Source organism: Extensimonas vulgaris (assembly GCF_003337425.1).
Lineage (GTDB): Bacteria > Pseudomonadota > Gammaproteobacteria > Burkholderiales > Burkholderiaceae_C > Extensimonas > Extensimonas vulgaris.
Genome location: NZ_QPJU01000009.1, coordinates 56,608 through 114,278, shown reverse-complemented (window position 1 = coordinate 114,278; position 57,671 = coordinate 56,608). Strand labels below are relative to the sequence as shown.

48 protein-coding genes and 1 tRNA gene (2 of these 49 only partly in view) are annotated in these 57,671 nt (G+C 65.8%); 27 read left to right on the top strand and 22 right to left on the bottom strand.

Annotated features, from left to right (window positions below):
* The 4 genes from DFR45_RS12215 to DFR45_RS14555 form a co-directional block, all read left to right on the top strand.
* Positions 1 to 24: the final stretch of a restriction endonuclease subunit S gene (locus DFR45_RS12215; RefSeq protein WP_114484016.1), read on the top strand. It extends 1,740 nt beyond the left edge of the window; 24 of the gene's 1,764 nt are visible here — the last part of the coding sequence; the start codon falls outside the window, past its left edge; it ends in the stop codon at positions 22 to 24.
* The gene (locus DFR45_RS12210; RefSeq protein WP_114484015.1) at positions 25 to 1,932 is read left to right on the top strand and encodes an AAA family ATPase; all 1,908 of its coding nucleotides are present in this window, start codon (positions 25 to 27) and stop codon (positions 1,930 to 1,932) included.
* Entirely contained in the window at positions 1,925 to 2,995 is a 1,071-nt protein-coding gene (locus DFR45_RS12205; RefSeq protein ID WP_144686956.1) for a hypothetical protein, read from the top strand. The genes DFR45_RS12210 and DFR45_RS12205 overlap by 8 nt, the downstream gene beginning before the upstream one ends.
* Positions 2,996 to 3,675: 680 nt before the next feature.
* Positions 3,676 to 3,831, top strand: a complete 156-nt coding sequence (locus DFR45_RS14555) for a hypothetical protein (RefSeq protein WP_158637012.1) — start codon at positions 3,676 to 3,678, stop codon at positions 3,829 to 3,831.
* Here the strand turns inward: DFR45_RS14555 and uvrC are convergent.
* Together uvrC and DFR45_RS12190 are read right to left on the bottom strand one after the other, a co-directional pair.
* Positions 3,813 to 5,921 carry an excinuclease ABC subunit UvrC gene (gene uvrC, locus DFR45_RS12195; RefSeq protein WP_114484035.1) on the bottom strand — a complete coding sequence of 703 codons (2,109 nt, stop codon included), beginning with the start codon at positions 5,919 to 5,921 and terminating at the stop codon, positions 3,813 to 3,815. The two genes, DFR45_RS14555 and uvrC, sit on opposite strands and share 19 nt — an antisense overlap.
* 43 nt (positions 5,922 to 5,964) lie before the next feature.
* Complete coding sequence (locus tag DFR45_RS12190) at positions 5,965 to 8,475, bottom strand: YgiQ family radical SAM protein (protein ID WP_114484012.1); 2,511 nt, start codon at positions 8,473 to 8,475, stop codon at positions 5,965 to 5,967.
* Between the two features lie 252 nt (positions 8,476 to 8,727).
* Here DFR45_RS12190 and earP point away from each other — a divergent pair, with 252 nt between their 5' ends.
* Positions 8,728 to 9,918, top strand: a complete 1,191-nt coding sequence (earP, locus tag DFR45_RS12185; RefSeq protein ID WP_114484034.1) for an elongation factor P maturation arginine rhamnosyltransferase EarP — start codon at positions 8,728 to 8,730, stop codon at positions 9,916 to 9,918.
* Between the two features lie 151 nt (positions 9,919 to 10,069).
* Complete coding sequence (efp, locus tag DFR45_RS12180; protein WP_114484011.1) at positions 10,070 to 10,624, top strand: elongation factor P; 555 nt, start codon at positions 10,070 to 10,072, stop codon at positions 10,622 to 10,624.
* A gap of 61 nt (positions 10,625 to 10,685) precedes the next feature.
* Here efp and rimO read toward each other — a convergent pair whose 3' ends face one another.
* The 4 genes from rimO to nadC all read right to left on the bottom strand — a co-directional run bounded on the left by rimO (position 10,686) and on the right by nadC (position 14,992).
* A complete protein-coding gene (gene rimO, locus DFR45_RS12175; protein WP_114484010.1) occupies positions 10,686 to 12,113 on the bottom strand; it encodes a 30S ribosomal protein S12 methylthiotransferase RimO in 1,428 nt (475 codons plus the stop codon).
* A gap of 168 nt (positions 12,114 to 12,281) precedes the next feature.
* A complete protein-coding gene (gene phaR / locus DFR45_RS12170; RefSeq protein ID WP_114484009.1) occupies positions 12,282 to 12,806 on the bottom strand; it encodes a polyhydroxyalkanoate synthesis repressor PhaR in 525 nt (174 codons plus the stop codon).
* Positions 12,807 to 12,968: 162 nt separating this feature from the next.
* Positions 12,969 to 14,117, bottom strand: a complete 1,149-nt coding sequence (nadA, locus tag DFR45_RS12165; protein WP_114484008.1) for a quinolinate synthase NadA — start codon at positions 14,115 to 14,117, stop codon at positions 12,969 to 12,971.
* Positions 14,114 to 14,992 (bottom strand): carboxylating nicotinate-nucleotide diphosphorylase, encoded by an 879-nt coding sequence (gene nadC / locus DFR45_RS12160; protein WP_114484033.1) that lies wholly within the window; start codon positions 14,990 to 14,992, stop codon positions 14,114 to 14,116. The genes nadA and nadC overlap by 4 nt, the downstream gene beginning before the upstream one ends.
* Before the next feature lie 80 nt (positions 14,993 to 15,072).
* Between nadC and panB the strand changes: the two genes are divergently transcribed.
* The 5 genes from panB to DFR45_RS12135 all read left to right on the top strand — a co-directional run bounded on the left by panB (position 15,073) and on the right by DFR45_RS12135 (position 21,556).
* Positions 15,073 to 15,966, top strand: coding sequence for a 3-methyl-2-oxobutanoate hydroxymethyltransferase (gene panB / locus DFR45_RS12155; protein WP_114484007.1), 894 nt, complete (start codon positions 15,073 to 15,075; stop codon positions 15,964 to 15,966).
* Between the two features lie 120 nt (positions 15,967 to 16,086).
* Entirely contained in the window at positions 16,087 to 16,944 is an 858-nt protein-coding gene (panC, locus tag DFR45_RS12150; RefSeq protein ID WP_114484006.1) for a pantoate--beta-alanine ligase, read from the top strand.
* A 137-nt stretch (positions 16,945 to 17,081) separates the two neighbouring features.
* On the top strand, positions 17,082 to 18,698 hold the full coding sequence (locus tag DFR45_RS12145) for an MFS transporter (protein WP_114484005.1): 1,617 nt from the start codon (positions 17,082 to 17,084) through the stop codon (positions 18,696 to 18,698).
* Between the two features lie 105 nt (positions 18,699 to 18,803).
* The gene (locus DFR45_RS12140) at positions 18,804 to 20,033 is read left to right on the top strand and encodes an HlyD family secretion protein (protein ID WP_338324296.1); all 1,230 of its coding nucleotides are present in this window, start codon (positions 18,804 to 18,806) and stop codon (positions 20,031 to 20,033) included.
* Positions 20,030 to 21,556: an efflux transporter outer membrane subunit gene (locus DFR45_RS12135; protein WP_114484003.1), complete on the top strand. Its 1,527-nt coding sequence runs from the start codon at positions 20,030 to 20,032 to the stop codon at positions 21,554 to 21,556. The genes DFR45_RS12140 and DFR45_RS12135 overlap by 4 nt, the downstream gene beginning before the upstream one ends.
* Before the next feature lie 219 nt (positions 21,557 to 21,775).
* Here the strand turns inward: DFR45_RS12135 and DFR45_RS12130 are convergent, their stop codons facing one another.
* Both DFR45_RS12130 and DFR45_RS12125 read right to left on the bottom strand, forming a co-directional pair.
* A complete protein-coding gene (locus DFR45_RS12130; RefSeq protein ID WP_114484002.1) occupies positions 21,776 to 22,273 on the bottom strand; it encodes an aminoacyl-tRNA deacylase in 498 nt (165 codons plus the stop codon).
* Between the two features lie 41 nt (positions 22,274 to 22,314).
* A complete protein-coding gene (locus tag DFR45_RS12125; protein ID WP_114484001.1) occupies positions 22,315 to 23,376 on the bottom strand; it encodes an aldo/keto reductase in 1,062 nt (353 codons plus the stop codon).
* A gap of 118 nt (positions 23,377 to 23,494) precedes the next feature.
* On the opposite strand from DFR45_RS12125, the gene DFR45_RS12120 reads away from it, so the two are divergent.
* From DFR45_RS12120 to DFR45_RS12100, 5 genes are all read left to right on the top strand, one after another.
* On the top strand, positions 23,495 to 24,418 hold the full coding sequence (locus tag DFR45_RS12120) for an alpha/beta fold hydrolase (protein ID WP_114484000.1): 924 nt from the start codon (positions 23,495 to 23,497) through the stop codon (positions 24,416 to 24,418).
* Between the two features lie 204 nt (positions 24,419 to 24,622).
* Positions 24,623 to 25,727, top strand: a protein-coding gene (gene prfB / locus DFR45_RS12115) for a peptide chain release factor 2 (protein ID WP_114483999.1) whose coding sequence is annotated in 2 segments (ribosomal slippage) — positions 24,623 to 24,703 and positions 24,705 to 25,727 — 1,104 coding nt in all. Because the reading frame shifts where the segments join, the coding sequence is not laid out codon by codon here.
* 86 nt (positions 25,728 to 25,813) lie between these two features.
* Complete coding sequence (gene pepN / locus DFR45_RS12110) at positions 25,814 to 28,525, top strand: aminopeptidase N (protein WP_114484032.1); 2,712 nt, start codon at positions 25,814 to 25,816, stop codon at positions 28,523 to 28,525.
* Between the two features lie 34 nt (positions 28,526 to 28,559).
* Positions 28,560 to 29,567: a class 1 fructose-bisphosphatase gene (locus DFR45_RS12105; protein WP_114483998.1), complete on the top strand. Its 1,008-nt coding sequence runs from the start codon at positions 28,560 to 28,562 to the stop codon at positions 29,565 to 29,567.
* Positions 29,568 to 29,578: 11 nt separating this feature from the next.
* Positions 29,579 to 29,654 (top strand) — tRNA-Thr (locus tag DFR45_RS12100).
* Between the two features lie 835 nt (positions 29,655 to 30,489).
* Here DFR45_RS12100 and DFR45_RS12095 read toward each other — a convergent pair.
* The 10 genes from DFR45_RS12095 to DFR45_RS12050 form a co-directional block, all read right to left on the bottom strand.
* Entirely contained in the window at positions 30,490 to 30,825 is a 336-nt protein-coding gene (locus DFR45_RS12095) for a hypothetical protein (RefSeq protein WP_147269962.1), read from the bottom strand.
* 178 nt (positions 30,826 to 31,003) lie between these two features.
* Positions 31,004 to 33,400, bottom strand: coding sequence for a DUF3987 domain-containing protein (locus tag DFR45_RS12090; protein ID WP_242005154.1), 2,397 nt, complete (start codon positions 33,398 to 33,400; stop codon positions 31,004 to 31,006).
* 50 nt (positions 33,401 to 33,450) lie between these two features.
* Positions 33,451 to 33,693, bottom strand: a complete 243-nt coding sequence (locus tag DFR45_RS12085; RefSeq protein WP_114483995.1) for a hypothetical protein — start codon at positions 33,691 to 33,693, stop codon at positions 33,451 to 33,453.
* Complete coding sequence (locus DFR45_RS12080) at positions 33,690 to 34,091, bottom strand: hypothetical protein (protein ID WP_114483994.1); 402 nt, start codon at positions 34,089 to 34,091, stop codon at positions 33,690 to 33,692. Before DFR45_RS12080 ends, DFR45_RS12085 begins: the two co-directional genes overlap by 4 nt.
* Positions 34,088 to 34,339 (bottom strand): hypothetical protein, encoded by a 252-nt coding sequence (locus DFR45_RS12075; RefSeq protein ID WP_114483993.1) that lies wholly within the window; start codon positions 34,337 to 34,339, stop codon positions 34,088 to 34,090. The genes DFR45_RS12080 and DFR45_RS12075 overlap by 4 nt, the downstream gene beginning before the upstream one ends.
* Before the next feature lie 107 nt (positions 34,340 to 34,446).
* Complete coding sequence (locus DFR45_RS12070) at positions 34,447 to 35,184, bottom strand: hypothetical protein (RefSeq protein ID WP_114483992.1); 738 nt, start codon at positions 35,182 to 35,184, stop codon at positions 34,447 to 34,449.
* A 103-nt stretch (positions 35,185 to 35,287) separates the two neighbouring features.
* Positions 35,288 to 35,599: a HigA family addiction module antitoxin gene (locus tag DFR45_RS12065; protein WP_114483991.1), complete on the bottom strand. Its 312-nt coding sequence runs from the start codon at positions 35,597 to 35,599 to the stop codon at positions 35,288 to 35,290.
* Positions 35,600 to 35,615: 16 nt separating this feature from the next.
* On the bottom strand, positions 35,616 to 35,894 hold the full coding sequence (locus DFR45_RS12060; RefSeq protein ID WP_114483990.1) for a type II toxin-antitoxin system RelE/ParE family toxin: 279 nt from the start codon (positions 35,892 to 35,894) through the stop codon (positions 35,616 to 35,618).
* 36 nt (positions 35,895 to 35,930) lie between these two features.
* A complete protein-coding gene (locus DFR45_RS12055; protein WP_114483989.1) occupies positions 35,931 to 37,244 on the bottom strand; it encodes a tyrosine-type recombinase/integrase in 1,314 nt (437 codons plus the stop codon).
* A gap of 320 nt (positions 37,245 to 37,564) precedes the next feature.
* Complete coding sequence (locus DFR45_RS12050; RefSeq protein ID WP_114483988.1) at positions 37,565 to 39,688, bottom strand: acetate--CoA ligase family protein; 2,124 nt, start codon at positions 39,686 to 39,688, stop codon at positions 37,565 to 37,567.
* A gap of 170 nt (positions 39,689 to 39,858) precedes the next feature.
* Between DFR45_RS12050 and fabG the strand changes: the two genes are divergently transcribed.
* Entirely contained in the window at positions 39,859 to 40,617 is a 759-nt protein-coding gene (fabG, locus tag DFR45_RS12045) for a 3-oxoacyl-ACP reductase FabG (RefSeq protein WP_114483987.1), read from the top strand.
* Positions 40,618 to 40,803: 186 nt separating this feature from the next.
* Here the strand turns inward: fabG and thiD are convergent, their stop codons facing one another.
* Positions 40,804 to 41,676, bottom strand: a complete 873-nt coding sequence (gene thiD, locus DFR45_RS12040; protein ID WP_114483986.1) for a bifunctional hydroxymethylpyrimidine kinase/phosphomethylpyrimidine kinase — start codon at positions 41,674 to 41,676, stop codon at positions 40,804 to 40,806.
* 194 nt (positions 41,677 to 41,870) lie between these two features.
* Between thiD and DFR45_RS12035 the strand changes: the two genes are divergently transcribed.
* The 4 genes from DFR45_RS12035 to DFR45_RS12020 are packed head-to-tail and all read left to right on the top strand — an operon-like array spanning position 41,871 to position 44,982.
* Complete coding sequence (locus DFR45_RS12035) at positions 41,871 to 42,983, top strand: FAD-dependent oxidoreductase (RefSeq protein ID WP_114483985.1); 1,113 nt, start codon at positions 41,871 to 41,873, stop codon at positions 42,981 to 42,983.
* A 4-nt stretch (positions 42,984 to 42,987) separates the two neighbouring features.
* Positions 42,988 to 43,185 carry a sulfur carrier protein ThiS gene (gene thiS / locus DFR45_RS12030; protein ID WP_114483984.1) on the top strand — a complete coding sequence of 66 codons (198 nt, stop codon included), beginning with the start codon at positions 42,988 to 42,990 and terminating at the stop codon, positions 43,183 to 43,185.
* Between the two features lie 13 nt (positions 43,186 to 43,198).
* Positions 43,199 to 44,059, top strand: coding sequence for a thiazole synthase (locus tag DFR45_RS12025; RefSeq protein ID WP_114484031.1), 861 nt, complete (start codon positions 43,199 to 43,201; stop codon positions 44,057 to 44,059).
* Positions 44,056 to 44,982: a thiamine phosphate synthase gene (locus DFR45_RS12020; protein WP_114483983.1), complete on the top strand. Its 927-nt coding sequence runs from the start codon at positions 44,056 to 44,058 to the stop codon at positions 44,980 to 44,982. The genes DFR45_RS12025 and DFR45_RS12020 overlap by 4 nt, the downstream gene beginning before the upstream one ends.
* 94 nt (positions 44,983 to 45,076) lie before the next feature.
* Here the strand turns inward: DFR45_RS12020 and DFR45_RS14390 are convergent, their stop codons facing one another.
* Positions 45,077 to 47,191: a type IV pilus assembly protein FimV gene (locus DFR45_RS14390; protein WP_144686957.1), complete on the bottom strand. Its 2,115-nt coding sequence runs from the start codon at positions 47,189 to 47,191 to the stop codon at positions 45,077 to 45,079.
* On the opposite strand from DFR45_RS14390, the gene DFR45_RS12010 reads away from it, so the two are divergent.
* From DFR45_RS12010 to DFR45_RS11995, 4 genes are all read left to right on the top strand, one after another.
* Positions 47,190 to 47,969 carry an oxepin-CoA hydrolase, alternative type gene (locus DFR45_RS12010; RefSeq protein ID WP_114483981.1) on the top strand — a complete coding sequence of 260 codons (780 nt, stop codon included), beginning with the start codon at positions 47,190 to 47,192 and terminating at the stop codon, positions 47,967 to 47,969. The genes DFR45_RS14390 and DFR45_RS12010 overlap by 2 nt on opposite strands.
* A gap of 72 nt (positions 47,970 to 48,041) precedes the next feature.
* A complete protein-coding gene (locus DFR45_RS12005; RefSeq protein WP_114483980.1) occupies positions 48,042 to 48,761 on the top strand; it encodes a Crp/Fnr family transcriptional regulator in 720 nt (239 codons plus the stop codon).
* 28 nt (positions 48,762 to 48,789) lie between these two features.
* Positions 48,790 to 49,875: a phosphotransferase gene (locus DFR45_RS12000; RefSeq protein ID WP_114484030.1), complete on the top strand. Its 1,086-nt coding sequence runs from the start codon at positions 48,790 to 48,792 to the stop codon at positions 49,873 to 49,875.
* A 36-nt stretch (positions 49,876 to 49,911) separates the two neighbouring features.
* Positions 49,912 to 51,186, top strand: coding sequence for an acyl-CoA dehydrogenase family protein (locus DFR45_RS11995; protein WP_114483979.1), 1,275 nt, complete (start codon positions 49,912 to 49,914; stop codon positions 51,184 to 51,186).
* 33 nt (positions 51,187 to 51,219) lie between these two features.
* Here DFR45_RS11995 and DFR45_RS11990 read toward each other — a convergent pair whose 3' ends face one another.
* Together DFR45_RS11990 and tadA are read right to left on the bottom strand one after the other, a co-directional pair.
* On the bottom strand, positions 51,220 to 52,245 hold the full coding sequence (locus tag DFR45_RS11990) for an LD-carboxypeptidase (protein WP_114483978.1): 1,026 nt from the start codon (positions 52,243 to 52,245) through the stop codon (positions 51,220 to 51,222).
* Between the two features lie 35 nt (positions 52,246 to 52,280).
* Complete coding sequence (tadA, locus tag DFR45_RS11985; RefSeq protein ID WP_114483977.1) at positions 52,281 to 53,585, bottom strand: tRNA adenosine(34) deaminase TadA; 1,305 nt, start codon at positions 53,583 to 53,585, stop codon at positions 52,281 to 52,283.
* Between the two features lie 139 nt (positions 53,586 to 53,724).
* On the opposite strand from tadA, the gene DFR45_RS11980 reads away from it, so the two are divergent.
* The gene (locus tag DFR45_RS11980; RefSeq protein WP_114483976.1) at positions 53,725 to 55,734 is read left to right on the top strand and encodes a peptidase U32 family protein; all 2,010 of its coding nucleotides are present in this window, start codon (positions 53,725 to 53,727) and stop codon (positions 55,732 to 55,734) included.
* Between the two features lie 22 nt (positions 55,735 to 55,756).
* A protein-coding gene (locus DFR45_RS11975; protein ID WP_114483975.1) for a cation-translocating P-type ATPase crosses the window boundary here: on the top strand, positions 55,757 to 57,671 show its 5' portion. 1,046 nt of this gene lie beyond the right edge of the window; 1,915 of the gene's 2,961 nt are visible here — the first part of the coding sequence; it begins with the start codon at positions 55,757 to 55,759; its stop codon lies off the right edge, out of view.

Here is a 57,671-nt window from a genome sequence, read left to right as displayed (position 1 = left end):
CGCCGGGCGCCGGAGGCGCATTGAATGCGGCTGCGCTATCTGCACTTGTCGCACTACCCACCGCTGGCCGATCTGGCGGTGGCCTTCAGCCCGCGCGCGCCCTGGGCCGCATTCGAGCCGCAGGGCGAGGCGGCCCGGCTGGCCATTCACTTCGTCATCGGCCAGAACGGCAGCGGCAAGAGCCACCTGCTGCGCGCGCTGGCGGCGGGCTTCCTGGCCCTGGCCGACGGGCGCCTGCCGGGCAGCCCGGTGAACCTGATTTACGAGCTGGGCCGCCCGGGTGAGCCGGGGCACCGCACGCTGATTTTCGACTGCCCCGGTGCAGCCCACGCGACCACCCTGTGGCAGGCCGAGGCGTGGGCCTTCCCTGACACGACGGACCGCGAGGCCTTCGCACAAGCGATCACCTACTTGCGAACGGTCGAGCGCACACCGGCGGGCACGCTGGCCGTATTCAAGCCCCGCATCGCGCGGGGCGACTATCCGCAAAGCGTGCCAGATGCGCTGCCACGCGCGCTGCTGGCCTACACATCGGGCTCGATAGCCCCGTGGCGCGAGGCCTGGCAGCCACCCGTAGATGGCGAAGCATTGGACGTGGTGACGCAGGCCCCCGACTACGACACCGGCCAGGAGCGCCCACCCGGCTGGACGGAGGAGGACGAGGCCACCATCACCATTGATGGCGGAACGTTCGGCGACGAGGCAGCCCGCACCGTGGCCCCGTCCGAGGCGGAAACAGCATCTGCCGACCTGTTCCGCCGCCCGCTGCTGCTGGAGCCGGTGATGCTGACCGCCGCCCTGCTGGCGGTGGCTTTGCAGGAGGCGGAAGCGCGCCGCCAAGGTCAGGCCCATGACGCGCTGGCGGGCCTGTTCCGCAAGGCCGGTTGGCAGTACCTGGTCGGTGTGCGCCTGAGCGTGAATCTGGACCGCGCCTTGGCCGCGCCGCGTGCCTTGGCCGAGCGCGTGCACGACGCCATCCGGTTGGGAGGCGAGTGCCTCGCCGAGCCCCACCCAGGCAAGGCGTTGCGCAGCCTGTACTTCGACCTCGAGGGTGCGTTGCCTGCGAATCCCGTGCTATGCGATACCGAGCGCTACGGCGGGCTCGTCGCCCAAGGCCAAGCGTTGTACGCGCTGCTGGGCGAGCCACGCGACTCGGCGTTCGAGCGCTTTGGCACCCTGCTCGGCTGGTGGCGATACGGGGTGTTGGAAGACATCGAACTCTTCCTCCGCCGCAACGATAAGCCTGAAGAGGACAGCCTGAGCGATCTGGGCGACCCCGGCGTGCTGCGCCTGAGCGAGTTTTCCGACGGCGAGCGGCTGGTGTTGGCGCGCTGGGCCTTGTTCCACCTACTCGCCCGGCAGGACGACGCGCTGCTGTTGCTGGACGAGCCCGAAACCCATTTCAACGACGCCTGGAAGCGCGAGATCGTGCAGGTGGTGGACACGGCCATGGGGACCTATGCCAGCCAGGTGCTGATCGCCACGCATTCGGCCATCGTGCTTTCCGATGTGTTCGACGAGGAGGTGGTGCTCATTCGCAAGGTGGATGGCCACTCCACCGCCGATGGCGTGCCGGACCACACCTTCGCCACCGACCCCAGCGCGCTGATGATGACCGTGTTCGGCGCCGACGACAGCATCGGGGCGCGGGCCCAGCAGCGCATCGAGGCCTTCTTGCTCACCGCGGCCCAGAAGACCAACCCGACACCTGACGATGTGCGGCACCTGCAGGCGCTGATTCGGCGCCTGGGCACGGGCTTTTACCGCACCGAGCTGCAAACCCTACTCAACCGCTGGCAACAAGCGCCCGACCTGCGCACCATCGAGCAAGTGATCCCATCCCTGCATTCGGACACGCTGAAGGACGAACTGCGCGCGCTGATCCTCAAGGCCGCCGATGTGAAGGACAGCACGGAGGGTAGCGATGCTTAAGCCCATCCACCGCGTGGCGTGCTCGCTGGCCTTGGCCGCCTGCCAACAGATGATGCGGCGCTTGGCGCTGTGGTTGTGTGATCTCCAGGTTTCCGGCGTTTCCGTCACGCAGGCGAACTTGCGGGCGAACATGGGCAGTGCCATCGAAGGCGATTGGCTGTGGCACTTGCTGGCCGGCAGCACCGGCACCAAGGCGCTGTTGGGCAAAGCAAGGCGCATCGCCGACCTGCCGCCAGCCGACAAGACCGGGCTCCACCAGTGGATTCAGGCGGTGAGCGTACTTGCACAACACTTTGGCCCGACGCCGACCGCCACTTTGCCGGTGAATCCGCCCAACGGCTGGGGCAGCCGGGACGATCGCTGGGCGGCCTTCAAAGCCCTGATGGTGGCGTTCTACGAAGATGGCTTACGCAATGGTCTGCCTTACGCGGCCAACGGTGCACCCACGACTAATGCAGCACTGCGCGTGCGCTACGACCAATTCGTGCAGGAATTTCGCGCCGCGCACCGTCTCGATCCTTTCCCCGATGCGCGCGAGGTCTGCGTGCTCTGTGGCGGGCCTCTGGTGCTCCCCGCTGTGGACCACTGGCTGGCCAAGACAGCGTTCCCGCTGCTGGCCGTGTGCGCCGACAACCTGCTGCCCATCTGCGGGGAGTGCAACTCCACGCAGAACAAGGGCCAGAAGGGCGTCCACACGGGCGGCACGTTCACCGATTGGTTCCACCCCTATCTGCGCCATGCCAATGGAGCGATCCGGCTGCACTACGACGATGTCACGCTGAGCATTCGCGTCGACAGCGCAACACCTGCCGATGCCGTCAAGGTTCAGAACCTGGACGGTCTGCTCAACCTTGGTCAACGCTGGACTCGGGAGTTCAAAGCGGAGTACCGGCGCCTGCAGCGCGAGGCGCAGCGCCGACACATCGGCAACGTGCAAGCGCTTCAGCAGCGCCTCATGGAGTACCGCCGGGATCTATCGGCAGCCGAACCGCACTACGAGATTCACGCCCTGCTGGCCGAGACACTGCTCGCCCCCGCGCGCTTGCAGGCGTTCGCTCAATGAGCACTTGCAGCATACAGTCAACCGCATGTATGCGCATAAGCTCGGGAGGACAGTCAGCACATGGTTAACCGTCCACCACCATACACAAGGGCTCGGATAGTCTCCGGGCCCTTTTTCTTGCCCGAAATCCCCGCGTGGCGCGGGGTTCCGGCCGATGGGCTTGCGGAAGGCATCCTGCCGCTCGGCTCCAAAACCGGTGTTTTCCGGGCGCTTTTCCCGCCCAGAGTCGTCTCTGTCTCTGTTTGGCTTGCGGGTAGTCGCAGCCCCAAACAGCCAAAATCAACCACTTACGCGCCCTGGTTCGCTGTCAACCGCGCCCGCCGGTTAAGCATCAAACCCCACCAGCAGCTGCCGCTGCGCCACCCAGTCCATCGACAGCGGATTTCGCTGGAACCACAGCAGGCCCATGCACCGCGGCTGCCGCTCAACTAGTGTAGTGTTTGATGCTTGATGCGACAAATAAAACCGATGGATTTTTGGTCTGGGCAAGGCGCAAACCGCAGCGATACCGGGTGGTATCGCAAGGATTTGCAACGCGGCCCAGGCCGAAAAGACGCGGTTTTATGTCGCAGATAGCGTCGAACACTACACTAGGAGCCTGTCGGACTTTGGGCGTCGATAGCGAGAATGCGCCCCAGCGAGTCCAGTTTTTGCCGGATTCGCTGCCCCATAGCGGGACTATGGGGCAAGAAGACGGTAAAAAATGGGCCGCTGCGGCGCATTCGCAGCCGACGATTCCAAAGTCCGACAGGCTCCTAGGATGGTCTGGATGGTGGTGGGCCCTGGCGGGCGCCTGTAAGCCATCGGGGATTCGGATTCAGCGCAGGGCGTGGTAAATCGTTTCGGCCAGAGAGCGCGAAATGCCCTCGACCGTGCACAGGTCTTCGACGCTGGCCTCGGCCACGCCGCGCACGCCGCCGAAGCGCCGCAGCAGGCGTGCGCGCTTTTTCGGGCCCACGCCGGGGATTTCTTCGAGCCGGCCGCCGCCCACGCGCACCTTGGCGCGCGCGGCGCGCATGCCCGTGATGGCAAAGCGGTGCGCCTCGTCGCGGATTTGCGCCACCAGCAGCAGCGCCGCCGAATCGTGCCCAAGCGCGACCTTTTCGCGCCCGTCGGCAAACACGAGTTCCTCGAGACCGACCTTGCGGCCCTCGCCCTTCTCGACGCCGACGATGCGCGCAATGTCGAGCCCGAGCGCAGTGAACACCTCGCGCGCGACGCCGACTTGGCCTTTGCCGCCGTCGATCAGCACCAGATCGGGCAAACGCGCGCGGGTTTTTGCGGGCGCCCCGCCCTGCCCCGCGTCCGCGCCCGCCGCACCTTCCGCCGCTGCCTGCGCCCCGGCGCGCATGGCTTCGGCGAGCTTGCCGTAGCGGCGCTGCAGCACCTGGCGCATGGCCGCGTAGTCGTCGCCGCCGGTGATGCCTTCGATGCGGTAGCGCCGGTATTCGCCGGGCTGCATCTTGTGGTGGTGGAACACCACGCACGACGCCTGCGTGGCCTCGCCCGCGGTGTGCGAGATGTCGAAGCATTCGATCGTGAGCGCGTCGAGGTCTTGCACCGTGAGGTCCAGCGCCTCGGCGAGCGCGCGCGTGCGCGCCTGCTGTGAGCCTTCTTCGGCGAGCAGGCGCGCGAGCTGCAGGTCGGCGTTTTTTTGCGCCATTTCGAGCCAGACGCGGCGCTGCTCGCGCGGCTGGTGCACGGCGTGCACGCGCGTGCCGCTTTGCTCGGCCAGCGCCTGCAAGAGCTGCGCCGAGACGGGCGCGCTGGTCACGAGCACGGGCGGCACGGGCACACCCAGGTAGTGCTGGGCGATGAAGGCTTCGAGCACCTGCGCTTCGATGGCGCGTGCGGTGGCCGGCGCCGTGACGTCGGCGGCGTGCGCATCCTCCGCAGCATCCGAAACCTCCCCCGCTTCCTCGGCTTCGCTCGACTCCCACAGCGCCGCGGCGTCTTCGACGTGCTGGGGAAAGTAGGCGCGGTCGCCCAGGTGGCGGCCGCCGCGCACCATGGCCAGGTTCACACAGGCGCGCCCGCCCTGCACGCGCACGGCGAGGATGTCCACGTCCTGGTCGGGCGCCGTCTCCACAGCCTGCTGGTGCAGCACGCGCGCCAGGGCCGTGATCTGGTTGCGCAGTTCGGCAGCCTGTTCGAATTCGAGCTTGTCGGCGTGCGCGAGCATGCGCGCTTCGAGCTCCTGCAGCAATTCCTGCGTCTGGCCACGCAGCAGCGCCTCGGCGTGCTGCACGTCCTGCGCGTAGGCCGCGGGCGTGATCGCGCCCACGCAGGGGCCCGAGCAGCGCTTGATCTGGTACAGCAGACAAGGCCGCGTGCGGTTGGCAAACACCGTGTCCTCGCAGGTGCGCAGGCGAAACACTTTTTGCAGCAGCTGGATCGTCTCTTTCACGGCCCAGCCGTTCGGGTAGGGGCCGAAGTAGCGGTGCTTTTTGTCGATCGCGCCGCGGTAGTACGCGAGGCGCGGAAACTGCTGCTCGGGCACTTGCGCCGGCCCGCCCTCGTCCGCCTCGCGCGCCACGCCCGTGAGCTTCAAAAAAGGGTAGCTCTTGTCGTCGCGAAACAGGATGTTGTAGCGCGGGTGCTGCGTCTTGATGAGGTTGTTTTCGAGCAGCAGCGCCTCGGCCTCGGAGCGCACCACGGTCGTCTCCATGCGCGCGATCTTGCCCACCATGTGGCCAATGCGCGTGCCGTCGTGGCTGCGGCTGAAATAGCTCGAAACGCGCTTTTTCAGGTTGCGCGCCTTGCCCACGTAGAGCAGCGCGCCGCTGGCGTCGAAGTAGCGGTACACGCCGGGCAGCTCGGGCAGGGCAGCGGCCTGGCTTTGCAGTTGCGTGAACAGTTCTTCGGAAGAGGTGGCAGAGGTGGCAGAGGTGGCAGAGGTGGCAGAGGTGGCAGAGGTGGCAGACATGGGGGCGAAGGACGGAACGGTGGCGCGCGCCGCACCAGGCATGTCAGGACTTGCCGCGGCGCGGCGCACGCGCACTCTGGGCGGCAGCTTTGGACGGAGCGTTGGATGCGGCTTGGCGCGCACCTGCGGGAATCGTCTGCGGGTTCTTTGGCGGACTCTTTGGCGGACTCACCTGGGCGCGCGGCGGCAGCCCGGTATGCTGGGTCAAAATGCGCCCTTGTGCAGGTGCAGTCTGCGCAGGCAGCTTCTTTTTCGGGAGCGCATTGGGTGGCGCCGCCGGGGCCTTAGGCGCAGCGCCCGGTGGGGTCGAATTTTTGCGCCGCGCGCTCTGGTAGCCGCCGTCGGTAGCGGGCTGCCAGGTCGGGATCAGGTGCTGCTTGCCGTTGCCTATCAGGTCAGCGCGGCCCATCTCCTTGAGCGCCTCGCGCAGCAGCGGCCAGTTGTTCGGGTCGTGCCAGCGCAAAAAGGCCTTGTGCAGACGGCGGCGGCGCTCGCCCTTGACGGTATCGACGCGCTCGGCGCGGCCGTCGCGGTGCACGCCTTTGAGCGTGTTCAGCCCCGTGTGGTACATGGCCGTGGAGCTGGCCATGGGGCTGGGGTAAAACGCCTGCACCTGGTCCGCGCGAAAGCCGTTTTTCTTGAGCCACAGCGCCAGGTTGAGCATGTCTTCGTCGGTGGTGCCGGGGTGCGCGGCGATGAAGTACGGGATCAGGTACTGCTCTTTGCCGGCCTCGCGGCTGTATTGGTCAAACAGCTGCTTGAAGCGGTCGTAGCTGCCCATGCCGGGCTTCATCATCTTCGACAGTGGCCCCTGCTCGGTGTGCTCGGGCGCGATCTTGAGGTAGCCGCCGACATGGTGCTGCACGAGCTCCTTCACGTATTCGGGCGCGCGCACGGCCAAGTCGTAGCGCAGGCCCGAGCCGATCAGCACCTTCTTGATGCCCGGCAATGCGCGCGCACGGCGGTAGATGCGGATCAGCGGGCCGTGGTCGGTGCCGAGGTTCTGGCAGATGTCGGGATAGACGCAGCTGGGCTTGCGGCACGCAGCCTCGATCTCGGGGCTTTTGCAGCCCAGGCGGTACATGTTGGCCGTGGGCCCGCCCAGGTCGGAGATGGTGCCGGTAAAGCCCTGCACCTTGTCGCGCACTTCTTCGATCTCGTGGAGGATCGAATCCTCCGAGCGGCTTTGGATGATGCGCCCCTCGTGCTCGGTGATGCTGCAAAACGTGCAGCCGCCAAAGCAGCCGCGCATGATGTTGACCGAAAAGCGGATCATCTCCCACGCGGGGATCTTGGTCGCGCCATCAAAGCGCCCGCGCTCGTCGGCGTAGGCCGGGTGCGGGCTGCGCGCGTAGGGCAGGCCGAACACCCAGTCCATCTCGGCCGTGGTGAGCGGGATCGGCGGCGGGTTGATCCAGACGTCGCGCGCCGTGGCGCCTTCACCATGCGCCTGCACCAAGGCGCGCGCGTTACCGGGGTTGGTCTCGAGGTGCAGCACGCGGCTCGCATGCGCGTAGAGCACGGGGGCGGCCTTGACCTGCTCGTAGCTCGGCAGGCGGATCACGCAGCGCTCGCGCGGTACGGCGGACTTGGCGCGCGGCACGAAGCGCAGGGGGTGCGCTGGGGTTTCAGTGCCAAATTGGCCTCTAGCGCTTGCTGTATCTGCGCTAGCAGCTACACTTTCAAAAGCATCTTTGTCTGACCCCGACTCCTGCACAGCCGCGCAAGCAGCGCCTTGCATCGCCGCCTGCTCGGCGGTGGTCAGGTAGGGGTTCAGGTGCGCGTCCACGGGGCCGGGCCGATCGACCTCGGTCGAGTCGATCTCGAACCAGCCGGGCTCGCCTGCAAGGGTGGACGCGCGGCGCACGAAGGCCGTGCCGCGCACGTCGGTGATGCGCTCCACCGGTTCGCGTCGCGCCAGGCGGTGCGCGACCTCGACCAGCGCGCGCTCGGCGTTGCCGTACAGCAGCAGGTCGCACTTGCTGTCCACGACGATGGAGCGGCGCACCTTGTCGCTCCAATAATCGTAGTGCGCGATGCGCCGCAGGCTGCCCTCTATGCCGCCCAGGACGATGGGCACATCCTTGTACGCCTCGCGGCAGCGCTGGCTATAGACGATGGCCGCGCGGTCGGGCCGCCGGCCTGCGACGTTGCCGGGCGTGTAGGCGTCGTCGCTGCGGATTTTGCGATCGGCCGTGTAGCGGTTGATCATCGAATCCATGTTGCCCGCGGTCACGCCCCAGAACAGATTGGGCCGCCCCAGCACCTTGAACGGCTCGCAGCTGTGCCAATCGGGCTGGGCGATGATGCCCACGCGAAAGCCCTGCGCCTCGAGCACGCGCCCGATCACGGCCATGCCAAAGCTCGGGTGATCGACGTAGGCGTCGCCCGTCACCAGGATCACGTCGCACGAATCCCAGCCGAGCGCATCCATCTCGGCCCGGCTCATGGGCAGAAAAGGCGCAGTACCAAAGCGCTTGGCCCAGTATGGTTTGTAGCTGGTCAGCGGCTTGGCCGGGCGCGGAAAAAAGGAGACGTCCAGGGGCGCGTTCATGGGGACAAGATGGGGACGGCGGGGCTGCGGGCAATGGCGGTGCAGCGCACGCCGCGTGGCAAAAGCACCGCTGCGCACGCACGATGCACGGCGCAGAGGGCGCGAGTGTAAGGTTTTGCCCCTGCCCACGGCGCGGTTATGGGCTTGCGCGCCTGCCGGGTGCACGCCAGGCGCACATCCGTGGTGTTGCCCGCCCGCAAGCGCGTCGCCCACAAAATGCTGCGGCCGCCACTGCGACTACCATCGTTCGCCATGCCAAGCCCAAGCTCCGCCCCTTCCACCCCGCTTACCTCGCCCACCCTGCAATGGGACATCTTTTGCCGCGTGATCGACAACTACGGCGACATCGGCGTGTGCTGGCGGCTCGCGGCGCAGCTGGCCGGGCGCGGGCAGCGCGTGCGCCTGTGGGTGGACGACGCCTCGGCCCTCGCGTGGCTGGCGCCCGAGGGCTGCCCCGGCGTGCAGCTGCGCCGCTGGGGTGCGCCCCCGCCCACGCCGCAAGAGCCGCCACCCGACGTGCTCGTCGAAGCCTTTGGCTGCGAGATTGATCCTGAATTCATAGCTTATTGCGCACGTGCAGCAAGGGCTAGAGGCCAAAATGACCATGAATTGCGCGCGCCGGTGTGGATCAACCTTGAATACCTGTCGGCGCAAAGCTACGTGGAGCGCAACCACGGCCTGCCCTCGCCCATACTGCACGGGCCTGCGGCGGGCTGGACGCGCTGGTTTTACTACCCCGGCTTCACGCCCGCGACCGGCGGCCTGCTGCGCGAGCCCGATCTGCTGCCGCGCCAGGCGCGCTTCGACCGCGCAGCCTGGCGCGCCGCGCAGGTGCCGGATGCGACGCCGGCGCAGCGGGATGGGCGGCTGTGGATTTCGCTGTTTTGCTACGAGCCGCCCGCGCTCGCGCAGCTGCTCGCGCAATGCGCACAACACGAAGAACACCCCACGCAGCTGCTCGTGACGCCCGGGCGTGCCACCTCGGCAGTGCGCGCGGCGCTGCAAAATATGGATCAAAATGCCCATGAAGGCGCATCCAGCAAGCACGGGCAGCTATCGATTCAATACCTCCCGCCGCGCCCGCAAGCCGCGTTCGACGAGATGCTCTGGGCCTGCGACCTGAACCTCGTGCGCGGCGAGGATTCGCTCGTGCGCGCGCTCTGGGCCGGCGAGGCTTTCGTGTGGCAGATCTACCCGCAGCACGACGACGCGCACCACAGCAAGCTCTACGCCTTTTTGGACTGGCTCGAGGCCCCGCCTACGCTGCGGCGCTTTCATGCGTGCTGGAACGGCATCGATGACATGGACAACGCACCACTGCAACTGCCCGACGCGCAAACCCTCGCCGAATGGCGCGCCTGCACCCAGGCCGCACGCGCGCGTTTGCTGGCTCAGGACGACCTGGTCACGCAGCTCTTGCGCTTCGTGCAAGAGAAATCATAAAATGGCGGGCTTTTTGCAAGCTTTTTGGCCGCAGCCCTTTTCCTTGTCTTGAAATGCTTTAGGGGGCCCACACCTGGGCTCATCTTCAAGCAACCGCAATGAAGCGCAATACTTTTGCATCGAGCGGCCCAACCCCCCTTTGTGATCTGTTATGAAAATCGCTCAAGAAATCCGTGCCGGCAACGTCATCATGCACGGCAAAGACCCCATGGTCGTGCTCAAGACCGAATACTCGCGCGGCGGCCGTAACTCGGCCACGGTTCGCATGAAGCTCAAGAGCCTGATCGCCAACTTCAACACCGAAGTCGTGTTCAAGGCCGACGACAAAATCGACAACATCGTTCTCGACAAAAAAGAGTGCACCTACTCCTACTTCGCTGACCCGATGTACGTCTGGATGGATGCCGACTACAACCAGTACGAGGTCGAAGCCGAAAACATGGGCGACGCACTCAACTACCTCGAAGAAGGCATGCCCGCCGAAGTGGTGTTCTACGAAGGCAAGGCCATTTCGGTCGAACTGCCGACCTCGGTGGTGCGCGAAGTGACCTGGACCGAGCCCGCCGTCAAGGGCGACACTTCGGGCAAGGTGCTCAAGCCTGCGAAGATCGCCACGGGCTTCGACGTGCAGGTGCCGATCTTCGTCGAACAAGGCGACAAGATCGAAATCGACACGCGCACGGCCGAATACCGCAAGCGCGTTTGAGCCTCCAGGCGCACCCATGAAAAAAGCTTCCCTCGGGAAGCTTTTTTCATTTGCGGCGCGCTCAAATCGGCTGCGCCACGAGGTCGTGCCCCTGCGTGCCGACGACGCGCGCGCGCGTGAATTCGCCCACCTTGAGCGTTTTGCTGATTTTTTCCGGCGGCAGCAGGTGCACCACGCCGTCGATCTCGGGCGCGTCGGCCCAGCTGCGGCCCGTGCCGCCTTTTTTGCCTTGGCTCTGTGCCGTATCGACGAGCACCTGCAAGGTCGTGCCCACGCGGCGCTGCAGCTTGGCCACGGAAACCTGCTCGGCCACGGCCATGAAGCGCGCGCGGCGCTCTTCGCGCAGCTCGGGCGGCAGCATGCCCGGTAATTCGTTGGCCGCGGCGCCTGCGACGTCGCTGTAGGCGAAGCATCCCGCGCGGTCGATCTGCGCGGCGCGGATGAAGTCGAGCAGGTGCGCGAATTCTTCTTCGGTCTCGCCTGGAAAGCCCGCGATGAAGGCGCTGCGGATCACGAGCTCGGGACACATTTCGCGCCAGCGCTCGATGCGCTCGAGGTTTTTCTCGCCACTTGCGGGCCGCTTCATGCGCTGCAGCACCGCGGGGTGGCTGTGCTGGAACGGCACGTCGAGGTAAGGCAGCACCAGCCCTTCGGCCATGAGCGGGATCAGCGCATCGACGCTCGGGTACGGATAGACGTAATGCAGCCGCACCCAGGCGCCGTGCGCCGCGGCCAGCTCGCCGAGCGCGCGCACGAGGTCGAGCGTGCGCGTCTTGATCGGCTTGCCATCCCAAAAGCCCGTGCGGTAGTGCACATCGACGCCGTAGGCCGAGGTGTCCTGGCTGATCACGAGCAGCTCTTTGACGCCACCCTCGAACAGCGCGCGCGCCTCGTTCAGCACTTCGCCTATCGGGCGCGAGACCAGATCGCCGCGCATCGAGGGGATGATGCAAAAGGTGCAGCGGTGGTTGCAGCCCTCGCTGATTTTGAGGTAGGCGTAGTGGCGCGGCGTGAGCTTGAGCCCCGCGACACCGAAGCCGCCGGGCACGAGGTCGGTGAACGGGTCGTGCGGCTTGGGCAGGTGCTGGTGCACGGCGTCCATGACCTCCTGCGTGGCGTGCGGGCCCGTGACGGCGAGCACGCGCGGGTGCATCTCGCGCACCAGGCTGCCGCCCGCGCTGCCCGTGCGTGCGCCCAGGCAGCCGGTGACGATGACCTTGCCGTTTTCGGCCAGCGCCTCGCCGATGGTGTCCAGGCTCTCTTGCACGGCTTCGTCGATGAAGCCGCAGGTGTTGACGATCACGAGGTCTGCGCCCGCGAAGGTTTTGGAGGTTTCATAGCCCTCGGCTCTCAGCTGCGTGAGGATCAGCTCCGAATCCGTGAGCGCCTTGGGGCACCCGAGGCTCACGAAACCGATGCGTGGCGCTGCGGCGCCGGTGGCCGATGCGCTGGAAGATGGAAGGGAGGAAGACGGGGAAACCGCACTCATCCCCGTATTGTCCCCGATGGGGCGTCCCTTCGTGCGTCATTGCGAGGGCCGTCAGGCCCGCGGCAATCCATGCGGCCTTGGATTCAGCGCCTGCGCCCCATCCCAAGCGCGGACTGGATTGCCGCGCCCCTGCGGGGCTCGCAATGACGGCGATCGTTCAGGCTCGCTTCAGCGCTTGAGGCCGAACGCGCCGAGCATCTGCTCGGTCTGCTTTTGTATTTGCGCGAGCGCTTTTTGCGACTGCTCGACGTAGTTGCCCATCACGCCCGTGAGCATGGGCGACTGCAAATTCATGAACTGCGTCCACATCTCGGGCGAGAGGTTTTTCGCCTGCTCGGTGAGCTTGGCCTGCATTTCGGTGAAGGCCTGGATGTTCTTTTCGAGGTAGGCACCCATGAAGCCCTGCATCGCGTGGCCGTAAAAGCGGATGATGTTCGCGAGCACGGCTTCGGTGAGGATGGGCGCGCCTGCGGCTTCTTCTTCGAGGATGATCTGCAGCAGGATGCTGCGCGTGAGGTCTTCGCCCGTCTTGGCGTCGCGCACGACGAAGTCCTCGTGTGCCATGACCAATTGCCGCACCTGGTCGAGCGTGATGTAGGTCGAGGTGCACGTGTCGTACAAGCGACGGTTGGGGTATTTTTTGATCACCCGCGCCGCCGGCTTGGCGGCGCTGGCGTCTTTGGCGTCAGGCACGAAGGTCCTCCTTGGATTCTCGCTTTGCTGCCGATTTTAGGGAGCCCATGCGCCTGCGGAACCGAAGGATTACCCTGACTCGCGCGGCCGCTGAAATATAGGTCAAATTGGCCATGGAGCCAATACCATCAAGCGCAAGAAGCTACCAAAAAGGTAGTTTCCTTAAGCCGCGCCGAGGTTCGGCACGAGCTGCATGGCCGGCTGGCCCTGGCGCAGCGCCGCGGTGAAGGCCAGCATGCGGTCTATGGGCAGGCGTGCGCGCGGGATCAGCGCGGGATCGACGTGCACGGCGTTTGCGCCCGTCTCCAGCACCTGCGCGACGCCGGCGAGGCTGTTCATCGCCATCCAGGGGCAGTGCGCGCAGCTCTTGCAGGTGGCGCTGCGGCCGGCCGTGGGCGCTTCGTAAAACACCTTGCCGGGGTTGAGCGTGCGCAGCTTGTGCAGCATGCCGTTGTCGGTAGCGACGATGAATTCGCGCGCCTCGAGTTCGCGCGCGGCGCGCAGGATGCCCGAGGTCGAACCCACGAAGTCCGCAAGCGCGATGACCTCGGCCGGGCTTTCGGGGTGCACGAGCACCTTGGCGCCGGGGTGCTCCTTCTTGAGCGCGGCGAGCTCGAAGGCCTTGAACTCGTCGTGCACGATGCAGGCGCCATTCCAGCACACCATGTCGGCGCCGGTTTCGGCGCGGATGTAGTCGCCCAGATGCCGGTCAGGCGCCCAGAGGATCTTGTGGCCCTGGTCTTTGAGCGCACGCACGATGTCGAGCGCGCAGCTCGAGGTGACGAGCCAGTCGGCGCGCGCCTTCACGGCGGCGCTGGTGTTGGCATAGACGACCACGGTGCGGTCGGGGTGCGCGTCGCAAAAGGCGCTGAAGGCGTCGATCGGGCAGCCGAGGTCGAGCGAGCAGGTCGCGTCGAGATCGGGCATGAGCACGGTTTTTTCGGGCGAGAGGATTTTGGCCGTCTCGCCCATGAAGCGCACGCCCGAGACCACCAGCGTCTGCGCCGGGTGGTCGCGCCCGAAGCGCGCCATTTCGAGCGAGTCGCTCACGATGCCGCCGGTCTCTTCGGCCAGGTCTTGCAAGTCGGGGTGCACGTAGTAGTGCGACACCATGACGGCGTTGCGCTCCTGGAGCAGGCGGCGGATTTTGTCTTTGAGCGCGGCGCGCTCGGCGGGGCCGGGCTCGGGCGGTACGCGCGCCCAGGCGTGTTTGGTCGAGCACGCCGGCCCGCCTTCGAGGCGATCGACGGGTTGCTCGTATTCGACGTCCTTGAGCGGGGCCGAAACGGGAATCACGGATGCGGTGGTCATGAGAGCTCCTGCAGGCGCATCGAATAGTCGATCGCCTCGATGTCCTTGGTCAAGGTGCCTATGGAGATGCGGTCCACGCCGGTTTCGGCCAGCGCGCGCAGGTTCGCGAGCGTGACGCCGCCCGAGATTTCGAGCACGGCGCGGCCCGCGTTGATGCGCACGGCCTCGCGCAGCGTGGGCAAGTCCATATTGTCGAGCAGCACCATGGTGGCGCCGGCGTCCAGCGCCTCGTGCAGCTGCGCGAGCGTCTCGACCTCGATCTGGATGAACTTGGCGCGCGCTGCGATGTGCTGCGCAGTTTGTAGCACGGCACGCACGCCACCCGCCGCGGCGATGTGGTTTTCCTTGATGAGCACGGCATCGTACAAACCGATGCGGTGGTTGGTGCCGCCGCCCATGCGCACGGCGTATTTTTGCGCCAGGCGCAGGCCCGGCAAGGTCTTGCGCGTATCGACGATGCGCGCGCGCGTGCCCTGCACCGCCTCCACGTAGCGCGCGGTCTTGGTGGCCACGGCCGAGAGCAGTTGCAAAAAGTTGAGCGCCGTGCGCTCGGCGCTGAGCAGCGCGCGCGCCTGGCCCTGCAGCTCGAGCACGACCTGGTCGGGCGCGCAGCGCTGGCCCTCGGCGACGTGCCAGCTGGTCTGCACGCTGGGATCGAGCGCGCGCAGCGCCGCCTCGACCCAGGGCGCGCCGCAGACGACGGCCGCCTCGCGCGCGAGGATGCGCGCGTGCGCCCGGCGCTCGGCGGGAACCAGGGCCGCGGTCAGGTCGCCCGGGCCCACGTCCTCAGCGAGCGCGCGCGCCACATCGGCCTGCGCGAGTGCCTGCACCGCGGGCGCGGAAGAAAAATCGAAATCGATGGTGGAACTTGTCATGGAGGCAAGCATAGCGGCTTCGGCTTGGCATAGACTCTGGCCCACTTTTGTCACCCCATTCTCCCCAGACTGGAGCCGCCATGTCCGCCACCGAACCCACCTCCAGCGCTTCCGGCGCCACGCCCTACGGCACCATTCCGCCCGCCTCGCCGCTGCCGCAACGCCGCCCTGTCAGCCTGCCGCGCCTTGCGCAAATGCGCGCCGCGGGCGAAAAAATCACCATGCTCACGGCCTACGACGCCACCTTCGCGGCCGTGGCCGACGCTGCGGGCGTGGAGTGCATCCTCGTGGGCGACTCGCTCGGCATGGTCTGCCAGGGGCTGCCGAGTACCGTGGGCGTGACGCTCGCCACCATGGTCTATCACACCGAAAGCGTGGCGCGCGGGCTGCACCGCGTGCAGGGCACCTCGTGGCTCGTGGCCGACCTGCCCTACGGCACCTACGCCGAGAGCCGCGAACAAGCGCTGCGCAGCGCTTGCGCGCTGATGCAGGCGGGCGCGCACATGGTCAAGATCGAGGGCGGCGGCTGGATCACGCCGACGGTGGAATTCCTCGTGCAGCGCGGCATTCCCGTCTGCGGCCACCTGGGCCTGACGCCGCAGACCGTGCATGCGCTCGGCGGCTACCGCGTGCAGGGCAAGTCCGACACCGCCGCGCGCACGCTGCGCCAGCACGCGCACGAGCTCGAACAAGCCGGCGCGGCCATGCTCGTGCTCGAAATGGTGCCCGCCGCGCTCGCCGCCGAAATCACCACCGAGCTGCAGCACTGCCACACCATAGGCATAGGCGCGGGCAAAGGCACGGCCGGCCAGGTGCTGGTGCTGCACGACATGCTGGGCATGAACCTGGGCAAGATGCCCAAGTTCGTGCACAACTTCATGCAGGACGCGGGCAGCGTGCGTGGCGCGATCGAGGCTTACGTGCACGCCGTGAAGGAAGGGCGCTTTCCCGACGACGCCTTGCACGCGTGGTAAGGCGGCTTGCGTTTTCTCGCCTGCTCTGTCCCGCTGACTGTCGCCACCCGCACCTGTCGCCTCCCGCACCTGCGCTCGCGCATTCGCGCGTAGCCTTCCGCGTTCCCTTTCCCATTTCTTATGCTGATCGTCCGCACCATTCCTGAACTGCGCCAGGCCCTGTCCGCCTACCACCGTCCGGCCTTCGTGCCCACCATGGGCAATCTGCACGAAGGGCATCTTTCGCTCGTGCGCCAGGCCAAGCCGCTGGGCGACGTCACGGTGGTGAGCATCTTCGTGAACCGCCTGCAGTTTTTGCCGCACGAAGACTTCGACAGCTACCCGCGCACCTGGGAGGCCGATTGCGACAAGCTGCGCGCCACGGGCTGCGACATCGTCTTTGCGCCGCGCGAGAGCGACATGTACCCCGAGCCGCAGACCTTCAAGGTGCACCCCGACCCGCGCCTGGCCGACATCCTCGAAGGCCAGTTTCGCCCGGGCTTTTTCACGGGCGTGTGCACCGTGGTGATGAAGCTGTTCCTCGCGGTGTTCTTCGGCCAGCGCGCAGGGGTGGCCGTGTTCGGGCAGAAGGACTACCAGCAGCTCATGGTGATCCGCCAGATGGTGCGGCAGTTCGCGCTACCGATAGAGGTGCACGCAGGCCAGACCTGCCGCGCCGAGGACGGCCTCGCGCTGAGTTCGCGCAACCACTACCTGAGCCCTGCCGAGCGCGCGGAGGCCAAGGCCCTTGCTGCAGCGCTGCGGCAATTGGCCGAGCGCTGGTGCGCGGCCCGCGCGGCGGGTGCGCTCGACGCCGCCGCGCTCGAACAAGATGCCCTGGACGCGCTTCGCGCGCGCGGCTGGCAGCCCGACTACCTCACGGTGCGCCGCCGCAGCGACCTGCAGCCGGCCACGGCCGCCGACGCGCCGGGCACGCTCGTCGCGCTCGGTGCGGCGCGCCTGGGCAGCACGCGGCTGATCGACAACCTCGAGTTCTGACAAAAGCAGAAGGTCGGGCGAGGGTGCGGCAAGCAGGGGATGGGTGCAAAAGCTAGAATTTTCGTTTTTGTTGTTCACCCAGGGTGCGACTGCGAGCGCCATGCGCGCCTTGCCGGCCGCGCCCCGGCTTTCTTCCCATGATTCCCTACGCCCCGCGCGAATGGCGGCCCGAAGAGCGGCCGATGATGCCCGGCTCGCCCTCCACGCCGGCGCATCCGCCCCATCTGCGCGTCGCTTATGGCGTCGTCGGTTGCCTGATCGCCATCACCGGGGGCATGAGCAATGCGCTCGTCACGGCCTACCAGCAATACCTGCAAGGCGCGCTCGGCGCCACCTCGGTCGAGATCGCGTGGCTGGTTGCCGCCTACATCATGACCAACATCTCGATGAACCTGTTGCTCGTGAAATTCCGCCAGGAATTCGGCTTGCGCATCTTCACCGAGGCATTTCTGATTCTCTACACCCTGATCGCGTTCGGGCATTTGTTCGTCAACAGTCTGAGCTCGGCGATCGCCGTGCGCGCGGCACACGGCATGACGGGCGCGGCGCTGAGCTCGCTTGGCATGTACTACACCATGCAGGCGTTCCCGAACGTACACCGCATCCGCGGGCTCGCGCTTGCGCTGGGCATGTCCACGCTGGCGCTGCCGCTCGCACGCGTTTTGCCTTTCGAGATGCTCTCGTTTGCCGAATGGCGTGGCCTGTACCTGTTCGAAATGGGCTTGTCGCTCATGTGCCTGGGCTGCGTGCTGTTGCTCAAGCTGCCGCCGGGCGACCTTTATAAAACCTTCGAGAAGCTCGACTTCGTGACCTTCATCCTGTTTGCGCCGGGCATGGCGCTGCTGTGCGGCTCGATCTCCTTGGGCCGCACGGTATGGTGGTTCGAAGCCCAATGGATGGGCTGGGCCCTGGCCGCTGCCATCGTGCTGCTGACCGCAGCCATGCTCATCGAGCACTTGCGCAACAACCCCCTGATCAACCTGCGCTGGTGGGGCAGCAGCAACATGGTGCGGCTCGCGATGATCGTCATCATGGTGCGCTTCGTGCTCTCCGAGCAATCGACCACGGGCGCCGTAGGGCTGATGCAATCGCTGGGGCTTACGCCCGAGCAAATGCACCCGATGTTCTTCGGCATGCTGCTCGGAACGCTTGCCGGCATCCTGACGAGCGTGCTCACGATAGACCGCGAGCACCTCATGGAGCCCATCATCGTGGCGCTGGCCTTGATCATGGTCGGCGCATTCATGGACGCCCATGCGACCAACCTCACGCGCCCCGCAGAAATGGTGTTGAGCCAATTCCTGACGGCTTTCGGCGGCGCCTTGTTTCTCGCGCCCGCGATGGTGCAAGAGCTGGGCTCGGTGCGGGCCGAGCCCCGCAACCTCGTGAGCTTCTCCGTGCTGTTCAGCATCAGCCAGAACATGGGCGGACAAGTCGGCTCGGCCCTGTTGGGTACGTTCCAGGTTTGGCGCGAAAAATTCCATTCCAGCCATATCGTCGAACACCTCACGCTGCTCGACCCACAGGTGGCGACGCGCGTTCAGCAAAGCGCGAACAGCTACAAGCGCGTACTCACTGACCCCGTGCTCGACAATACCCAGGGGCTGAAAGCACTCGCCACTGCAGCGACGCGCGAAGCCAACGTGCTCGCCTACAACGACGTCTTTTTGCTCGTGGCCGTGATTGCAGGTGCCACCTTGTTTTTTTTGCTCGCCCAAGTGGTCTGGAAGCGCACCACCCGAGCCACCGCATGAAGCCGGCCTGCTTTTTCCTGCCCCTGCTGGCGCCGCGACGCGAAGTCCCGCGCGCTGACACCCGCGCGCCGCGTGCAGCGCCCCCTGCCTGAATCTACCGCCCCCATGAGCACCCCACCACCCCCGGCGTCATCCGGCACACCTTCGGCCGCACCTACTCCATCTGCACCTGCACCAGCGCCTGCACCTGCCGCCGCGGCATTGGGCATGCCACCCTCGATCACGCCCGCGGAACGCCGCAAACGCCTCATCATGGCCTTCGTGTTCGCCCTCATTGCGCTGCTCGGCGTGGTGGTGGTGCTCTATGCGTGGGAATTGCCACCGTTCACCACCCCCATCGAAAGCACCGAAAACGCCCAGGTGCGCGGCCAGGTTACCTTGATCAGCCCGCAGGTGAGCGGCTATGTGGTCGATGTTCTGGTGCAGGATTTTCAGACGGTGCATCGGGGCGATTTGCTCGTACAGATCGACGAGCGCATCTACCGCCAACGTGTCGCGCAAGGCGAAGCGCAGGTGGCCGCGGCCAAGGCGGCGCTCGCCAACTTCCAGCAGCAGCGCCGCAGCGCCGAGGCCACGATCGCGCAGGCCAAAGCCAGCGTGGAAAACGCACATGCCCAAGCGCTCAAGGCCGAAGCCGACTGGAGCCGCATCAAGGCGCTGGTCGCCGATGGTTCGCTCTCGGAACGCGAGCGCGACCAGACCTTCGCCGCGCACGCCCAAGCCATGGCAGGCGTCACACAAAGCGAGGCGGCGCTGCGCATTGCCCAGGAGAATTTGCGCACCGTGGAGGTCAACCGCGGCGCGCTCGAAGCCGCCGTCGCCAATGCGCAGGCGGCGCTGCAGCTCGCACGCATAGACCTTGCCAACACCGAAATCCGTGCCGCGCGCGACGGGCGACTGGGCCAGGTGAATGTGCGCGTGGGCGCTTACGTCACCGCCGGAACGCAGCTCACGGCACTCGTGCCGCAGCCACTCTGGGTCATCGCGAACATGAAGGAAACGCAGATGGCCAACGTCGCCGTGGGCCAGCCGGCGTGGTTCACGGTCGATGCGCTCAACCATGCTCGGCTCACAGGGTACGTGGAGCGTATCTCGCCCGCGGCCGGCTCGGAGTTCAGCGTCATCCCGCCCGACAACGCCACCGGCAACTTCGTGAAGATCGCGCAGCGCATCCCGGTGCGCATCGCCATCACCCCCGACCAGCCGCTGGCCGAGCGTCTGCGCCCGGGCATGTCGGTGGTCGCGAGCATCAACACCGCGGGCAAGGCCACGCCATCGTCTCCGGCCGACCGCCCCGCGCCCGACGCCGCGCGCGCGCCGGAGTCGAAACCATGACCTGGCTCGCCGCTGCACGCTTCGTTGCCGGCACACTGAGCGCGGGCCTGCTGGCAAGTTGCAGCCTGCCACCCTACACGCCCGCCAAACCCGAGCCCGAGATCCCCTCCCACTGGCGCAACCCGAACACGACGCACAGCGCCGCGGCCAGCGCTGCACCGAGCGCCAGCGCCGCGCCCGCACCGCCGCACGTTCCTGTCCCTGCGCAGTGGTGGCGCACTTTTGGCGATCCTGTTTTGGACCGTGTGGTCGAACGCGCCTTGCAGCAAAACACCGATTTGCGCCTCGCACGTTTGCGCGTGGCCGAGTACCGCGCACGACTGGACATCGCGCGCGCGGCCCAGGCACCAGCCTTCAGCGCCAGCATGCAGCCCGTGCTGCGCATGCGCGAGCAGCTCGACCCTGAACTGCACTTTGGCGATGCCACGGTGCACCAAGCGGGCATAGAGGCCCGCTACGAGGTCGATCTCTGGGGCCGCCTGCAAAGCCTCAGCGACGCCGCGCTGGCCGAGCTGCAAGGCCAACAATATGCGCTCGACGCGGCAGCCCTCTCGCTTGCGGCCAACGCCGCGACGGGATATTTGAACCTGCGCAGCCTGGACGCGCAGCTCCACATCGCGCAAGTCACGCTCGCCACGCGCAAAGCCTCGCTCGACCGCGCGAAACACCTGCTCGACATGGGCTACAACTCGCGCACCGAGTGGATCCAGTTCGAGTCCGACTACCTTGCCGCGGCGGCCGCGATTCCCGCACTGGAGCGCTCGATCGCCTTACAGGAAAACGCATTGCGCCTGCTGCTCGACGAAAACCCCACCGAGATCCAGCGCGGCCTGCAATTGACCGAATGGCAGCTGCCCTCGATCGCAAGCGGCGTGCCGTCCGAGCTGCTGCGCCGCCGCCCCGACATCGCTCAAGCCGAAGAGCGTGTCGTCGCGGCCGACAAGAACCTCGCTGCAGCGCGCGACCAACTCCTGCCAGCGCTGCAACTCAGCGCCTCGGGCACCTGGTTCGGCTTTACCTGGAGCCAGTTACTCAACACGCCCTACCGGCTGTGGAGCATAGGCGGCAGCATCCTGACACCCGTCTTGCAAGGCAACCGCCTGCGCGCAACGGTCGATGTCGCCGACTCCCAGCGCGCACAAGCGATTTTGGGCTACGAAAAAACCGTGCGCGAGGCTTTCATCGAAGTCGAAAACGCCTTGCTGTCCATCGACGCCTTGCAGAAACAACTGGCACAGACCGAAGCACGCGAACAAGTCTCGACCGAAGCCCTGCGCGTGGTGCGCAACCGCTACCGCAACGGCTATGCGAGCTACCTCGAAGAGCTCGACGCGCAGCGCACCAATTACGCAGCGCAACAAGCTGTGGTGCAGACGCGCGCCACGCTGCTCACGTCGTATGTGGACCTGTACCGCGCCCTAGGCGGTGGCTGGGGCGAGGCCAGCGCCAAGGCCAGCCCCGCCCAAAAGCCCGGCGGCAACGCAGCCGAGCCCCAAACGCCAAGCCAAGCCACGCAGCGTTGAGTGGCCTGTCGGCACACGACCCCTAGTGTAGTGTTCGACGCTATTTGCGACATAAAACCGCGTCTTTTCGGCCTGGGCCGCGTTGCAAATCCTCGCGATACCACCCGGTATCGCTGCGGTTTACGCCTTGCCCAGACCAAAAATCCATCGGTTTTATTTGTCGCATCAAGCATCAAACACTACACTAGGTGCCAACGCCAACCCGGCGGGCAAACCCCGCTACTCTGCGGCCAACGCGCAGTGCACCGGCGTAGCCCCGAGCAGACGCACGCACACCTGCGGCTCGATACCCACGAGGTAGCCGCGCCGCCCGCCGTTGAGCACGATGCGCGGCAAATCAAGGATGCTTTGCTCGACGTACACCGGCATCTGCCGGCGCATGCCAAACGGCGAAGTGCCGCCCACGAGGTAGCCGCTGTGGCGCTGCGCGACCTGCGGTTCGCAAGGCTCGACCGTCTTGGCGCCGATTTGGCGCGCGAGCTGCTTGGTGCTGACCGTGCGGTTGCCGTGCATGAGCACGACCAGCGGCCGCGCGTCCTGGTCCTGCATCACCAGCGTCTTGACCACCATGAACGGATCGAGCCCCAGCACTTGCGCACTGTGCAGGGCCCCGCCGTGCGGTACGTAGTCGTAGGCATGCTCGCTGAACGGCACCCCGTGGGCGCGCAAGAACGCGGTGGCCGGCGTTTCCGAGACATGTGCGGTTTTCTTGGCCATGGCGCTATGCACGGGCGTGAGGTGCTCTCTTTTTCAAAGCATCAAAGCGCTGGGTCGCGCAATTCCCAGCGGATCGCGTCGATCTCCTGCAGCAGCTCGGGCGCCAGCGTGGTGCCCCAGGCGTCCAGGTTTTCATCGAGCTGCGCGCGCGAAGTCACACCGATGATGGTGCTTGCCACCTGCCACTTGGTGTAGCAAAACGCGAGCGCCATGCGCGTGGGCGTGAGGCCATGCGCACGCGCCAGCGCGTTGTAGCGGCGCGCGGCCTGCAGCGCCTCGGGGCGCCCCCAGCGCTGCTTGCGCACCGACGCATAGCTGGCAATGCGCGCACCCTGCGGCGCCTGCGGCCCCGTGGTGCCACCAGCGTCGTACTTGCCCGTGAGCAAACCGAAGGCAAGCGGCGAATACGCGAGCAGCGACACGCCCAGGCGGTGGCAGGTTTCGTCGAGGCCGTTTTCCCAGGTGCGGTTGAGCAGGCAATACGGGTTCTGCACCGTAGCCACGCGCGGCAAGCCGTGCTCCTCGGCCAGGCGCACGAACTCGTGCACGCCATACGGCGTCTCGTTCGACAAGCCGACGTGGCGCACCTTGCCCGCGCGCACCAGGCCCGCGAGTGCTTCGAGCTGCACGCGGATCGGCGTCTGCGAAGTTTCCTTCGCCGGGTCGTAATACATGGTGCCGAACGCGGGCACGTGGCGCTCGGGCCAGTGAATCTGGTAGAGGTCGATCACGTCGGTGCGCAGGCGCCGCAGACTGCCCTCGCACGAGGCCACGATGTCGGCTGCCGTCAGCCCCTTGCCTTCCCGAATCCAGGGCATGCCGCGCGAAGGGCCGGCCACCTTGGTCGCAAGCACCACCTTCTGGCGCAAGCCCGGCTGTCGGGCGAACCAGCGCCCGATGATGGACTCGGTCACGCCGTAGGTTTCGGCGCGCGCGGGCACGGCGTACATCTCGGCCGTATCGATGAAGTTCACGCCGCGCTCGAGCGCCCGGTCGAGGATGGCATGCGCATCGGCCTCATTCACCTGCTCGCCGAAAGTCATGGTGCCCAGGCAAATGGGGGTGACGCGCAGATCGCTTTGGCCGAGGGGGATGGTGTTCATGGGGAAAATTTCAGCAAACCAAAAGGACGCCAAGTGTAAGGAATGGCCCATGCCATTGGCGCCCCGCGCTGTTCCCTGTTTGACACCCGCCGACGCATCCATTCGAAATAATCCCCCCATGTACCAAGCCCTCCGCCCCTCCCGCAGCACGTTCGTGCGCATTCGTACCCTCGACTACCACGTGCGCCTCTGGGGCGACGGCGCCGATGCGCAAGCGCCGCCGCTCGTGCTGCTGCACGGCTGGATGGACGTGGCGGCTTCGTACCAGTTCGTGGTCGATGCGTTTGGGCCCGATTTTTTGCGTGCGCGCACCATCATCGCGCCCGACTGGCGCGGCTTTGGCCTGAGCAAGCCGCCGGCGCCGTGCGACCACTATCTGTTCGTCGATTACCTGGCCGACCTGGACTTTCTGCTCGACCATTTTGCGGGGGATAGGCCCGTGGACCTGGTCGGGCACAGCATGGGCGGCAACGTGGCCATGCACTACGCGGGCGCGCGAGCGGCGCGCATCCGGCGCCTGATCGACCTCGAAGGCTTCGGCATGCCCGCGGCCGACCCGCGCACGGCGCCGGCCCACTATGCGCAGTGGATGGACGAGCTCAAGCTGCTCTACCAGGGCAAGATGGCGCTGCAAAGCTATGACGGGCCCGAGGGCGTGGCGCAGCGCCTGACCAAGACCAACCCGCGTCTGGCCCCCGACAAGGCCGAGTGGCTCGCGCGCCACTGGGCGCAACCCGGTGCGGACGGGCGCTGGCGCATCCTCGGCGACCCGGCGCACAAGGTGGTGGGGGCCTATCTTTCGCGTGTGGAGGAGGTGCTGGCCCTTTACGCGGCGATCAGCGCCCCCACCTTGGTCGTCGAAGCGAGCGACAACGGCTTGCACAAGTGGTCGGGCAACACCTACACGCTAGAGGAGTTCCATGAGCGCCTGCGCCAGGTGCGCGATTGCCGGCGCACGGTGGTGCCAGATGCAGGCCACATGCTGCACCACGACCAGCCCCAAGCCGTGGCGCAGCTCATCGAGCAATTCCTTCAGTTATGAGCAAAATTGGCCTCCAAGGCGCTTCCAGACTGCCATAGAAGCTATCATTTTTGATAGTTTGGACGCACCGCAGGGGCAGCGCGGGCACGGCCGGCGGCGCGTGCGAAAATCGCCGCCCAATCGTCACAACCGTTTTTGCCAGCGCGTCCCGCGTACGGGGCCGCTGGCAGGCTCTATTGCCAATTTTTCAGAAAAGAACCACCCATGGACGCAGAACGCATCAACCAGATCGGCAACACCTTGAGCGAGCTCAGCGCGCGCACCGCGGATTTACGGAGGTATCTTTGACTTCGATGCCAAGTTCGAACGTCTGAGAACCGTCAACGCCGCGCTCGAAGACCCGGCGGTCTGGAACGACCCCAAAAAAGCCCAGGAGCTGGGCAAAGAGAAAAAAGCACTCGACGACGTGGTGCTCACGCTCGAGCGCCTCACGCGCGAGCTGGCCGACAACACCGAGCTGTTCGAGATGAGCAAGGCCGAGGGCGACGAGGCCGGGCTGCGCACCATCGAGGCCGAGGCCGCCAAGCTGCAGCCGGCGATCGAGCAGCTCGAATTCCGCCGCATGTTCAACAACCCGGCCGACCCGCTCAACGCCTTTTTGGATATCCAGGCGGGCGCGGGCGGCACCGAAGCCTGCGACTGGGCCAGCATGTTGCTGCGCCAGTACCTCAAGTACGCCGAGCGCAAGGGCTTCAAGGCCACGGTCGAAGAAGAAACCCCCGGCGACGTGGCCGGCATCAAGAGCGCCACGGTGAAGATCGAGGGCGACTACGCCTACGGCCTGCTGCGCACCGAAACCGGCGTGCACCGCCTGGTGCGCAAGAGCCCGTTCGACAGCGCGGGCGGGCGCCACACCAGCTTTGCGAGCGTGTTTGTCTATCCCGAGATCGACGACTCGATCGAGATCGACATCAACCCTGCCGACGTGCGCGTCGACACCTACCGCGCGAGCGGCGCGGGCGGCCAGCACATCAACAAGACCGACTCGGCCGTGCGCCTGACGCACATCCCCACGGGCATCGTGGTGCAGTGCCAGGACAGCCGCAGCCAGCACAGCAACCGCGACGTGGCCTGGCGGCGCCTGCGCTCGCGCCTGTACGACCACGAGATGCGCAAGCGCATGGAGGCGCAGCAAAAGCTCGAGGAAACCAAGACCGACGTGGGCTGGGGCCACCAGATCCGCAGCTACGTGCTCGACCAGAGCCGCATCAAGGACTTGCGCACCGGCGTCGAAATCAGCAACACGCAAAAAGTGCTCGACGGCGACCTCGACGCCTTCATCGAGGCCAGCCTCAAGCAGGGCGTTTGACACCTGCAATTTTTAAGCCTTTTTGCCCTCCAGACCAGATAAGACCTGCGCAAGCAGCTATCAAAACCAATGCAATGGAAACCCCCATGCGTGAAGCCCAAGCCACTGTCACCCGCCGCGAGGACTACGCCCCGCCGGCCTACTGGATCGACAGCGTCGATCTGAGCTTCGACCTCGACCCGGCCAAGACGCGCGTGCTCAATCGCATGCGCGTGCGCCGTAACCCCGACGTGCCCGCGCAGCCGCTGCGCCTCGACGGCGAGGAACTGAACCTCGCGCGCGTGCTCGTCAACGGCCAAGGCACCAGCTTCAAGATCGACGGCGACCAGCTCGTGCTCGAAAACCTGCCTGAAGGCAGCGAGCCCGTGGAACTCGAAATCTTCACCACCTGCGCGCCCACCAAAAACACCCGGCTCATGGGCCTGTACGTGAGCGAGGGCACCTTTTTCACGCAGTGCGAGGCCGAGGGCTTTCGCCGCATCACCTACTTCCTCGACCGCCCGGACGTGATGGCGAGCTACACCGTCACGCTGCGCGCCGACAAGGCCGCGTACCCGGTGCTGCTCTCGAATGGCAACCTGGTCGCGCAGGGCGAGCTCGACGACGGGCGCCACTGGGCCCAGTGGGTCGATCCGCACAAAAAGCCCTGCTACCTGTTCGCGCTGGTCGCGGGCAAGCTCGTGGCGCGCGAGCAGCGCATCCGCAGCCGCGCGGGCACCGAGCACCTGCTGCAGGTCTATGTGCGCCCGGGCGACCTCGACAAGACCGAGCACGCCATGCACTCGCTCATGGCCGCGATCGCCTGGGACGAGGCGCGCTTTGGCCTGCCGCTCGATCTGGAGCGCTTCATGATCGTCGCGACCAGCGACTTCAACATGGGCGCGATGGAAAACAAGGGCCTGAACATCTTCAACACCAAGTTCGTGCTCGCCAACCCCGCGACGGCCACCGACGCCGACTACGCGAACATCGAAAGCGTGGTCGCGCACGAATACTTCCACAACTGGACGGGCAACCGCGTCACCTGCCGCGACTGGTTCCAGCTCAGCCTCAAAGAGGGCCTGACGGTGTTCCGCGACCAGGAATTCAGCCAGGACATGGCCGGCAGCCCCTCGGCGCGCGCCGTCAAGCGCATCGAAGACGTGCGCGTGCTGCGCACCGCGCAGTTCCCCGAAGACGCCGGCCCCATGGCGCACCCGGTGCGGCCCGACAGCTACATCGAGATCAACAACTTCTACACCGTCACGATCTACGAAAAAGGCGCCGAAGTCGTGCGCATGATGCAGACGCTGGTCGGCCGTGAAGGCTTTGTGGCGGGCATGAAGCTCTACTTCGCGCGCCACGACGGCCAGGCCGTGACCTGTGACGATTTTGCGCAGGCCATCGCCGACGCCAACCCCGCAAGCGCACTCGCGCGCCACCTGCCACAGTTCAAGCGCTGGTACAGCCAGGCCGGCACGCCGCGCGTGCGCGCGCAGGGCACGTGGGACGCCGCGGCGCGCAGCTACACGCTCACGCTCACGCAAAGCTGCCCGCCCACGCCGGGGCAGCCGCACAAAGAACCCTTCGTGATCCCGATCGAGCTCGGCCTGCTCGACGCCGCCGGGCACGCGCTGCCGCTGCAACTCGCGGGCGAGGACGCGCCCCACGGCACCACGCGCACGCTGGTGCTGACCGAGCCGAGCCAGAGCTTCACCTTCGTGGACATCGACGCCGCGCCCGTGCCCTCGCTGCTGCGCGGCTTCAGCGCGCCCGTGATCCTCGAAGACGAGGCGAGCGACGCGCAGCTGCTCACGCTGCTCGCGCACGACACCGACCCCTTCAACCGCTGGGAGGCCGGTCAACGCCTGGTGCTGCGCGCCGCTATTGCAGCAATAGCTACTAGCGCCCTGCAGACAAGCGCCAGCGGCCCATTGGATGCACAAATTCTGCCCACATCGCTGGTGCAGGCGCTGCGCGAAGTGCTGCGCCACCCGCAGCTCGACGCCGCCTTCAAAGAGCTCGTGCTCACGCTGCCGGCCGAGAGCTACATCGCCGAGCAGCTCGATGAGGTCGATCCGCAGCGCGTGCACGCCGTGCGTGAAGCCATGCGCTTGCAGCTCGCGCTCGCGCTGCAGTCCGACTGGCAATGGGCCTGGGAGCAGCACCAGACACTGGGCGCGTACCGCCCCGACCCCGTCAGCGCTGGCCGCCGCGCGCTCAGCAACCTTGCGCTGCACATGCTGTGCCTGGCCGCGCAGCACCAGGGCGATCAAGTCTGGCCGGGCAAGGCTTATCAGCGCGTCAAGACGGCCACGAACATGACCGAGCGCTTCGGCGCCTTGAGCGCGCTGGTCGCGAGCGGGCACGAGCTCGCCGCGCCTGCGCTCGAGCGCTTTCATGCACTGTTCAAAGACGAGCCGCTGGTCATCGACAAGTGGTTCGCGTTGCAAGCTAGTGCGCCCGACCGCGGCGGACAGGTGCTGCCCATCGTGCGCCGGCTCCTGCAGCACCCCGACTTCCACCTGACGAACCCGAACCGTGCGCGCAGCCTGATCTTCAGCTACTGCATGAACAACCCCGGCGCCTTCCACCGCGCCGACGCCGCCGGCTACCAGTTCTGGAGCGAGCGCGTGCTCGAGCTCGACGCCATCAACCCGCAGGTCGCCGCACGCCTGGCGCGCGCACTCGACCGCTGGAAGAAGCTCGCCGAGCCCTGGCGCAGCGCCGCACGTGAAGCGCTCGCGCGCGTCGCCGCCAAGCCCGACCTCAGCGCCGACGTGCGCGAAGTCGTGGGCCGCGCGCTCGCCGAGGAATAATCGGCATTCCGTAGAACATCCAGGGAGACTTTGCATGACCTCACACATCAGCCTCACGCGCTACCTGATCGAGCAGCAGCGCGAAGCCGGCAAAATCCCCGCACAGCTGCGCCTGCTGCTCGAAGTGGTTGCACGCGCGTGCAAGCGCATCAGCCTGACCGTGAACAAGGGCGCGCTCGGCAGCGTGCTCGGCAGCGCCGGGAGCGAAAACGTGCAGGGCGAAGTGCAAAAAAAGCTCGACATCATCGCCAACGAGGTGCTGATCGAGGCCAACGAGTGGGGCGGCCACCTCGCGGCCATGGCCAGCGAGGAGATGGACGCCATCTACGTCGTGCCCAACCGCTTTCCCAAAGGCGAATACCTGCTGCTGTTCGACCCGCTCGACGGCTCGAGCAACATCGACGTGAACGTGAGCATAGGCACCATCTTCAGCGTGCTCAAAATGCCCGAGGACGACCGCGGCGTCGATGAAGGCGACTTTCTGCAGCCCGGCCGCCAGCAGGTCGCCGCTGGCTATTGCATCTACGGCCCGCAAACCGTGCTCGTGCTCACCGTAGGCGACGGTGTCGCCATGTTCACGCTGGACCGCGAACAGGGCTCGTTCGTGCTCACCGAAGAAAAACTGCGCATCCCCGAGGACACCAAAGAGTTCGCGATCAACATGAGCAACATGCGCCACTGGGCCCCTCCCGTGCGGCGCTACATCGACGAGTGCCTGCAAGGCAAGGACGGCCCGCGCGGCAAGGATTTCAACATGCGCTGGGTCGCGAGCATGGTCGCCGACGTGCACCGCATCCTCGTGCGCGGCGGCATCTTCATGTACCCCTGGGACAAGCGCGAGCCGAACAAACCCGGCAAGCTGCGCCTGATGTACGAGGCCAACCCCATGGCCTGGCTGGTCGAACAAGCCGGCGGCGCCGCCACCAACGGCCAGCAACGCATCCTCGACATCCAACCCAGCCAGCTGCACGAGCGCGTGAGCGTGATCCTGGGCTCGAAAAACGAAGTCGAGCGCGTCACGAGCTACCACACGGCGCTATAATGTCGGGCTTCGCCGGAGTAGCTCAGTCGGTAGAGCAGCTCATTCGTAATGAGAAGGTCGGGGGTTCGATTCCTCTCTCCGGCACCAAGTCAGCAAAGGAAACCCCACTATCTAAACGGTAGCGTGGTTTTTTCTTTTCTGTTGCTTGTAGGCAATCTGTAGGCACTTTGCCCAAATACAGCCCCAGCCCCAGCCCCAGCACCAAATCCGCTTTGGTGGTCGGTGCCTCTCAGGTGTTTGCATCGCGCTCGTCACGGCACATCCGTGCGTAACCTTGCCGCAACCTTGGCTGCTGTGGCTTGCTCTTTGCCTTGCCAACATTGGCGGTGTTCTGCGTGTAGGTTGTTCCGTTGCGCGTGACGGTGCGCTCGGCGGGCTTTGCATCTTCGGAATTTCCGAAGATAGATTCACGAACCGCAGCAACAGTCTTGTCAGCAGGAACAAGAAACCCGGCACGCTGGCCGGGTCGGTCTGTCAGTGCGCCGCCATGGGTAGCAGCAATTCAAGCTGCGCAGTAGGGTCGGGCGGCTGCGGTACCGGCTCACCTTCGCCTTGTGGGTCTTGGTCAGCATGTCGGCCGACTTCCAACTTCTGCCCGCCACCTGCAAGCATCGCGCTTTCCGTGGTAACCGGACTGGTAACCAACGCTGCGATGTAGCCGCCCTTGACAAAACCTTGACGGTTCCTTGCTGTCAAACGCACTGCCACCCTGTGGGCCGCAGCAAATGGCAAGCCACCAAACCCCTAGAAGTCCAGCGGCTCATTCGGAAAGGGCTCACCCATCTGGGCGGGCTTGGCGGTGTCCATCGCGGCGCGCTTTCTTTTGACGTGCGGCCAGGTCGATAACGTCCTGGGAGTCGGTCAGCTTGAACCCTTGCAGCATCATGCGCAGACCATCAGGCAATGCACGGCCCCGGCTGGCTTACCATGCCTGGGCGCGCAGCTTGAACCCGGCTTCGCCCTCCAGCGCGGCATACACCACGGGCGCGGCATCAACGATCACGCCCATGGGCAAGCGTGCCGCGTCATGCCCTTGGCAGTGTTGCAAGGTCAGCACCATGTCCTGCGCCAGGTCGGGGTGCAGGCCAGCCGCCCGGGCGTTGCCGCAGCGGTACGGGCCATCGCCACGCAGGTGTCGGCACTCCAGGCACAGCCGCCGGTCATCGCCCCCACGATCCCGGATCACCAGCTTATCGGCCAGGCGCTCGGCATCCTGGGGTGATGTGCCGCGCTGCTGGAACAAGTCTTGCCGCGCCATGAAGGTATCCAATTCCTGCCCGTTCATGGCGCTGCTGTGCGGCCATGCCCAGCGGTCGGGGGCTGCTAATTCTGCTAATTTGCTAATTTCCGATCCCTGGGTGGCGTCCTGCCCCCTCGGAATTCGCAGATTAGCAAGATTAGCAGGGGGTGCAGGTCTGGAAAGCAGGGCATGCGGGTCAAACCACATGGTTCAGCACCTCCCATGCGAGTCGGGCCTTGATGCCGTCGATCTCCGTCCCGGCTGGCAGTGGAAGTAGATAGCCGGTCGATACCAGCGCATCAACAGCCGCCGTCAGCCGTGCCTTGTTGCGTAGCTGTGCTGGCCCCTTGGTCAGTACAGGCGCTGTGCGAAAGCGCTGCATGCCACGCTCGCGCAGCCAGGCCAGCAGGGTTTCAGCGTCCTGCACTTCTCGCGGAACTGCCGCAACGCCACGGACGCGCAGCGTCTCGGCTAAATACCATTGCACCAGCACCAGGCCGCGCGCCAGGGTTTCAGCATTGATGTGCCGCGCGGTCACGCCTTGCTCGATGGCTGTCAGCACGCCCGCGATGCGGCAAGCGTTTTCCAGCGCCTTTGACGCCCGGTCGCGCAGCTCCGACAACTCGCAGCCTGGGGCCATCAAGGTTTCAAACTGGTTATGTGCTGCGATGGATAGCGCCTTGGCTTCGTCTGTCAGCTCCAGCTCCACAGGTTCGAGAACCTGCCCGCATTCGTCCGATGTGGGGGGCGCGGCTTCCATCAAGCCCGACAGCACGGCAAACATGCGTTTGAGTTCGCGCCGGTCGCCTGCCCATTCGAATTGATCCACCTGCCGCGTGCCGATGGTCGATTCAGGCCAGGCTACCAGGCAACGCGCCAACAGCCCCTGCCCATTCGCCATGCGGTCGGAAAGCAGCTTCACCATCACATCGCCCTGCGCGAGTTGGTGCATACACATGCGCCGCCCGTAGAGGATGCCCACGCCATCGCCAGCGCGCACACGGTCAAAGGGACTGCCGTCCCACAGCTTGCACCAGCGCGCCATGGTCTTGAGGGCGTTGTCACTGTTGAGGGCATGCCCGCCAATCAGCAGCCCGCCTTCATCGCTGAACAAGGCCACGCTGGGCTGCGCCAGTGCCAGCAGTTTGTAGAGTCCCTCCACCGTGGGGTCGGTCACAAAGCGCAAAGGGGCAACAGGTGCTTCGGGCTTGGGGCCTACCTCTTGCACAGCTTGCTGCACTTGGGCCGATGTGGCGGTGCCCTTCTTGCCTTGCGTGGCAGCGCTGCGCGCAGCATCAACCGCTTTTTGCCAAGATGCCAATTCCTGCTCATGTTCAGCAAGGGCTTGCTCATAAGCCTCCATCGCCTTTTTTTCCTGGGCTTTCGCAGCGCCAAGCACCAGATCATCAATTGCGCTTTTGCGCTCCCCTGATTCGCCCACGGTCAGCAAAAAGAGACTGGTCGGCTTGCGTCCGCCCCATGGCAACAGCACATCAAAATGCGCTTGCGCCGCAAGGCTGGCAGCAGCCAAAACCGACTGCGCGCACATCGCCAGCGGTGCCTTGACAGCATCGTGTAGGGCTTGGGCTGCGCTGCCCAGCACATCACCCAGCGCCTCTACCGGATAGGCCGCAGCCGGTGGCAAGGTGGCGCGCAGCGGCTCAGGTGGGAGGGCGGGATCAACCCACGCACCGCCCCCTGCGCCATCTTCCAGTGCCGGAAACGCAGGGCTGATTGCCACTGGTGCCGCAGCTTCAATGCATCGGCGTACAGCGCCAAATTGTTCGCGCAAGTGCAGGTCGTTGAAGTCGGTTTCCCCGTCACCGCGCTCGCCGGTGAACCTGGGCACTGCCAGCAGTCCGCCCACAGCCTTTGCCGCCTCGGTGGCTTTGGCAATGCCGGGGTTGCCCTCGGTTTTCCAGTCATCGTCAGCAGCCAGGATCAGGCGCAGCTTGGGGTACTTGCTGTGCAGGGCCTGGGCCACTTCCAGCAGGTTCCCCGCGTTCATCGCGCAGGCTACGGCATGGCCGGTGGCCTCATGGATGGATGCGCCAGTGGCAAAGCCTTCGCACACGATCAGCACGCCCTTGGGCTTGCCGATTCCGAAGTAGCAGCCCTTGATGCGCCCGCCCGGTTGAAAGCGCTTGTCCCCCTCTGGGCCGATGGCTTGCAGGCTGTGCAAGGTGGTTGATGCATCGCGCAGTGGGATCAGCAGCGCCTCGCCCTCGGTCTTGATTCCGTGGGGCCGGATACCCTTGCGCACTAGATAAGGATGATCTGCCGGGGCTGGTAGTGCAGCCTCCCAGCGTTTTGCCGCTGCCCCTGCTGCATCTTGATGGCGCTGGGCTTTGTCGGCATCGCGCTGCTGGGCAATGGCTTGCATGCGCTGCTGGTGGGCACTGCGCTGGGCTGGTGTGAGCCTGTTCACATCCTTGCTGCACCAGTTCTGTTGCATGCCAGTGCGCCAGCAGCCGAATGCACCAGCAGCCATGTCGCCATCGTCGTGCAAGACATACCAGCCGCTGGTGTCGCTGCGCTTGCCGTTGGTGCTGTAGCGGTGCAATGCGCCGTCGGCATGGATCACATCAGGCACGGCCAGGCCAGCCGCTGCGATGGCCGATTGGAATTGGTCGATCACTGTCATCACAGCCGCCCTCCAATCTGCGCCAGAAACAGTGCCGCGTCGTGCAAGCTGGGCAGGTAGCGCGCCAGCCCCCAGCGTTCAGCCCAGTAGGCGGTGGTGCCGTCCGGGGCTGCAACGCGGTGCAGGCTGTGCCCCTGCTGTGCGAAAGCGCTGCGCAGGGTGTTGAATTGCGCGCCAGCGTCGGTAAACTGCGCGGTGTTCGGGGCGCTCGATTCTGCTTTGGTGGGGTCGGGCGTTTTCATTTGCAGCCCTCCACCCTGGGCAGGTTCGCCACACCGACTTGCAGCACGTTCAAGATTGCTACGGAAAAGCCACCGGCAGCGCGGTCGAAGTGCCCCATTTTGTTCAGGGCCTGCAACTTGTCGTGAATTTGGCGCAGTGCATCGGCCTGGGAGCGGCCACGCATTGCGACCAGCTCCTGAACCAGTGCGAGCCCCAAGGCAGCACCTTCATGTTCGGCGGTGTTTGCCACGTCTGCATCGGCCTGGGCCAGCAGCTTTGCAGCCACATCGCGCAGCCCCTCGGGGCCAATTGGGATTGAAACGGCGGTACCCTCACTGGTGCAGGCCGTCAGCAGGTTGTCGACCACAGCGATTTCGTGCCCGTCCGGGTTGGCGTAGATGGTGGTGGGGCTGGTCATGCTGACACCCCAAGAACGCGGCGCAGTTCAGATACGGGCCACGCAAGGCGGCCATTGATACGGATGCAGGAAACGGGGCCGGTTCCCGAATTCATCGCCCATGTGCGCAAGGTCTGCGGGCGGCGGTTTAGGTAATAAGCAGCCTGTTCGGTCGGCACCGTGGGGCGGTTGACCAATTCCAACGGCGGAAACTTCTGTGGCTCGGTTGCAGCGCGGCGGGTGTCTGCGCTGTGCAGGGTTGCTTGCATTGGTTACCGTCTTTCTGCCCATTGGGGCGTTGATTAATGACGGTTACCTATTTTTCGCATAAATCGGCAGGTAAGCGCTTGCCGTTTGCTTGCCGTTTGCTTGCCGTTTACTTGCCGAAAAGTCGCTCGCGGTGCGCGTTTAGGTCTTGCTGCAATGCCTGCCGGGTAATGCGCAGCTCTTTGGCAACCTTGCCAATGCCACGCGGCAGGTGTGCATAGGTGTCTGTTGGCATTGCCAGCTCAGCATCAATGCACATTTGCCAACGTTTGGCCTGTCGCTGTTCCTGAGTTAATGCGGTCACAACCGGCTCCACGGGCGCAGGCGCTGCGGCCTGGTGTTGGGCGGGCGCAAAGCCCTCCATGACCAGCGTTTCCCAGTCGTTGCGCGGGCCGTGCTGCGGGTCGAAGTTGAGATTGTGACGGTCTTGCTCATAGCCTTCGTCATCAAACTGTGCTCTCATGCTCTCGGGGCCGTATTCGAGCAGAAAAGCAGCCTCGAACTCGTCGCGCCACACGAACACTCCAGCGGGCAGTAGCCCCAAGGATTCGCTTCGCCACTGTTGATAGCCGTCCTCGTGGCTGGTCTGCGTTGCGGTGATGCGCTCACTACAAGCCTCTAGTTCTCGAACTATCCAGTTCGCCCACTCACGAGCAGCGATTGGCTGCGGCGCGCCTTTCTCGTCCAACCGGTAGGCTTGCAGCCCCTCCAGGTGTGGCGTGGTGCCCTCCTCGCCAGCAAATGCGTTTGCGCACACGTCCGGGCTAAGAACCTCCCAGTCTGTCAGCAGCGGTATCGCCCGCACTGGAATGGCCTGCCTGCCGTTGATTTCCACGATGACGTTCAAAGCATCCTCCCGAATGCGCTCCCGTATCAGGTGCCACCAGCAGGCCAGCGGGAGGTCTGGCTTTTTAGCAGGATTGCAGCCCTGCCTAGCTGGGGCGAAACGGTTATGCCATCGAGGGCGCAGGTTGAACGTGCATGGGCGCATCCTTGAATCGCTGCGCTGCCTGCCACATGTCATAGGCGCTTTGCTCGGCCAGCCACACGCGGGCATCCCCGCCACGCTCTACGCCTAGCCACGCCTCGATGCGCAGGGCCATTTCAGGGGACACAGCAGCGCGGCCATTGAGCACACGCGACAAGGTGACGCGGGACACGTCCAATTGCCGGGCGGCCTCGGTCACGGACAGCCCCAGCGCGGGCAATACATCGTCGCGCAGCGTCAGGCCAGGATGCGGGGGGTTGAACATGCGTGCCATCGTCGTTGCTCCTGTCTCAGTGGTAATCCTGATAGTCCACCAACACGGCGTCCAGTCCCTCGAAGGTGAACGTCATGCGCCAATTGCCATTCACGGATACCGACCAATACCCGTTCAAATTGCCTTGCAGGGAATGCAGCCCCCAGCCGGGCAGGTTCATATCCTGGGGCTGCTGGGCTTGGTCGAGTCGGGCCAGTTGCCGCGCCAGCTTGGGGGCATGGGCGGCCTGAATACCGGCCTTGGTGCCTAGCTCGAAAAAGGCTTGCAGCCCCTTGTGACGGAATGACTTAATCACGGCTGGATTGTATCGCGCAACGCTACGACATACAAATCACTGAACGGCACGCAGCTTTCCAGGTTCGGCCTGAGCGTCAAACTGCACTGCGGCAAGGCTCAGAATGTGCCCCTCTATCTGCTCCAGAAACGGGCGCAGGGCGTCGATACTGCGCGGCCTGTAGCCCTCGGCGGTTGCGCTGGGCTTGTGCCCCATCACTTGCGCAATGGCCCCGGCAGGTGCCCCGGCCGCCTCCCCCAGCAGCGAAAACGAACGACGCAGCCCGTGGAATGTCAGGTGTTCAATGCCAGCGTGTCGCAGGGCCTGGGCATGGCTTGCGCGGGCGTCAGTGATGCGCCCTGCCTTGCCTGTGCTGGCAAACACGAACGGCCCAACCCTGGGCAAAGTTGCCAGTAGCTGCGCCATGTAGGGCGTCAGGGGGATGGTGCGGGTACTGTCCACCTTGTCGGCAATGGTCAGCTTGCGCCACTGAAAATCCACGTTCGCCCATGCCAAGGCGGCCAGTTCTTCGCGGCGCGCACCAGTCAGCAGCAGTGCGCGCAGGTAAGCGCTTGCGGTGCGGTTGTTAAGCTGCTCCACACCAGCCCACCAGCCCGGCACCTGGGCGGCCTCTAGTGCGTCGGTGCGGCGGGTGGTGCTGGGCAGGCTCTCCACGATGGCGGCGGCCTTGCCCGCTTCGCGGTCGGTCAGGCTTCGATACTCAGGACGGGCAGCGCACCAGCGCAAAAAGCCCCGAAACATCATCAGGGCGCGGGCGGCTTGGTGCTTTCCGGCCACGGCTTCGCGGTCATACCAGCTTTTCAGCGTGTCCTCATTGATGGCAGCAAGGGGCAACGCCAGCAGCGGATACAGCGGCCCCGGCCTTGTCACGCCATGCCCTCGTTTCTTTGGCTCGCCACCTGGGGCGGCCATTGCTTCAAGGTCGGCACGGTAACGGGGCTTCCAGGCGTCTTTGCGCTTGGGTCTGCCGTTCGCCAGATACAGCGGCCAGACTTCGCCCACGGTCAGGGCCTGGGCAGTTGCTGCGGCCTTTGCTTCGGCTTTTTCTGCCTGTTGCTGGCGCTCTATCTCTCGGGGGTCTTGTCCACTGTCCACCAGAACCTTCAGGCGCTGCGCCTCACCCCTTGCCTTTTCAATCGGCCAATCAGCGGCGGTGCCAATGTTCACGCGCAAGGTTGCCCCGTTCAAGCGCGATTCAAACACGTAGGTTTTGCGGCCTGTAGGCGTCACCCGCAGCGCCAAAGCGGGAGCTTCGGTGTCCCATAGAAAAGCCTGGGACTTACTAGGCGGGCATGTGAAGTCAGCCACACGGCCAGCGGTCAAACGAACCCGGCTTTTTTGTTCACTCATGGCACCCCCTGAAAATCTGTAGGCAATCTGTAGGCAATCTGTAGGCAAATTCAGTAGAAAATGCCGAATTTCAATCAACACCAAAGCTGTTTATGCATCCAGTAATAACAATCTAACTTGTTGATTTACATTGATTCTATCAGCATAAATCAACGCAAGCGAATAACACAATCCCATCATTCGTAATGAGAAGGTCGGGGGTTCGATTCCTCTCTCCGGCACCAGCTAAAAGAATAGCAAACAGGCCGCATGTTTTCTTGGACATGCGGCTTTTTTATTGCCCTGCTTGCGCGTGAGCCCGTGTCACGCACTATGTGGCACTACGCAGCACTGCGTGGCACGATCAAAGCGTCTAGCGCGAGCACCCCTTGCCCGCGCGGCAGCACGAGCAAGGGGTTGATGTCTATGCTTTCGATCGCATCGGCGTGCTGCGCGGCATAGACGGACAGCGCCGCGATGGCCGAGGCCAGCGCCTCCATGTCGGCCGGCGGCTGACCACGCACGCCGGCCAGCAGCACCTTGCCGCGCACTTCCTCGATCATCGCGCGCGCCTCGGCCACGCCGAAAGGCGCGACGCGGAAGGCCACATCCTGGAACGCTTCGACGAACACGCCGCCCACGCCGAACATCAGCACCGCGCCAAAAACCGGGTCATGCGCCACGCCGAGAATCGTCTCCACGCCCGGGGGCGCCATCTGTGCGACCACGACGCCGTCGATGCGGGCCGCGGGTGCATATGTGTGCGCACGCTCGCGCAGCGTGCGAAACGCCGCGCGCACTTGCGCTGCATTGCGTACACCGACGATCACGCCACCGATTTCGCTCTTGTGCGCGATGTCGGGCGAGGCGATTTTCAGCACCACGGGGTAGCCGATGTCCGCCGCCGCGCGCACGGCATCGTCTTCGCTCATGGCCACGCGCTCCTGCACCACGGGGATGCCCGCGCTCGCGAGCACCGTCTTGGCCTCGACCTCGTTCACGACCTGCACGGGTGGCGGTAGCGCCCCGGCGGGCAAAGGCGGCGGCATGTCGGCCAGGGCGCGTTTTTGCAACTGCTGCCCGTAGTGCACCAGCGCCCCGGCGGCACGCACGGCGCGCGTGGGCTCGTCGAACAGCATCACGCCCGCCTGCTCGAACATCTGCCGCACCTCGGTCGAGGCGAGCATGCTTGCGATCACCGTGCGGTCTGGAAAGCGCTGCAGCACGGTCTGTAGCTGCTCGAGAATCCCGCGCCCCAGCTCCGTGACCAGGCCCACGCTCGAGAGAAAGGCCACGATAACGTCGTACCGCCCCTCTTGCAGCATGACCTCAAAGTTGCGCTCGAACAGCGTCAGATCGTTGACCAGTTGCGCCGTCATATCGACGGGGTTGCGCGGCCCGCAAAACGGCAGCAGGGCCTTGAGGCGGCGCTGCGCATCCTCGGGCATGGGCGGCATGTCCAGACCCACGTCGGCGGCCACGTCGGCCATCAAGGCCCCGACCCCGCCCGAGACCGTGAGCACACCGAGCCGCCGGCCCTGCGGCAGCGGCGCCGGCGACGCCGCCGCGTAGGCGGTATCGAAAAACTCGTCGATGCTGCGCGCACGCAGCACGCCGAACTGGCGAAACACCCCTTCATAGACCTGGTCTGAGCCCGCAAGCGACGCGGTGTGCGATGCCGTGGCATGCGCGCCCGCCTCCGAGCGCCCCACCTTCATGATGACGACGCGCTTGCCGCGCTCGCGCGCCAGCGCCAGGGCGTGGAACAGCCGCTCCTTGTCCGCCGCCGCCTCGAGGTAGCCGGCGATCACCTGCGTTTCTGCGTCGAGCGCAAAGTGCTCGATGCAGTCGGCAACATCGACATCACACTGGTTGCCGGTGGTGATCCACAGGTTCAGCCCCAACCCGCGCTGGCGGATCAGCGAAAGGCAATAGCCGCCGAAGGCACCGCTTTGGCTGACCACGCTGATGCGCCCCGGCACGAGGCCAAAGCCCGCAGCACTCGGCGTAAAAGTGCCCAGCAGGCGCCGCCGCACGTTGATCAGGCCCATGCAGTTCGGCCCCACCACGCGCATGCCGGTGCGCCGCGCGAGCGCGCTCATCTCCTCCTGCCAGGCCACGCCCGGCCCGCCGACCTCGGCAAAACCCGCGCTGAGCACGACCGCCCCGCGCACGCCATGCGCAGCGCAGTCTTCGAGCGCGGCGAGCACCGCTGGCGCCGGCACCGCGACGATGGCCAAGTCCACCGCATCGGGCACTGCGGCCATCGTGGGGTAGGCGGGCAGACCCTGGATCTGCGACGCCTTGGGATTGATCGGATACAGTGGGCCGTCAAAGCCGCTTTTTTTCAGAAAGTCGAGCGGGCGACCGCCGATCTTGCTCGGGTCGGACGAAGCACCGTAGATGGCAATCGCGCGCGGATCGAACAAGGGGGCGAGGGACGGTCTGGCGGCTGGGGGTGGCATCGTGCTGTCTCCTTGGTTTTGTTGGTATGCGATGGTTTATACACCGCGCATCCATTTTTTGCCCCCATGCAAGCGAAAGGAGACCGCAGCCATCCAGTACCCATGAATGGATTTCATCCAATGCAATGCAGATTCCATCAACAACCATCACATTCACAAGGAGCAAATAGATGTTCAGTGGAAAAGCACTCGAAAACAAGGTCGCCATGGTCACGGGCGCAGCGCAAGGAATAGGCGCCGCCATTGCGCGCGCTTATGCCGCGCAAGGTGCCAAAGTGGCCGTCGTGGACTGGAATGGCGAAAAGGCGCAGGAAGTCGCCGAGGAAATCCGCAAGCAGGGCCAACGTGCGATCGGCGTGGCCTGCGACGTTTCAGACCGCGCCTCTGTCGATGCGGCCGTGGCCGAAATCGCAGGCAAACTCGGCCCCGTGGACATTCTCGTCAACAACGCCGGCATCACGCGCACTGCAATGCTGCACAAAATGACCCGGCACCAATGGGATCAGGTCATCAACGTGCACCTTGGCGGCAGCTTCAACTGTCTGCAGGCCGTGGTCGGCGGCATGATGGAGCGCCAGCGCGGCTGGATCATCAACACCGTGTCCTCTGCCGGCATTCTGGGCACCATAGGCCAGATCAATTACGGCTCTGCCAAAGCGGGGCTCATAGGATTCACCAAGTCTGCCGCGCGCGAATTGGCGCGTTACAACATCGTCGTCAATGCCGTCGCACCCGGCGCCGCGACACCCATGACGGAAACCATCCGCACGGACGAGCGCTTCAAAGACCGTTACCTCGAACGCATCCCGCTCGGCCGCTGGGCCGACCCCGAAGAAATTGCGCCGGTGTTCGTTTTTCTGGCGTCACCCGGTGCGAGTTACGTCACGGGGCAAATCGTGGGCGCGGATGGCGGTATGTCCATCCACTGAAATAAATATCTCTGAATTCGTGAAAATAAAAACCATAAAACGAATTCAGATTTTTCAATAGGAGACATTGCATGATAGACCTCAACGCGCGTTTGGACGATCTCGATATCTACGCCGGGTCGAACGAGATCCAGCGCAACATCCTGGCCAAGGCCATCCTCGAGCTGCCCGGTTGAGCGGCGCGGTTCATCGCTCCTGGGGCACAACGCGCTGCACCAACGGCGCGTAGCCATGGTTCAGCGGGCCGTGGCCGTGGCCGGTGCGCACCTCGGCCCCGGCAGCAATCGCACCGCGCACGTAGGCGCGCGCCTGCTCCACCGCTTGCGGCAGCGCAAGACCGCAGGCCAGATAGGCGGCCAGCGCGGACGAGAGCGTGCAGCCGGTGCCGTGCACGTTCTGGCTTGCAATGCGCGGCGACTCGAAAGACTGGCGCAGACCATCCTGCGTGGCGAGCCAATCGATCACGAACTCGCCCGCCAAGTGCCCCCCCTTGAGCAACACGGCAGGCGCACCCAAGGCCAGCAGATCCGCCGCGGCGCCTTCGAGTGCGCCCGCGCTCGCGAGCGGACGCCCGAGCAACCAAGCAGCCTCGTCGAGGTTCGGGGTGATCACCTCGGCCAGCGGAAAGAGCTCCGCCACGAGCACGGCCACGGTGTCCTCGGCCATCAGGCGGTCGCCGCTCGTGGCCACCATGACAGGGTCGAGTACCACATGCGGCATGCGATGCCGGCGCAGCGCGTCGGCCACCACGCGCACGACTTCGGGCGCGTGCAGCATGCCGATCTTCACGGCATCGACGCCTATGTCTTCCACCACGGCATCGATCTGCGCGCGCAGCATCTCGGGCGGCACGCCGTGGATCGCACGCACGCCTTGCGTGTTCTGGGCCGTGAGCGCGGTGATGGCCGTCATGCCATAGCAACCCAAGGCGCTGAAGGTCTTGAGGTCGGCCTGGATGCCCGCGCCGCCGCCGCTGTCGGAGCCGGCAATGGAGAGCACGCGCACGTAGCTGCAAGAAGCATGGCGGGCAGAAGGAGTTGAAGAAACTGACGACGGCATGATGGAAATTATGGTGGATGCGCCAAGTCAAGCGGCGCAGGGTTTGGCTGTGCTGTAATTCTTTTCTCCTGGACGAAACGGAAGTGTCACGCGCTTTGGGATTGGCGTGGCCGAGATGGGCCCCAGCTGGCGTGCGGGTTTCGCGTTCCACAGCGTGCGGCCTTGCCCCGTTTCGTCCTGTGCGAGACGAAGCCATGCCATCCTCTTCTTCCATCGTCATTCTGGGCGCGGGCCTCATGGGCCGTTTGCTCGCGGTCGAGCTGGCCCGCGCAGGCCACACGGTCGAGGTGTTCGACCGCGGCGGCCCGCAGGCCGAACATGCGGCCGCCACCGTGGCCGCGGCCATGCTCGCGCCGCTGGCCGAATCGGCCGTGACCGAGCCCAACGTGGTGCGCATGGGCCAGTACGCGCTCGCCCGCTGGCCCGCTTTGCTCGGCGCGCTCGAGCAGCCGGTGTTTTTTCAGCAAAACGGCACCCTCGTGGTCTGGCACCGGCAGGATGCGGCCGAGGCGCAGCGCCTGCGCCGCGTCTTCGAGCGCACGCACACCGCGCTGCCTGGATTGCCGGCACCCGAGGCGCTCGACGCGGCGCGGCTCGCGGCAGCGGAGCCGGCGCTCGCCGATCGGTTCACCCAGGGTCTTTATCTGCCCGGCGAGGGCCAACTCGACAACCGCCAACTGCTCGCGGCCCTCGCGCAGGAAATGCAGCGTCTGCAGGTGCGCGTCCATTGGCACACGCCGCGCGAAGTGGGCGACTTTGCCCCCGGCACGCCTGGCCAGCCCGATTGGCTGATCGACTGCCGCGGGCTGGGCGCGCGCGCGCAATGGCCGACGCTGCGCGGCGTGCGCGGCGAAGTGCTGCGCGTGCATGCGCCCGAAGTCACGCTGCAGCGGCCGACGCGGCTCGTGCATCCGCGCTATCCGATCTACATCGCGCCCAAGCAAGAGCATTTGTTCGTGATCGGCGCCACGGAGATCGAATCCGAAGACCTTTCGCCCGTGAGCGTGCGCTCGGCCCTGGAGCTGCTCAGCACCGCCTACACCGTGCACAGCGGCTTTGCCGAGGCGCGCATCCTCGAAATCGCCACGCAGTGCCGCCCCACCCTGCCGGACAACCTCCCCGCGATCCGCTGCAGCGCCCCGGGTCTGCTCGAAGTCAACGGCCTGTACCGCCACGGCTACATGATCGCGCCGGCCGTGCTCGACGCCGCGCTCGAATGGCTGCACACGGGGGCATCGCCGCTCGCCGAGCGCCTGGGCCTGCACATCGTGCACACTGCAGCGCATGCCCATGCTGCCCCCATGTGACACCATGAACGTCCTCATCAACCGCATTCCACACACCTTGCCCGAAGGGGCCACTGTGGCCGACGCCGTTGCGGCCATTGCCGCGCGCGCTCCTTTTGCCGTAGCGGTCAACACCCGTTTCGTGCCTCAGTCGCGCTATACCGAGCAGCGCTTGCAGCCGGGCGACGAGGTCGAGATCATTGCGCCCGTGACGGGCGGCTGAAATGCTGCAAACCATGACCCCAGCCGAAGTGCCATCCACCCCCAGCTCCATCCCGGCACCCGCCGCCGATGTCGCCGCCGACACCCCCGCCGATGCCCTCGTACTGTATGGCGAATCGTTCTCCAGCCGTCTCCTGCTGGGCACGGCGCGCTATCCTTCTCCTAGCGTCCTGGAGGCCGCAGTGCGGCGCGCGCGCCCGGCCATGCTCACGGCCTCCTTGCGGCGCCAGGGCAGCCAGGCGGCCGAGGCCGGGCGCGGCTTTTGGGAGTTGCTGCGCGCGCTGCAGGTGCCCGTGCTGCCCAACACGGCCGGCTGCCACAGCGTGCAGGAGGCCATCACCACGGCGCAGATGGCGCGCGAGGTGTTCGACACGCCCTGGATCAAGCTCGAACTCATTGGCGACGACTACACCTTGCAGCCCGACACGTTGCACCTGGTCGATGCCGCCGCGCAGCTGATCCGCGACGGCTTCAAGGTGTTGCCCTATTGCACCGAAGACCTGGTGCTGTGCCAGCGCCTCGTCGATGTGGGCTGCGCGGCCGTGATGCCCTGGGCCGCGCCCATAGGCACCGGCCGCGGCCCCGTGAATCCTTATGCGCTGCAATTGCTGCGCGAGCGCCTCTCGGTGCCCTTGCTCGTCGATGCGGGCCTTGGCCGCCCGTCGCACGCCTGCCAGGTCATGGAGTGGGGCTACGACGGCGTGCTGCTCAACACCGCCGTGGCGCTGGCGCAAGACCCGGTCGCGATGGCCGGGGCGTTTGCCGACGCGGTGCGGGCCGGGCGCAACGCTTACCTGGCCGGCACCATGGCCGAGCAAGCATCTGCGCAACCCAGCACCCCGGTGCTCGGCACCCCTTTTTGGCACCAGACATGAGCACCACCCCAGACGACATCGACCGCATGGCGCGAGACATCGTGCGCCACCACGCCACGACCTTTGCCGGCTTCGCCCCCCAGCCAACGCCTGCTTCCGACACGCAGGAGCCGGTCTATCAGGCCGCCTTGCAGGCCTGCAGCACACTCGGCTTCATCGCTGCCGACGCGCTTTGCCTTGCTCGCGCCTGGCAGGCGCGCACGCAGCGCACCGGCCAGTTCAGCGCCGCCGACTGGCCCGACGACCCGCGCGACTTCGGCCTGCGCCTGCGCAACGGGCCTCACGTCTTTGCCGCCTGCCCCATGCAGCTGGGCCTGTACGCCGTGCTGCCCGACGCCACCTGGGTGCAGCGCATGGCGCACGCAGGCGTGCCCACGGTGCAATTGCGCTTCAAGTCCAATGACCCGGCGGCGATCGCGCGCGAAGTCGCTGCTGCCGTGCAGGCCGTGCGCGGCACGCCGGCGCGCCTTTTCATCAACGACCATTGGCGCGCCGCGATCGAGGCCGGGGCCTACGGCGTGCACCTGGGGCAGGAAGACCTGGACGCGCTGCAACCCGCAGACCTGCAAACGCTGCGCGCCAGCGGCATACGCCTGGGCGTGAGCACCCACGGCTACGCCGAGATGCTGCGCGCCGACGCGCTCGGGCCGAGCTACGTCGCGCTCGGCGCGGTGTTTCCGACCACGCTCAAGGCCATGGCCACCGCGCCGCAAGGGCTGGGGCGCCTCGCAGCCTATGCCCGTCTGATGAAAGCTTACCCGCTCGTGGCCATTGGTGGCATAGGTGCCGAACAGTTCGCACCCGTGCGCGCGACCGGCGTAGGCTCAGTCGCCGTAGTGCGCGCGCTGCTCAACGCCGCCGACCCTCGTGCAGAAGCGCAAAAACTCATGGCGCTCATGGCCGACGGCCCATCTGCCCGCTAGTGCAGTGTTTGATGCTTGATGCGACCAATAAAACCGATGGATTTTTGGTCTGGGCAAGGCGCAAACCACAGCGATACCGGGCGATATTGCGAACCTAGGGTACTGCACCGCGATTGGCCTGCGATGGCGGCTGCGTGGATTCCTGCGGGTCGGACAAGTCCAGATCCAGCGGGGTCTGTACGCTTTCGGAGGCTGGGCGCGCTGCGATGTCGGCAAAGTCGAAATCGAGATCCCATGACGGCGCATCAGTGCCCTTCGATCCCTGACCCGGCTCCGGCAGGCGTACCGTTTTTTTGTCGGCCTGGGCCACCCCACGCGCGCTGGCGGGCGTCGTTTGCACGATCGCCAGGAGCAACAGCAGGTCATCGAAAGCGGCCAAATCAAAGGGTTCTGCTTCGCCCACACCCTCTCGTCTGAATAGATACTGCTCCAACAAATCGTCTACTGCGGGAGTAGCCCACACAGCCTGGATGGCCTCCAGGGCCTGGGGGTAATGTTCGAGGTCTTTGCCAGCCGGGCCAAATTCTTTGAATGACGGGACTCGCGCGTTGAAATGACGCTGGAACTGGACACGCAGTTGCTCAAAATCGTCAGCGCGGCCGAGCACATGGTACAGCCGCAAAAGCTCTAGATAAGCCAAAGGAGAAGTCTGCTCGTGCGCAGCGATGTGCTTTTTCAATGTGTCGATGGCGCGCTCGTGCTCCCCGACAGAACGAAAAAATTCAGCCTGTTGCTGCACATCGAACAATTCCTCAGGGTGGACGATTTGGCTCGCCATGTGCTCCTGCGCAAACCCAGGAGAAAAATCCATGGGAACCGTCAAGGGCCCCATTCGAGATTCTGTCTCGCCCTTGGGGGATATTTCCAGAGGCTGGGTCGAAAGCGGCTCCAAACCGCGCTCCAGCGCAGGTGCCGCGCCTTGCGCGTCCTGACCATACTGCTGCGACGGTGACGCGACACTGGGTTCCTGCGGTTGATCCGATGTGCCGCCTTGGGGGCCTAGCGCCACGGAGTCGCGCCATGCTTGCACTGCACGCTCTGCCTCGCGCCGCGTGCGCAGCCAAATCCAGAGCAACGCCAAAGATGCCAGCCCCAACAACCCCAGCAGCGCATAAACCCAAACCGCAGTGAAACGTTCTTTTTCAATGGCGTCGATGCGCTGCTTGAGGTCTCTCAAACTCGTTTCCTGCGCGCGTGCATGTGCCCGCAGTGAGACCAGCTCGGCTTCGAGAGCGCGCACGCGCTCTTCCTCTCGCTGCACGTCCTGCGCAGCGGTGTTCAACGCTTTCCAAGCAGCGGCCGCCTGCGCGCGCTGGGGTGCGGACGCGGGAGCAACGGCCATCTCCGAAGAGGGTCGTAATGGCAAAGGTGCTTGCTCCCCCCAAGAGTCCAACGGCTCCATGACCAAGCGGGACGGAGCCGAAACGGATGCCGCCCCCTTGATTCGGGGAGGAGCGGCGAGAAGACCTGCTGCGGGCTTGGGCGGGGGATTCGTGTTCGAGCTCGTCTGAACCGACACCAGAGCATCCTTGGTCTTTGCACTGGGTTTGGGTTTCACCCTGGCTGCAGGATTTCTGGCCTTACCTTTACCGCCGACATGCGACACATTGCTGCGATGATCCCCCTCGCTGGCTTGAACGCTCGGCCCTGCGCGGCGGTTGCCGGCTTGGGTTTCTGTGCGCCCTTGCGCTGCGGCAATCACTCCCACATCGACAGGAGATGAATTGGTTACGCCCTGCGGCAGGTCGGCAAAAAAAGTATAGGTTCTTGATACCCTACCCGAACACCCCGCAGAGAGTTTGACCTGCACGATGGGCTCGTCCACCGCCTTTGACACCTGCACGCGTACCGCCCCCGCACGCCCCGTAGAGACTGGCAAAGGAAGTACCCGAATATAGGAATCGCTGACGGGTGATTCGCCAAAAATCACATCAGCGCTGATGCAGGACGAGCCCACATCGGCACCTGGATCGGGCTCCACCTCGAAAACCAGATCGATCGGAGCTCCCAACAGCACGCCGCCCTTGCTCGGCCCCAAGGAAAGGGCCGAGGCACTGCCGGCCAGCAATACCCCTCCCACTCCCAAAATGATGTAACGCATATTTACGATGGTTTCATTTTCATTGCGTCGATTCTGGCACACAAAGGCTTTGGCACAGGCTCGCGATAATGAGGCAGTAAAAAACCATACCTTCAGGAGACCCGCCATGCCCGCAGAGCTTTGCAGCCACAGCCAGGGACAGACTCTGGTTCTGACCATACACAATCCCGAATCGCGCAACGCGATCGAGCCGGCCATCTACGCCGCAGGCATAGAAGCCCTGAACGTCGCCGAACGCAGCCCCGAAGTGCGCAGCGTGGTCGTCACGGGCTCTGACGGCATGTTCTGCGCGGGCGGGAATTTGCACCGATTGCTCGCCAACCGCCAGGCCGCGCCCGAAGTGCAGGCGCAGGGCATAGAAGGGCTGCACCAGTGGATCAGCACCATACGCGCCTACCCCAAGCCCATCATCGCGGCGGTCGAAGGTGCTGCCGCGGGCGCGGGGTTTTCGCTCGCGCTGGCGTGCGACCTGATCGTCGCCGCGCGCAATGCGGTGTTCGTGATGGCCTACAGCAACGTCGCCCTGTCGCCCGACGGCGGCGCGAGCTGGAGCCTTGCGCACGCCTTGCCGCGCCAGCTCGCGAGCGAACTGCTGCTGTGCGGCGAGCGCATCACGCCCGAACGCCTGCATGCGCTGGGCATCGTGAACCGCCTGAGCGAGCCGGGCAGCGCGCTCGCGGATGCCCTGGCGCTGGCGGAATCGCTCAATGCCCGCGCGCCCAACGTGCTCGCAAGCTGCAAGGAACTGCTCACCGAAGCGCCGCTGCACTCGCTGGCCGCGCAGCTCGACCTCGAACGCACACACTTCCTGAAAAACCTGCACCACCCGAATGCGGGGACAGGCATCGCCGCCTTTTTGCAAAAGCGCAAACCACTGTATGAATAAAGGCCGGTCAGCGCGCACGCCGGTCGCCCGCGCGACAGCCGCGCCCGCCGCAAGTCACCCACAAGACAGACCATGGACGAGCCAATTCTTACCATTGAAGAACGTGAGGCGATCAATTCCGGTCGCTGGTTTTCCTCGCTTTCCCCCTCGCTGCGCCACGACATACTCCGATGCGCCTACGTCAAACGCTTCCAGGATGGCGGCTTGATTGCCGCGCGCGGCGATCCGCCTCAAGAGTGGATCGCCTGTGCGCGCGGCGCCGTGCGCGTGAGCTCGACCTCGCTTTCGGGCAAGCAGATCACGCTGACGTATGTGGAGCCGGGCATCTGGTTTGGCGACGTGGCGATCTTCGACGGCGACCAGCGCACGCACGACGCCTACGCGCACGGCGACACCACCATCCTGTGCGTGGCCAAGGCCGATTTCAAAAAAATTTTGGCCGCGCACGTGGAGTTCTACGAAGCCATGCTGCGCCTGCACGCGCGCCGCATCCGCCAGCTCTACGGTCTGGTGGAAGACCTCAACACCTTGCCGCTGCGTGCGCGCCTGGCCAAGCAGCTGTTGCACCTGGTGCGCAGCTACGGCATCCCCAGCCTTGCGGACGGCAGCGAGATGCGCATCGGCCTGCAACTCGCACAGGAAGAACTTGCGCAGCTGCTCGGCGCCTCGCGCCAGCGCGTGAACCAGGAGCTCAAGGGCATGGAGCGCGAGCACATCATCCGCATCGAGCCGGGCGGCCTGGTGGTGCGCGACCGCGCGGCGCTGATGCAGATCGCCGAATCGATCCAATGAAACCACCATCCCCACCATGGAGACAGATTTGAGCCAATACGACCAATTCGTCGGCACGCGCCCCGTCGCGCCCCAGCACACTTTCGACGTGGCTGCGCTCAGCGCCTGGCTGAGCGCGCACCTCGAAGGCTTTCGTGGCCCCTTGCAGGTCGAAATGTTCAAAGGCGGGCAGTCGAACCCGACCTACAAGCTCGTGACGCCCACGCAAAGCTACGTGATGCGCGCCAAACCCGGGCCCGTGGCCAAGCTGCTGCCCTCGGCGCACGCGATCGAGCGCGAGTTCGCCGTGATGCGCGGCCTCTACGGCACCGACGTGCCCGTGCCGCGCATGTACGTGCTGTGCGAGGACGAGTCCGTGATCGGCCGCGCTTTTTACGTGATGGAATACATGCAGGGCCGCGTGCTGTGGGATCAGTCGCTGCCGGGCATGACGCCCGCCGAGCGCGGCGCCATCTACGACGAGATGAACCGCGTGATCGCAGCCCTGCACACCGTACCGTACGCCGAGCGCGGCCTGGCGAACTTCGGCAAACCCGGCAATTATTTTGAGCGCCAGATCAGCCGCTGGAGCAAGCAGTACCAGGCATCGATCACCACGCCCATCCCCGAGATGGATCGCCTCATGGAGTGGCTGCCCGCGCACATGCCCGCGAGCGCACGCGACGACAGCCATGTCTGCATCGTGCACGGCGACTACCGGCTCGACAACCTCATGTTCCACCCTAACGAAGCGCGCGTGATCGCGGTGCTCGACTGGGAGCTTTCCACGCTCGGCCATCCGCTGGCCGACTTCAGCTACCACTGCATGTCTTGGAACATCCCGGCCAACCTGTTTCGTGGCATCGGCGGGCTGGACCTCGCAAGCCTGGGCATACCGAGCGAAGACGAATACATCCGCCGCTACTGCGAGCGCACACGCATCACCACGCCCGAGGCGCTGCGCGCCGACTGGAACTTCTACATGGCCTACAACATGTTCCGCATCGCCGCGATCCTGCAGGGTATCGCCAAGCGCGCCGAAAGCGGCACCGCGTCGAGCGACCAGGCCAAGGCCTCGGGCGCGGGCGCACGCCCCATGGCCGAGCTCGCCTGGTCTTTCGCGCAGCGTGGCTGACGCCTCGGTTGTCACTTTTTTCACTGGAGACCCACCATGGACTTTGAATACTCCCCCAAGACCAAGGAATTGCGCGCCAAGCTGCTGCAGTTCATGGACGACTACATCTACCCCGCCGAAAAGGATTTCGCCGACGAACTCGCGGCCAACACCGCGGCAGGCAAGCGCTGGACGCCGCTGCAAACCATAGAAAAGCTCAAAACCAAGGCGCAGGCCGCCGGTTTGTGGAACCTGTTTTTGCCCGTCGATACCGCCGAAGTCTCGGGCTACCACGGCGCGGGGCTCACCAATTCCGAATACGCACCGCTGGCCGAAATCATGGGGCGCGTGCCCTGGGCGAGTGAAGTCTTCAACTGCTCGGCGCCCGACACCGGCAACATGGAAACCATTGCGCGCTACGGCGACGCGGCTGCGAAAGAGCACTGGCTCAAGCCGCTGCTCGAAGGCAAGATCCGCTCGGCCTTCGCGATGACCGAGCCCGCCGTGGCTTCGAGCGACGCGACGAACATCGAAACGCGCATCGAGCGCCAGGGCGACGAATACGTGATCAACGGGCGCAAGTGGTGGATTTCGGGCGCCTCCGACCCGCGCTGCGCGGTGTTCATCACCATGGGCAAGACCAACCCCGACGCCCCCAAGCACTCGCAACAAAGCATGATCCTCGTGCCCGCCGACGCGCCCGGGCTCAAAATTTTGCGCCCGCTCAACGTGTTCGGCTATGACGACGCGCCGCACGGCCACGTCGAGATGGTGTTCGACAACGTGCGCGTGCCGGCGTCCAACATTCTGCTCGGCGAGGGTCGCGGCTTCGAGATCGCGCAGGGGCGCCTGGGGCCGGGGCGCATCCACCACTGCATGCGCCTGATCGGCCTGGCCGAGCGCGCGCTCGAGCTGATGTGCAAGCGCACCAGTTCGCGCATGGCTTTCGGCAAGCTGGTGTCGCAGCAAACCGTGACGCAAGAGCGCATCGCCGAGGCGCGCTGCAAGATCGACATGGCGCGGCTGCTCACGCTCAAGACCGCGTGGCTCATGGACGTGGCCGGCAACAAGGTGGCCAAGACCGAAATCGCGATGATCAAGGTCGTGGCGCCCAACATGGCCTGCCAGGTGATCGACTGGGCGATCCAGGCGCATGGCGCCGGCGGGTTGTGCGACGACTTCCCGCTCGCCTATGCGTACTCCACGGCGCGCACGCTGCGCTTTGCCGACGGCCCCGACGAGGTGCACCGCAACGCGATCGCCAAGTGGGAGCTGGGCAAGTACGCGCCCGCCCTGCGCGACACGCCGCCGCCCGTCACACGCGGCTGCTGATAGCACGCTGCGAAGCGCGGGGGCCGTCGTCGCTCAGATATGCCCCCAATACAGCAGGGCATCGCGCCCTTCGACGGACAGCGTGACCTTGGCGCCCACGGGCAGCAGCACTTTGGTCGGCACATGGCCAAAGGGCAGGCCCGTGAGCACGGGCACGTCGATGCGGCTGCGCAGCCAGTCGACCACTGACTGCAGTTTGTAGCCCTTGTCGTGCGGCACGAGTTTGAAGCCCGTGAACTGGCCCAGCAACACGGCCTTTTGCCGCGCCAGCACGCCGGCGTACAAGAGCTGCGTGAGCAGGCGCTCGATACGGTACGGGTGCTCGTTCACGTCTTCGAGGAACAGGATGCCGCCCTGCACCTGCGGGAAATACGGTGTGCCCACGAGCGACGCAAGCACGGCCAGATTGCCGCCCCACAGCGTCGCGTCTTCCACCAGCCATTGCGCATCCTGCGCCCCCGCGCTAGCACTGGCAGATGCCGCACCGCGCTCGCGCGGCAGGCGCCAGCCCGCGCCCTCGCCCTGGCCTTGCAGCAGGTCGTCGAAGCAGGCGAGCATGATCTCGTCGGGCTCGTCGGCCACGCCAAAGTCCGCCGTGAGCGCCGGGCCGGCCCAGCTCACGGCGCCGGTCTGCGCCAGCAGCGCGCTTTGCAAGGCCGTGAAGTCGCTCATGCCGACGAAGCGCGTACCGCGCGCCACGGCCTGCGCCACTTCGGCGTAGCGTATGCCCGGCAGGAGGCGCGTGAGGCCATAGCCGCCGCGGGCGATCAAGGCCACATCGGCACCGCTGGCTGCGGCGCGGTGCAATGCGGCCAGGCGCGTGGCGTCGTCACCGGCAAAGCGCGTGTCGCGCGCGAGCGCGTCGGGATCGACCTCGACCGCGTGGCCGAGCGCGCGCAGGCGCGCGACGCCGCGCCGGAACGCCGCCTTGTCGCTCACCGCGCTCGAAGGCGCATAGATGTAGATGTGGCGCGCGCCGGGGGCATGTGCGGCGTGGTCATGCGGCGCATGCCCAGAGCCATGGGCGGCGTTGGAATGGGGGGGATGCTCGGGAGACAAAACGCTCGGCCCCCGCGGGCCGCTCCTTGAAAAGATCAGGCGGCGAAGTATTCCACAGCCTGCGCAGCCAGGGCAGCGCCGGGCTCGAAGTCGTCCAGCCGTAGCACCAGCCGGCGCCGCACTGCAGGCGCGTGCGCAGCGGGAGCAGCAGGCTCTTGCCAGCTGCGCCAGGCGCGCAGCGCCGCGCAGTAGCCGCGATCGGGAAAAGGCGCGTCGTAAGCAGCCCATTCCTCACAAGCCGCCGCGCCAGCAGCTTTGGAGCCCGCGCCGGGTGCGACTTGCCCCCGTCCGCCCTTGGCATGGCGCGCCAACCAACGGCCCGGGGCCGAGGCGGGCAACTTGTTGCCCCAGGTTCCCTGCAAAACCAGCACGCCCTCGAAGCGCCCCGGCAGCGCCTCGAGCAATGGGGGCCCCAGCCAAGCCGCCGTGCCGTGCAGCACCAACACGGCCCGTGTGATGTCGAGCTGCTCGACCAGCTCCTGCAGTACCTGACGGTGCCATGGCAACGAATGCAGTTGCTCCTTCTTGGGCTTGTCGCTTTTGCCGAAACCGATCAGGTCGGGCGCGAGCACGCGGTCGCCCGTGGCCAGGAACGCCGGGATCATGTGGCGGTACAGGTAGCTCCAGCCGGGGCTGCCGTGCAGGCACAGCCAGGTGCGCGCAGCTGGGGGGCTGGCTTGCGGCCCGAGGTCGAGGTAGTGCAAGCGCAGACCGCCGAGCGCGGGCAGGTCGCTGACATAGCGCGGCTGCCACGGGTAAGCGGGCAGATCGGCAAAGCGCTCGGGTGGCGTGCGCAGCGCATCGTCACGCAAAGGATGGGCGGCCACAAACTGGGCGCGCTGCTGGCTGCGCCGCGCTGCGAAAAAACCGCGCAAAAGCGCTGCGCATTCCTGCGCAAGCACGCCGCCTTGCAGCTGCGTCTGGTGGTTCAGCGCGGACTGAGCAAACAGGTTCAGCACCGAGCCGGCGGCGCCGGTCTTGGGGTCGGCGGCGCCAAACACCACGCGGGCCAGGCGCGCGTGCAGCATGGCCCCGCTGCACATCGCGCAAGGCTCGAGCGTGACGTAGAGCGTGCAGCCCTCGAGCCGGTAGTTGCCCAGGCGCTGCGCCGCGGCGCGCAGGGCGACGATCTCGGCGTGCGCGCTCGGATCATGCGCGGCGATAGGCGCATTGCGCCCCGTGGCGATCAGCGCTCCATCCTTGACCACGACGGCACCCACCGGCACCTCGCCCGCCTGCGCCGCCGCATGCGCCTGCGCAAGCGCGAGACGCATCCAGTGCGCATCCTGCAAGGCGGTTTCATTTACTCCTATGTCAGGAGCTGTCAGCGCTTTATTCATAAGGGCTACAAGCCAATTTGATCATTATTTTTCGGGCCAGCCTTCGTCCAGCCCAGAACGGGTCTGCATCAACCTCTGCTGGCGCCACCCATAACCCAGCAGCGCGATCCGTCATAGAGCGCTCAGGATAATCCCGGCCATGTCTGTCCTGCCCCACCAACTCGAACTCCTCAGCCCCGCGCGCGACGCCGACATCGGCATTGCGGCCATCGAGCACGGCGCCGATGCCGTGTATATCGGCGGCCCGGCCTTCGGTGCGCGCGCCAACGCCGGCAACCCCATTGCCGACCTAGAGCGCCTGATCCGCCATGCGCACCGCTTCAATGCGCGCATTTTCATCACGCTCAACACCATTTTGCGCGACGACGAACTCGAAGCCGCGCGGCGCATGGTCTGGCAGGTCTATGAGGCCGGGGCCGACGCACTCATCGTCCAGGACATGGGCCTGCTCGAACTCGACCTGCCACCCATCCAGCTGCACGCGAGCACGCAAACCGACATCCGCACGCCCGAGAAAGCGCGCTTTTTGCAGGACGCGGGGCTGTCGCAGATCGTGCTCGCGCGCGAGCTCGACTTGCAGCAGATCGCCGCGATCCGCGCCGCCACCGACCCGCAGCGCTGCACGCTCGAATACTTCGTGCACGGCGCGCTGTGCGTGGCCTACAGCGGCCAGTGCTACATCAGCCACGCGCACACCGGGCGCAGCGCCAACCGCGGCGACTGCAGCCAGGCCTGCCGCCTGCCCTACCAGGTGCTGGACGCGCAAGGGCGCTTCATCGCACATGAAAAGCACGTGCTCTCGATCAAGGACAACAACCAGAGCGCCAACCTGCGCGCGCTCATCGACGCAGGCGTGCGCAGCTTCAAGATCGAGGGACGCTACAAAGACCTGGGCTACGTGAAAAACATCACCGCGCACTACCGTCAGCTGCTCGACGCCCTGATCGACGAAAGCGAATCTTCAGCCCAGCCGCTCGCGCGCGCTTCGAGCGGCCGCACGCGCTTTTTCTTCACGCCCGACCCGCTGCAAAACTTCCAGCGCGGCTTCACCGACTACTTCACGCACGGCCGCCAGCAGGACATAGGCGCCTTCGACACACCCAAGAACCCCGGCCAGCCCATAGGCTGGGTGACGAAGGTCGGAGCGAATTTCGTCGAACTCGAAACCGAAGACGCCGCCGCCGTGCTGCACAACGGCGACGGCCTGTGCTACTTCGACCTGCAGCAGGAGCTCGTGGGCCTGGCGATCAACCGCGCCGAGCGCATCGCAGAGCGTGGCACGAACGCCTGGCGCGTGTTCCCCAAAGACGCCGTCGCCGGCTGCAAAGACCTGCGCAAAGGCACGACGCTGCACCGCAACCGCGACATGGACTGGGTGCGCATGCTCGAGAAAAAATCGAGCGAACGCCGCATCGCCGTCTGGCTGCGCCTGCAGGAAGCGGAAGACATGGCCGGGCTGCGCCTGCAGCTCACCGATGAAGACGGAAATACGGCCTCAGCGCAGGTGCAGCTTGCGCATGCAGCTCCCAAAGACGAAGCAAGCGCGGCACAACACCTGCGCCAGACGCTGGGGCAACTGGGCGACACCATCTTCAGCGCGCTCGACGTGGCGCTCGACCTGCCGCGCCCCTGGTTCGTGCCCGCGAGCCTGGCCAAGCAGCTGCGCCGTGACGCCATCGCCGCGCTCGAAGCCGCGCGCAGCGCCGCCTGGCAGCGCCTGCCGCGCGCGCAGGCCGTGCAGCCGCCCGCGCCCTACCCCGAAGACACGCTGAGCTACCTGGCCAACGTGTTCAACCACAAGGCGCGCGACTTTTACGCCAAACATGGCGTCAAAGTCATCGCCGCCGCCTACGAGAGCCATGAGGAGACGGGCGAAGTCAGCCTCATGATCACCAAGCACTGCGTGCGCTATTCGATGAGCCTGTGCCCCAAGCAGGCCAAGGGCGTCACGGGCGTGCAGGGCACCATCCGCGCCGAGCCGCTGACGCTCGTCAACGGCAGCGAAAGGCTCACGCTGCGCTTCGACTGCAAGCCCTGCGAAATGCACGTGGTGGGCAAAATCAAGCGCCCGGTGCTGCAGCAGGCGCGCGCCCAGCAGCACGAGGCGCCGCTGCGCTTTTACACGGCACGCCCAGAGCAAGCCCGCTGAAAGCGCAGGAAAAAAGACCGCCATGGCACAAGACGACCCCGCATCCGTTGCGCCCGCCACGGTCTTTTCTGCCACACAAGCGCTGCCCGACACGCAAACCGCCGCACGCTGGGCCGCAAGCGCTCACCTGCACGACGTGGCGGCGCTCGCGCGCGCCTTGGACGTCGATCTGCGCACGGGCCTGAGCCCGCAGGAAGCCGCGCGCCGCGCCGCGCAATACGGCCCCAACAGCCTGGCCAAAGCACGCCGCCGCAGTGCGCTCGCCCTGCTCGCCGAGCAGTTCCAGGACTTCATGGTGCTGGTGCTGCTCGCGGCGGCGGTGGTGTCGGGCTTCGTGGGCGAGTTCACCGACACGCTGGTCATCCTGGTCATCGTGGTGCTCAACGCGCTCATCGGCTTCGTGCAGGCCTGGCGCGCCGACCAGGCCATAGCCGCATTGCGCAAACTCGCCGCGGCGCAGGCGAGCGTGCTGCGCGGCGGCCTGGTGCAGACGCTGCCCGCGCATGCGCTGGTGCCGGGCGACGTCGTGCTGCTCGAAGCCGGCAACCAGATCCCGGCGGACTTGCGCCTCTTCGAGGTCGTGCAGTTTCAAGTCGATGAGTCGGCGCTCACGGGCGAATCCGTCTCCGTGGCCAAGCAAACCGCCCCCCTGCCGCCGCAAGAGGGCAGCGCTCTGGGCGAGCGCAGCAACATGGCTTTCAAAGGCACGGCGGCGACGGCGGGCCGCGCACGCGGCCTCGTCGTGGCCACGGGCATGCACACCGAGCTCGGCAAGATCGCGCAGCTGCTCGACACCGAAGACCGCAGCACGCCGCTGCAGCGCCGCCTGGCGGCTTTTGGGCGCCGGCTGGCGCTGGTGGTGCTCGGCATCTGCCTGGTGATCTTCGTCGCCGGCGTGCTGCGCGGCGAAGACCCGCTGCGCATGGCGCTCACCGCCATCAGCCTGGCCGTGGCCGCGATCCCCGAGGCGCTGCCCGCCGTGGTCACGGTGCTGCTGGCGCTGGGTGCGCGGCGCATGGTGGCCGCCCATGCGCTCGTGCGCCGGCTGCCCGCGGTGGAGACGCTGGGCTCGGTCACCGTGATCTGCTCCGACAAAACCGGCACGCTCACGCAAAACCGCATGCATGTCGAGCTGCTGCTGGCGGCAGGCGAGCGCTGGGCGCCCGGCGAGCCCGCCAGCCCCGTGCACACCGAGGCGCTGCGCGCCGCCGCGCTGTGCAACGACGCCGTGCGGCAAAAAAGCGCCGAAAACGGCGACACGAAAAACACCGCAGACCACGCAGACGAGGTCTGGCTGGGCGACCCGACCGAAACCGCGCTGGTGCTCGCAGCGCTGTCCGCAGGACTCGACAAAGTGGCGCTCGACGCCGCCCTGCCGCGCGTGCAGGAGCAGCCCTTCGACTCCAGCCGCCAGCGCATGACCACCTTCCATCGCCTGCCCGCAGGTGACGGTGGCGCCGGCTACGTGGCCTACACCAAGGGCGCGCCCGAATCCGTGCTGCCGTGCTGCCGCAGCCAATGGACGCCCACGGGCGACGCGCCACTCGACACCTCGGCCGTGCTCGCGGCCGCGAACGCGCTGGCCGCGCAAGGCTTGCGCGTGCTCGCCCTCGCGCGGCGCGAACACGCGCGCCTGCCCGACACCAACGACCTGGCAGCCTGTCGGACTTTGGGCGTCGATAGCGAGAAGGCGCCCCGGCGAGGCCAGTTTTTGCCGGATTCGCCGCCCCATAGCGGGACTATGGGGCAAGAAGACGGTAAAAAATGGGCCGCTGCGGCGCATTCGCAGCCGACGATTCCAAAGTCCGACAGGCTGCTAGCAGCGGTGGAAAACGCGCTGCAGTTTCTCGGCCTCGTGGCCCTGATCGACCCGCCGCGCCCCGAGGCCGCCGCCGCCGTGCGCGATTGCCAGAGCGCCGGCATCGTGCCCGTGATGA

Coding starts and splice junctions, on each gene's coding strand:
- DFR45_RS12105 (WP_114483998.1), top strand. CDS start 28,560: ATGACCTCACACATCAGCCTCACGCGCTACCTGATCGAGCAGCAGCGC.
- DFR45_RS14390 (WP_144686957.1), bottom strand. CDS start 47,191: ATGGCGGGTCTCCTGAAGGTATGGTTTTTTACTGCCTCATTATCGCGA.
- DFR45_RS12065 (WP_114483991.1), bottom strand. CDS start 35,599: ATGGCACGCATGTTCAACCCCCCGCATCCTGGCCTGACGCTGCGCGAC.
- DFR45_RS14555 (WP_158637012.1), top strand. CDS start 3,676: ATGGGGCAAGAAGACGGTAAAAAATGGGCCGCTGCGGCGCATTCGCAG.
- DFR45_RS12005 (WP_114483980.1), top strand. CDS start 48,042: ATGGACGAGCCAATTCTTACCATTGAAGAACGTGAGGCGATCAATTCC.
- DFR45_RS12140 (WP_338324296.1), top strand. CDS start 18,804: ATGAGCACCCCACCACCCCCGGCGTCATCCGGCACACCTTCGGCCGCA.
- earP (WP_114484034.1), top strand. CDS start 8,728: ATGCCAAGCCCAAGCTCCGCCCCTTCCACCCCGCTTACCTCGCCCACC.
- DFR45_RS12120 (WP_114484000.1), top strand. CDS start 23,495: ATGTACCAAGCCCTCCGCCCCTCCCGCAGCACGTTCGTGCGCATTCGT.
- pepN (WP_114484032.1), top strand. CDS start 25,814: ATGCGTGAAGCCCAAGCCACTGTCACCCGCCGCGAGGACTACGCCCCG.
- nadA (WP_114484008.1), bottom strand. CDS start 14,117: ATGACCACCGCATCCGTGATTCCCGTTTCGGCCCCGCTCAAGGACGTC.
- DFR45_RS12095 (WP_147269962.1), bottom strand. CDS start 30,825: ATGGCGCGGCAAGACTTGTTCCAGCAGCGCGGCACATCACCCCAGGAT.
- DFR45_RS12135 (WP_114484003.1), top strand. CDS start 20,030: ATGACCTGGCTCGCCGCTGCACGCTTCGTTGCCGGCACACTGAGCGCG.
- panC (WP_114484006.1), top strand. CDS start 16,087: ATGCTGATCGTCCGCACCATTCCTGAACTGCGCCAGGCCCTGTCCGCC.
- tadA (WP_114483977.1), bottom strand. CDS start 53,585: ATGAATAAAGCGCTGACAGCTCCTGACATAGGAGTAAATGAAACCGCC.
- DFR45_RS12055 (WP_114483989.1), bottom strand. CDS start 37,244: ATGAGTGAACAAAAAAGCCGGGTTCGTTTGACCGCTGGCCGTGTGGCT.
- DFR45_RS12035 (WP_114483985.1), top strand. CDS start 41,871: ATGCCATCCTCTTCTTCCATCGTCATTCTGGGCGCGGGCCTCATGGGC.
- DFR45_RS11980 (WP_114483976.1), top strand. CDS start 53,725: ATGTCTGTCCTGCCCCACCAACTCGAACTCCTCAGCCCCGCGCGCGAC.
- DFR45_RS12025 (WP_114484031.1), top strand. CDS start 43,199: ATGACCCCAGCCGAAGTGCCATCCACCCCCAGCTCCATCCCGGCACCC.
- DFR45_RS12075 (WP_114483993.1), bottom strand. CDS start 34,339: ATGCAAGCAACCCTGCACAGCGCAGACACCCGCCGCGCTGCAACCGAG.
- DFR45_RS12010 (WP_114483981.1), top strand. CDS start 47,190: ATGCCCGCAGAGCTTTGCAGCCACAGCCAGGGACAGACTCTGGTTCTG.
- DFR45_RS12145 (WP_114484005.1), top strand. CDS start 17,082: ATGATTCCCTACGCCCCGCGCGAATGGCGGCCCGAAGAGCGGCCGATG.
- DFR45_RS12205 (WP_144686956.1), top strand. CDS start 1,925: ATGCTTAAGCCCATCCACCGCGTGGCGTGCTCGCTGGCCTTGGCCGCC.
- panB (WP_114484007.1), top strand. CDS start 15,073: ATGTCCGCCACCGAACCCACCTCCAGCGCTTCCGGCGCCACGCCCTAC.
- DFR45_RS12125 (WP_114484001.1), bottom strand. CDS start 23,376: ATGAACACCATCCCCCTCGGCCAAAGCGATCTGCGCGTCACCCCCATT.
- DFR45_RS12130 (WP_114484002.1), bottom strand. CDS start 22,273: ATGGCCAAGAAAACCGCACATGTCTCGGAAACGCCGGCCACCGCGTTC.
- rimO (WP_114484010.1), bottom strand. CDS start 12,113: ATGAGTGCGGTTTCCCCGTCTTCCTCCCTTCCATCTTCCAGCGCATCG.
- DFR45_RS12020 (WP_114483983.1), top strand. CDS start 44,056: ATGAGCACCACCCCAGACGACATCGACCGCATGGCGCGAGACATCGTG.
- DFR45_RS12080 (WP_114483994.1), bottom strand. CDS start 34,091: ATGACCAGCCCCACCACCATCTACGCCAACCCGGACGGGCACGAAATC.
- fabG (WP_114483987.1), top strand. CDS start 39,859: ATGTTCAGTGGAAAAGCACTCGAAAACAAGGTCGCCATGGTCACGGGC.
- nadC (WP_114484033.1), bottom strand. CDS start 14,992: ATGACAAGTTCCACCATCGATTTCGATTTTTCTTCCGCGCCCGCGGTG.
- efp (WP_114484011.1), top strand. CDS start 10,070: ATGAAAATCGCTCAAGAAATCCGTGCCGGCAACGTCATCATGCACGGC.
- DFR45_RS12085 (WP_114483995.1), bottom strand. CDS start 33,693: ATGAAAACGCCCGACCCCACCAAAGCAGAATCGAGCGCCCCGAACACC.
- DFR45_RS12190 (WP_114484012.1), bottom strand. CDS start 8,475: ATGAACGCGCCCCTGGACGTCTCCTTTTTTCCGCGCCCGGCCAAGCCG.
- DFR45_RS12050 (WP_114483988.1), bottom strand. CDS start 39,688: ATGCCACCCCCAGCCGCCAGACCGTCCCTCGCCCCCTTGTTCGATCCG.
- DFR45_RS12210 (WP_114484015.1), top strand. CDS start 25: ATGCGGCTGCGCTATCTGCACTTGTCGCACTACCCACCGCTGGCCGAT.
- thiS (WP_114483984.1), top strand. CDS start 42,988: ATGAACGTCCTCATCAACCGCATTCCACACACCTTGCCCGAAGGGGCC.
- DFR45_RS11995 (WP_114483979.1), top strand. CDS start 49,912: ATGGACTTTGAATACTCCCCCAAGACCAAGGAATTGCGCGCCAAGCTG.
- uvrC (WP_114484035.1), bottom strand. CDS start 5,921: ATGTCTGCCACCTCTGCCACCTCTGCCACCTCTGCCACCTCTGCCACC.
- thiD (WP_114483986.1), bottom strand. CDS start 41,676: ATGCCGTCGTCAGTTTCTTCAACTCCTTCTGCCCGCCATGCTTCTTGC.